Origin of the sequence: Enterobacter sp. K16B (assembly GCF_020216105.1) — a bacterium.
Lineage (GTDB): Bacteria > Pseudomonadota > Gammaproteobacteria > Enterobacterales > Enterobacteriaceae > Enterobacter > Enterobacter sichuanensis.
On the sequence record NZ_JAIWJZ010000062.1, the window covers coordinates 1 to 40,550 of the forward strand.

General features: G+C 51.6%; 61 protein-coding genes. 18 read left to right on the forward strand and 43 right to left on the reverse strand.

The genetic code is table 11. From position 1 onward, the window contains the following. Positions 1-218 precede the first annotated feature (218 nt). Positions 219-773, forward strand: a complete 555-nt coding sequence (locus LDK53_RS12870) for a gamma carbonic anhydrase family protein (protein WP_126801679.1) — start codon at positions 219-221, stop codon at positions 771-773. Here the strand turns inward: LDK53_RS12870 and LDK53_RS12875 are convergent. Genes LDK53_RS12875 through dprA form a run of 6 tightly spaced genes read right to left on the reverse strand, consistent with a single transcriptional unit; the run spans position 749 to position 4,532 of the window. Then, positions 749-997, reverse strand: a complete 249-nt coding sequence (locus tag LDK53_RS12875) for a DUF1488 domain-containing protein (protein WP_025759198.1) — start codon at positions 995-997, stop codon at positions 749-751. The two genes, LDK53_RS12870 and LDK53_RS12875, sit on opposite strands and share 25 nt — an antisense overlap. Further along, the gene (gene aroE / locus LDK53_RS12880) at positions 994-1,812 is read right to left on the reverse strand and encodes a shikimate dehydrogenase (protein ID WP_225287340.1); all 819 of its coding nucleotides are present in this window, start codon (positions 1,810-1,812) and stop codon (positions 994-996) included. The genes LDK53_RS12875 and aroE overlap by 4 nt, the downstream gene beginning before the upstream one ends. 4 nt (positions 1,813-1,816) lie before the next feature. After that, positions 1,817-2,389 carry an L-threonylcarbamoyladenylate synthase type 1 TsaC gene (tsaC, locus tag LDK53_RS12885; RefSeq protein ID WP_225287341.1) on the reverse strand — a complete coding sequence of 191 codons (573 nt, stop codon included), beginning with the start codon at positions 2,387-2,389 and terminating at the stop codon, positions 1,817-1,819. Continuing rightward, positions 2,382-2,936, reverse strand: coding sequence for a type I DNA topoisomerase (locus LDK53_RS12890; RefSeq protein WP_095442121.1), 555 nt, complete (start codon positions 2,934-2,936; stop codon positions 2,382-2,384). Before LDK53_RS12890 ends, tsaC begins: the two co-directional genes overlap by 8 nt. A 26-nt stretch (positions 2,937-2,962) precedes the next feature. Further along, on the reverse strand, positions 2,963-3,436 hold the full coding sequence (smg, locus tag LDK53_RS12895) for a DUF494 family protein Smg (protein WP_008503477.1): 474 nt from the start codon (positions 3,434-3,436) through the stop codon (positions 2,963-2,965). Beyond that, entirely contained in the window at positions 3,408-4,532 is a 1,125-nt protein-coding gene (gene dprA / locus LDK53_RS12900; protein ID WP_225287342.1) for a DNA-protecting protein DprA, read from the reverse strand. The genes smg and dprA overlap by 29 nt, the downstream gene beginning before the upstream one ends. A gap of 127 nt (positions 4,533-4,659) precedes the next feature. Here dprA and def point away from each other — a divergent pair, with 127 nt between their 5' ends. The 5 genes from def to mscL all read left to right on the forward strand — a co-directional run bounded on the left by def (position 4,660) and on the right by mscL (position 9,437). Beyond that, a complete protein-coding gene (gene def / locus LDK53_RS12905) occupies positions 4,660-5,169 on the forward strand; it encodes a peptide deformylase (RefSeq protein WP_025759205.1) in 510 nt (169 codons plus the stop codon). Between the two features lie 25 nt (positions 5,170-5,194). Further along, positions 5,195-6,142, forward strand: coding sequence for a methionyl-tRNA formyltransferase (gene fmt / locus LDK53_RS12910; RefSeq protein WP_094919585.1), 948 nt, complete (start codon positions 5,195-5,197; stop codon positions 6,140-6,142). Between the two features lie 52 nt (positions 6,143-6,194). Next, positions 6,195-7,481 carry a 16S rRNA (cytosine(967)-C(5))-methyltransferase RsmB gene (gene rsmB, locus LDK53_RS12915; RefSeq protein ID WP_155031802.1) on the forward strand — a complete coding sequence of 429 codons (1,287 nt, stop codon included), beginning with the start codon at positions 6,195-6,197 and terminating at the stop codon, positions 7,479-7,481. A 22-nt stretch (positions 7,482-7,503) separates the two neighbouring features. Further along, entirely contained in the window at positions 7,504-8,880 is a 1,377-nt protein-coding gene (gene trkA, locus LDK53_RS12920) for a Trk system potassium transporter TrkA (RefSeq protein WP_025759209.1), read from the forward strand. Positions 8,881-9,026: 146 nt separating this feature from the next. After that, positions 9,027-9,437, forward strand: a complete 411-nt coding sequence (mscL, locus tag LDK53_RS12925; protein ID WP_025759210.1) for a large-conductance mechanosensitive channel protein MscL — start codon at positions 9,027-9,029, stop codon at positions 9,435-9,437. Here the strand turns inward: mscL and LDK53_RS12930 are convergent, their stop codons facing one another. The 33 genes from LDK53_RS12930 to LDK53_RS13090 all read right to left on the reverse strand — a co-directional run bounded on the left by LDK53_RS12930 (position 9,438) and on the right by LDK53_RS13090 (position 26,346). Continuing rightward, positions 9,438-9,653: an alternative ribosome-rescue factor A gene (locus LDK53_RS12930; protein ID WP_047959584.1), complete on the reverse strand. Its 216-nt coding sequence runs from the start codon at positions 9,651-9,653 to the stop codon at positions 9,438-9,440. A gap of 57 nt (positions 9,654-9,710) precedes the next feature. Then, positions 9,711-10,136, reverse strand: coding sequence for a Zn(2+)-responsive transcriptional regulator (zntR, locus tag LDK53_RS12935; RefSeq protein WP_025759212.1), 426 nt, complete (start codon positions 10,134-10,136; stop codon positions 9,711-9,713). Positions 10,137-10,138: 2 nt separating this feature from the next. After that, entirely contained in the window at positions 10,139-10,507 is a 369-nt protein-coding gene (locus tag LDK53_RS12940) for a DUF1992 domain-containing protein (RefSeq protein WP_045286776.1), read from the reverse strand. 107 nt (positions 10,508-10,614) lie between these two features. Next, on the reverse strand, positions 10,615-10,998 hold the full coding sequence (rplQ, locus tag LDK53_RS12945; protein ID WP_001216368.1) for a 50S ribosomal protein L17: 384 nt from the start codon (positions 10,996-10,998) through the stop codon (positions 10,615-10,617). Between the two features lie 40 nt (positions 10,999-11,038). Then, positions 11,039-12,028, reverse strand: coding sequence for a DNA-directed RNA polymerase subunit alpha (locus LDK53_RS12950; protein ID WP_002919219.1), 990 nt, complete (start codon positions 12,026-12,028; stop codon positions 11,039-11,041). Positions 12,029-12,053: 25 nt separating this feature from the next. After that, positions 12,054-12,674: a 30S ribosomal protein S4 gene (gene rpsD / locus LDK53_RS12955; RefSeq protein WP_004868345.1), complete on the reverse strand. Its 621-nt coding sequence runs from the start codon at positions 12,672-12,674 to the stop codon at positions 12,054-12,056. 32 nt (positions 12,675-12,706) lie between these two features. After that, positions 12,707-13,096 (reverse strand): 30S ribosomal protein S11, encoded by a 390-nt coding sequence (gene rpsK, locus LDK53_RS12960; protein WP_003863312.1) that lies wholly within the window; start codon positions 13,094-13,096, stop codon positions 12,707-12,709. Positions 13,097-13,112: 16 nt separating this feature from the next. Beyond that, positions 13,113-13,469: a 30S ribosomal protein S13 gene (gene rpsM, locus LDK53_RS12965; RefSeq protein ID WP_008503488.1), complete on the reverse strand. Its 357-nt coding sequence runs from the start codon at positions 13,467-13,469 to the stop codon at positions 13,113-13,115. A gap of 146 nt (positions 13,470-13,615) precedes the next feature. Further along, entirely contained in the window at positions 13,616-13,732 is a 117-nt protein-coding gene (gene rpmJ, locus LDK53_RS12970) for a 50S ribosomal protein L36 (protein ID WP_000868187.1), read from the reverse strand. Between the two features lie 31 nt (positions 13,733-13,763). Then, positions 13,764-15,095: a preprotein translocase subunit SecY gene (gene secY / locus LDK53_RS12975; protein ID WP_003863305.1), complete on the reverse strand. Its 1,332-nt coding sequence runs from the start codon at positions 15,093-15,095 to the stop codon at positions 13,764-13,766. Positions 15,096-15,102: 7 nt separating this feature from the next. Then, positions 15,103-15,537 carry a 50S ribosomal protein L15 gene (gene rplO, locus LDK53_RS12980; RefSeq protein WP_003863304.1) on the reverse strand — a complete coding sequence of 145 codons (435 nt, stop codon included), beginning with the start codon at positions 15,535-15,537 and terminating at the stop codon, positions 15,103-15,105. Between the two features lie 3 nt (positions 15,538-15,540). After that, positions 15,541-15,720 (reverse strand): 50S ribosomal protein L30, encoded by a 180-nt coding sequence (gene rpmD / locus LDK53_RS12985; RefSeq protein WP_003863301.1) that lies wholly within the window; start codon positions 15,718-15,720, stop codon positions 15,541-15,543. A 6-nt stretch (positions 15,721-15,726) separates the two neighbouring features. Continuing rightward, on the reverse strand, positions 15,727-16,227 hold the full coding sequence (gene rpsE / locus LDK53_RS12990) for a 30S ribosomal protein S5 (protein ID WP_003863299.1): 501 nt from the start codon (positions 16,225-16,227) through the stop codon (positions 15,727-15,729). Between the two features lie 14 nt (positions 16,228-16,241). After that, positions 16,242-16,595 (reverse strand): 50S ribosomal protein L18, encoded by a 354-nt coding sequence (gene rplR, locus LDK53_RS12995; RefSeq protein WP_003863297.1) that lies wholly within the window; start codon positions 16,593-16,595, stop codon positions 16,242-16,244. 9 nt (positions 16,596-16,604) lie between these two features. Continuing rightward, complete coding sequence (gene rplF, locus LDK53_RS13000; protein ID WP_003863296.1) at positions 16,605-17,138, reverse strand: 50S ribosomal protein L6; 534 nt, start codon at positions 17,136-17,138, stop codon at positions 16,605-16,607. 12 nt (positions 17,139-17,150) lie between these two features. Continuing rightward, entirely contained in the window at positions 17,151-17,543 is a 393-nt protein-coding gene (gene rpsH, locus LDK53_RS13005; protein WP_006178918.1) for a 30S ribosomal protein S8, read from the reverse strand. A 30-nt stretch (positions 17,544-17,573) separates the two neighbouring features. Then, on the reverse strand, positions 17,574-17,879 hold the full coding sequence (gene rpsN, locus LDK53_RS13010) for a 30S ribosomal protein S14 (RefSeq protein WP_003863291.1): 306 nt from the start codon (positions 17,877-17,879) through the stop codon (positions 17,574-17,576). Between the two features lie 14 nt (positions 17,880-17,893). After that, on the reverse strand, positions 17,894-18,433 hold the full coding sequence (rplE, locus tag LDK53_RS13015; RefSeq protein ID WP_001096202.1) for a 50S ribosomal protein L5: 540 nt from the start codon (positions 18,431-18,433) through the stop codon (positions 17,894-17,896). Positions 18,434-18,447: 14 nt separating this feature from the next. After that, complete coding sequence (gene rplX / locus LDK53_RS13020) at positions 18,448-18,762, reverse strand: 50S ribosomal protein L24 (protein WP_003863287.1); 315 nt, start codon at positions 18,760-18,762, stop codon at positions 18,448-18,450. Positions 18,763-18,772: 10 nt separating this feature from the next. Continuing rightward, a complete protein-coding gene (gene rplN / locus LDK53_RS13025; protein WP_002919748.1) occupies positions 18,773-19,144 on the reverse strand; it encodes a 50S ribosomal protein L14 in 372 nt (123 codons plus the stop codon). A gap of 166 nt (positions 19,145-19,310) precedes the next feature. Next, positions 19,311-19,565: a 30S ribosomal protein S17 gene (gene rpsQ, locus LDK53_RS13030; protein ID WP_008503489.1), complete on the reverse strand. Its 255-nt coding sequence runs from the start codon at positions 19,563-19,565 to the stop codon at positions 19,311-19,313. Then, complete coding sequence (rpmC, locus tag LDK53_RS13035; protein ID WP_013099027.1) at positions 19,565-19,756, reverse strand: 50S ribosomal protein L29; 192 nt, start codon at positions 19,754-19,756, stop codon at positions 19,565-19,567. Before rpmC ends, rpsQ begins: the two co-directional genes overlap by 1 nt. Next, complete coding sequence (gene rplP / locus LDK53_RS13040; protein ID WP_002919759.1) at positions 19,756-20,166, reverse strand: 50S ribosomal protein L16; 411 nt, start codon at positions 20,164-20,166, stop codon at positions 19,756-19,758. The genes rpmC and rplP overlap by 1 nt, the downstream gene beginning before the upstream one ends. A 12-nt stretch (positions 20,167-20,178) precedes the next feature. Then, a complete protein-coding gene (gene rpsC, locus LDK53_RS13045) occupies positions 20,179-20,880 on the reverse strand; it encodes a 30S ribosomal protein S3 (protein ID WP_000529945.1) in 702 nt (233 codons plus the stop codon). A 17-nt stretch (positions 20,881-20,897) separates the two neighbouring features. Continuing rightward, entirely contained in the window at positions 20,898-21,230 is a 333-nt protein-coding gene (rplV, locus tag LDK53_RS13050; protein ID WP_002919773.1) for a 50S ribosomal protein L22, read from the reverse strand. A 14-nt stretch (positions 21,231-21,244) separates the two neighbouring features. Further along, positions 21,245-21,523 (reverse strand): 30S ribosomal protein S19, encoded by a 279-nt coding sequence (rpsS, locus tag LDK53_RS13055; RefSeq protein ID WP_001138117.1) that lies wholly within the window; start codon positions 21,521-21,523, stop codon positions 21,245-21,247. A 16-nt stretch (positions 21,524-21,539) separates the two neighbouring features. Beyond that, positions 21,540-22,361 (reverse strand): 50S ribosomal protein L2, encoded by an 822-nt coding sequence (gene rplB, locus LDK53_RS13060; RefSeq protein WP_008457150.1) that lies wholly within the window; start codon positions 22,359-22,361, stop codon positions 21,540-21,542. Between the two features lie 17 nt (positions 22,362-22,378). Next, on the reverse strand, positions 22,379-22,681 hold the full coding sequence (gene rplW, locus LDK53_RS13065; protein WP_000617546.1) for a 50S ribosomal protein L23: 303 nt from the start codon (positions 22,679-22,681) through the stop codon (positions 22,379-22,381). Continuing rightward, positions 22,678-23,283, reverse strand: coding sequence for a 50S ribosomal protein L4 (rplD, locus tag LDK53_RS13070; RefSeq protein WP_000424395.1), 606 nt, complete (start codon positions 23,281-23,283; stop codon positions 22,678-22,680). Before rplD ends, rplW begins: the two co-directional genes overlap by 4 nt. Before the next feature lie 10 nt (positions 23,284-23,293). Then, a complete protein-coding gene (rplC, locus tag LDK53_RS13075) occupies positions 23,294-23,923 on the reverse strand; it encodes a 50S ribosomal protein L3 (RefSeq protein ID WP_003863274.1) in 630 nt (209 codons plus the stop codon). A gap of 32 nt (positions 23,924-23,955) precedes the next feature. Continuing rightward, on the reverse strand, positions 23,956-24,267 hold the full coding sequence (gene rpsJ / locus LDK53_RS13080) for a 30S ribosomal protein S10 (protein ID WP_001181005.1): 312 nt from the start codon (positions 24,265-24,267) through the stop codon (positions 23,956-23,958). Positions 24,268-24,511: 244 nt separating this feature from the next. Continuing rightward, complete coding sequence (locus tag LDK53_RS13085; protein ID WP_225287343.1) at positions 24,512-24,889, reverse strand: hypothetical protein; 378 nt, start codon at positions 24,887-24,889, stop codon at positions 24,512-24,514. Next, complete coding sequence (locus tag LDK53_RS13090; protein WP_225287344.1) at positions 24,886-26,346, reverse strand: peptidoglycan-binding domain-containing protein; 1,461 nt, start codon at positions 26,344-26,346, stop codon at positions 24,886-24,888. The genes LDK53_RS13085 and LDK53_RS13090 overlap by 4 nt, the downstream gene beginning before the upstream one ends. A gap of 146 nt (positions 26,347-26,492) precedes the next feature. Here LDK53_RS13090 and gspC point away from each other — a divergent pair, with 146 nt between their 5' ends. Genes gspC through LDK53_RS13150 form a run of 12 tightly spaced genes read left to right on the forward strand, consistent with a single transcriptional unit; the run spans position 26,493 to position 37,186 of the window. Next, on the forward strand, positions 26,493-27,308 hold the full coding sequence (gene gspC, locus LDK53_RS13095) for a type II secretion system protein GspC (protein WP_225287345.1): 816 nt from the start codon (positions 26,493-26,495) through the stop codon (positions 27,306-27,308). Between the two features lie 9 nt (positions 27,309-27,317). Then, positions 27,318-29,294, forward strand: coding sequence for a type II secretion system secretin GspD (gene gspD / locus LDK53_RS13100; RefSeq protein WP_225287354.1), 1,977 nt, complete (start codon positions 27,318-27,320; stop codon positions 29,292-29,294). Further along, entirely contained in the window at positions 29,291-30,766 is a 1,476-nt protein-coding gene (gene gspE / locus LDK53_RS13105; RefSeq protein WP_225287346.1) for a type II secretion system ATPase GspE, read from the forward strand. Before gspD ends, gspE begins: the two co-directional genes overlap by 4 nt. Further along, a complete protein-coding gene (gspF, locus tag LDK53_RS13110) occupies positions 30,763-31,962 on the forward strand; it encodes a type II secretion system inner membrane protein GspF (protein WP_225287347.1) in 1,200 nt (399 codons plus the stop codon). Before gspE ends, gspF begins: the two co-directional genes overlap by 4 nt. A 9-nt stretch (positions 31,963-31,971) precedes the next feature. Further along, complete coding sequence (gene gspG, locus LDK53_RS13115; RefSeq protein WP_025759232.1) at positions 31,972-32,415, forward strand: type II secretion system major pseudopilin GspG; 444 nt, start codon at positions 31,972-31,974, stop codon at positions 32,413-32,415. 2 nt (positions 32,416-32,417) lie between these two features. Further along, positions 32,418-32,918 carry a type II secretion system protein gene (locus tag LDK53_RS13120; protein ID WP_225287348.1) on the forward strand — a complete coding sequence of 167 codons (501 nt, stop codon included), beginning with the start codon at positions 32,418-32,420 and terminating at the stop codon, positions 32,916-32,918. Next, positions 32,915-33,271 (forward strand): type II secretion system minor pseudopilin GspI, encoded by a 357-nt coding sequence (gspI, locus tag LDK53_RS13125; protein WP_225287349.1) that lies wholly within the window; start codon positions 32,915-32,917, stop codon positions 33,269-33,271. Before LDK53_RS13120 ends, gspI begins: the two co-directional genes overlap by 4 nt. Next, positions 33,264-33,845 (forward strand): type II secretion system protein J, encoded by a 582-nt coding sequence (locus tag LDK53_RS13130; protein WP_072049161.1) that lies wholly within the window; start codon positions 33,264-33,266, stop codon positions 33,843-33,845. Before gspI ends, LDK53_RS13130 begins: the two co-directional genes overlap by 8 nt. Continuing rightward, positions 33,842-34,801 carry a type II secretion system minor pseudopilin GspK gene (gspK, locus tag LDK53_RS13135; protein WP_225287350.1) on the forward strand — a complete coding sequence of 320 codons (960 nt, stop codon included), beginning with the start codon at positions 33,842-33,844 and terminating at the stop codon, positions 34,799-34,801. Before LDK53_RS13130 ends, gspK begins: the two co-directional genes overlap by 4 nt. Further along, positions 34,791-35,939, forward strand: a complete 1,149-nt coding sequence (gene gspL, locus LDK53_RS13140; RefSeq protein ID WP_225287351.1) for a type II secretion system protein GspL — start codon at positions 34,791-34,793, stop codon at positions 35,937-35,939. The genes gspK and gspL overlap by 11 nt, the downstream gene beginning before the upstream one ends. Then, positions 35,932-36,414, forward strand: coding sequence for a type II secretion system protein GspM (gene gspM, locus LDK53_RS13145; protein ID WP_225287352.1), 483 nt, complete (start codon positions 35,932-35,934; stop codon positions 36,412-36,414). Before gspL ends, gspM begins: the two co-directional genes overlap by 8 nt. Further along, positions 36,407-37,186, forward strand: coding sequence for an A24 family peptidase (locus tag LDK53_RS13150; protein WP_318527753.1), 780 nt, complete (start codon positions 36,407-36,409; stop codon positions 37,184-37,186). The genes gspM and LDK53_RS13150 overlap by 8 nt, the downstream gene beginning before the upstream one ends. A gap of 35 nt (positions 37,187-37,221) precedes the next feature. Here LDK53_RS13150 and bfr read toward each other — a convergent pair whose 3' ends face one another. The 4 genes from bfr to LDK53_RS13170 form a co-directional block, all read right to left on the reverse strand. Further along, on the reverse strand, positions 37,222-37,698 hold the full coding sequence (gene bfr / locus LDK53_RS13155; protein ID WP_225287353.1) for a bacterioferritin: 477 nt from the start codon (positions 37,696-37,698) through the stop codon (positions 37,222-37,224). Between the two features lie 71 nt (positions 37,699-37,769). Next, positions 37,770-37,964: a bacterioferritin-associated ferredoxin gene (gene bfd, locus LDK53_RS13160; protein WP_025759243.1), complete on the reverse strand. Its 195-nt coding sequence runs from the start codon at positions 37,962-37,964 to the stop codon at positions 37,770-37,772. A 152-nt stretch (positions 37,965-38,116) separates the two neighbouring features. Further along, on the reverse strand, positions 38,117-40,195 hold the full coding sequence (locus tag LDK53_RS13165) for a carbohydrate-binding protein (RefSeq protein WP_318527754.1): 2,079 nt from the start codon (positions 40,193-40,195) through the stop codon (positions 38,117-38,119). Positions 40,196-40,456: 261 nt separating this feature from the next. Continuing rightward, positions 40,457-40,550 (reverse strand): elongation factor Tu (locus LDK53_RS13170; RefSeq protein ID WP_072098208.1); only part of this gene is annotated, 94 nt, incomplete at its 5' end.

Here is a 40,550-nt window from a genome sequence, read left to right on the forward strand (position 1 = left end):
TGTGAAGTGATTCACATCCGCCGTGTCGATGGAGGCGCATTATAGGGATCCCAATTTTTAGCACAAGTGTTTTTTAGATCTTTTTTTTCGACTGCTGATTTTCCGTGCTTTTCGCTGAAATCCCGCCCGATTTGTTTAAATATTGACGCATTTTGCCTTGTCTCGATCCCATAATATGATCACCGTATTGTGTATAGCGCTCATCCTTAGAGGTAGATATGCCTGCAGTATTACGTCCTTATAAAGATCTGTTCCCCCAAAAAGGCGATCGCGTGATGATCGACGCCAGCAGCGTGGTCATTGGTGATGTCCGAATGGCCGACGACGTCAGCATCTGGCCGCTTGTCGCCATCAGGGGAGATGTTAACTATGTGTCTATTGGCGCCCGTACCAATATTCAGGACGGTAGCGTTCTGCATGTCACGCACAAATCCTCTTATAACCCGGAAGGCAATCCACTCATCATTGGCGAAGATGTTACCGTCGGCCATAAAGTGATGCTTCACGGCTGCACTGTCGGAAATCGAGTGCTTGTTGGCATGGGATCGATTCTGCTGGATGGCGTCATAGTAGAAGATGACGTCATGATTGGTGCCGGTAGCCTTGTCCCGCAGAACAAACGACTGGAGAGCGGCTATCTCTATCTGGGAAGCCCGGTAAAACAGATCCGCCCCCTCACGGAGGCAGAGCTCGAAGGATTAAGATACTCCGCGAACAACTACGTAAAATGGAAGAATGATTACCTGAATCAGGACAACCAAACCCAGCCCTGATCGTCTTCCTGCTGTTCGCGGATTAAATCGCTGGCTTCCTCTTCCAGATCCCAGCGATTTTCACAAAATACGGCTATCGGGTCCGAACCGCCAAAACGACGCAACAGCGTATCCCCCAAAATGGCGCAGGTAAGTTGCATCCCCTGCACCAGCACCGGGAAACAGACCGCTTGTTTACCCTCATCCCAGAACTCCCGGTCCGGAAAGTGAATAGCCTGATTCACGCCGATAACTCCTGCTTTAGCTTTTCAATAACCGGCTCAACTGCAGGCAACACGCCATGCCAGAGCAGCACCGCATGCGCGGCCTGACCCACCAGCATTCCCAGCCCATCGGCGATATGCTTCGCGCCGTGTTGTTCACACCAGTTCAGGAAAGGCGTCTTCCCTTTCTGATAGAACATGTCATAGAAGTACATATGCGCGTTTACCAGCGAAGCGGGGATGGCCGGGATCTCGCCGTTGATACCGCTGGAGGTGGCATTGATAATAAGATCGAACTCACGATCGGCAAGATCGTCAAGCGCTACCGCACTCACGCTACCGGTATGTGCAAACAATGCCGCCAGCGCTTCTGCCCGGGAAAAGGTCCTGTTGGTAATGGTCACCGCACAGTCCAGGGAAAGCAGAGGCAACAGGACTCCCCGCGATGCGCCCCCCGCACCAATCAGCAGGATCCGAAATCCGGGCTTGATAAACGAGAGTCTTTCCAGATCGCTAAGTAAACCAATTCCGTCAGTGTTATCACCCAGAAGGCGCCCATCCTCAAGCCGTTTCAGGGTATTTACTGCCCCAGCAAGTGAAGCGCGCTCGGTCAGCTCATCCGCACGTTCGAAGGCTTCCTCTTTAAAAGGAACGGTCACATTCGCGCCTTTACCGCCCGCGCCGAAAAAAGCCTCCAGTGTTGGAATAAATGTATCAACCGGGGCCAGTACGCGGCCATAGGGATGATCAATCTGCAACTGCTCCGCAAATTGCTGATGGATCCACGGCGACTTACTGTGTGCAATTGGATTACCAAAAACAGCATAGGTTTCCATGAGATTACCCCTGGCGAAAACGTTCGCCGGTCAAAGCGTCACGAATTTCGGACGGATTCAGGCGCCCTCCCGTTTCACCGACAGCAACAGGGAAGTCATTTCCGAACTGCGCCAGTACTTCTTCGGTTGTCCGACAGGGTGGCAACCCGGTCAGGTTGGCGCTGGTTGAAACCAGCGGTTTACCAAATGCCAGGCAAAGCTCTACCACCAGCGGATGATCAGTGACGCGGACGGCGAGGGAATCAAAGCGTCCGGTTAACCAGCGCGGCGTTGTCGGCTGCGCCGGGAAGACAAAGGTCACTGGCCCAGGCCACGCGGAGAAGATCGTCTCGCGCTGCGCCGGCGTCAGCATAGAGTCATCGATATAGGGTTTAAGCTGCTCAAAATTCGCAGCGATTAAAATCAGCCCTTTCTCGACGGGTCTTTGTTTTAAGGTAAGCAGGCGGCTTACAGCCGTCTCGCTGTCGGGATCGCAACCGACCCCAAAAACAGCTTCAGTTGGATAGGCGATGACGTCTTCGTTTTTCAGGACATCCACCATATGCGCAATGGAGCCTGATTGCAGGTTATTATTCACTGTTTTTATCCGCCGAAACCGGCTTTCCACATTGTTTACTGGCGCAGAAGCGTTTCATACCTTGCGCCGTTTTCTTCTCGATAAGTAGCGGATAATTGCAATATGTGCAGATGCCCGCTACCGGTTTGAAATTGATAACGAACTGGCATTCAGGGTAGCGATCACAGGAATGGAAGGTCTTCCCAAAGCGAGAACGACGTTGTACCAGTTGTCCGCGCTGGCATTGAGGACAGGCAATAGCCGTTTCATCCGGCTTATCAATTTGCTCTGTATGTTCACATTCCGGATAACGGCTACATCCAATAAACATGCCGAAACGCCCCTGACGGAGCGCAAGTTCGCCGCCGCAGAGAGGGCAAAGCTGACCCTCCAGAATTTTAACGATATGTCCATCCGCCTGGCTTTTCAGAGGACGAACATAATCACATTCCGGATAGTGGGAACAACCGAGAAACGGGCCGTGTTTCCCGGACCGAATAACAAGTTCAGCCCCGCACTGCGGGCAGGGCTCATTTTTATGCACCGTGAACAGTGCTGATTTGGCCATAACAACTCTTGGTGCTGCGCATTGAATTAGTGCAGCATACCTTCATTCACTTCAAAGAGTAATTCTTCCATTTGCTGATAGGCATTTTCACAGCCCGGGATATTAAACAGAACCATCAGGATCACCCACTTGAGATCTTCCAGTTCAAATTCTGCCGTATCCAGCGCCATGACGCGCTCTATCACCATTTCTCTCGTTTCGAGGTTTAGCACCTGAATCTGCTCAAGGAATAAAATGAACCCCCGGCAGCTGGCGTCCAGCCTTTCACACTCTTCAGCGGTATAGATGCGTACGGACAGTGGGTCAGAAGCAAGCTGCATCGGTTCGGCAAGACCTTCCTGATAATCAGCCAGTTTTTCCAGCCACATCAACGCATTATAGATGTCTTCCCGCTCAAACCCCGCATCGGTAAGATCCTGTGTCAACTTGTCCTGATCCACTCGCATTTCTGCTTCGTTATGGATGTAAGTCTCAAACAAATACATCAGTACGTCGAACATGGCATGCCCTCCTTAATCGGACATAGCCGCCGGGTACAGCTGCGATCCACCCTGCTAACTCCAGTTCGAGTAGCTGTGCTACCGTTACTGGCACAGGTTGGCCGGCACGTTCAGCGACAACGTCAACAGGTGTTACCTCATCTCCTACGTTAGCCAGGAGCTTGGGAAATGGCAATGCCACCTTTCCCTGATCTGATGAATAATGTCGCTTTTCGGGATCTTCCTGCAGCCATTGCAAGCCATATTGCAAATTTTCAAGAATGTCCCCTACTTCCGTTACCGGTGTTGCCCCTTGTTTAATCAGCCAGTGTGGCCCTTCACAGCCGGGGTTACCTATCGGGCCGGGCAAGGCAAAAACCTCCCTTCCCTGTTCAAGCGCGCACCGTGCCGTCACCAGCGACCCGCTGCGGCGTGCCGCTTCAACCACCAGCACGCCCTGACTCAGCCCGCTGATAATCCGATTACGACGCGGAAAGTTTGCCGGTCTGGGCTGCGCCGAAAGGGGAAATTCAGAGACAATCGCGCCGTCAGATTCGATAAGCCGCATCGCCAGTGCCTGATGCCGGCGCGGATAAATGCTAAAAAGACCGTTTCCCAGCACGGCGACGCTTCGGCCTTTTACTGACAGGGCTGCGCTGTGGGCAACGCCGTCAATCCCGCAGGCCAGCCCGCTGGTGATCGTGAGCCCGCTTTGTGAAAGTTGTTCGCACAGGATTTTCCCCCATCGCTCGCCGTACCATGACGGTGCACGGCTCCCGACGACCGCCAGCTGCACAGTATTAAGCGTCTCGGGATTGCCTTTCACGAATAGCGCCCCGGGATAATCAGGGATCGCGCGGAGCAAAGGGGGATAAAGTGGATGACTGGCCGTCAATAAATGATGTCCCGGCTGCTCAAGCCACCTCAGGCTACGCTCCAGCTCACTCTCCTCTGGCGCAAAGAACCGTTCAGCCTGCCGGGCTGACAGCCCGGCCTTTCTGACAACGAGCGTATCGATCCTCTCCTGCTGCTGCAGTTGTGAAGCCGCTTCAAGCATGACATCGCCATACAGAGAAGCTGTGTGTATTAGCCGTAGCCATATTTCAGTAGACGTCATCCTTTCCCCTGCCATAAGCGGCCTGCGCAATCATTGCGATTGGTCACTGATGCTGTCAATCGATGGGGGATTTGTCTAGAATAGAGAGAGTATTCTTATCAACTCCTGAACACGACTCTGGAAATTTATGGCAGTTTTGCAAGTGTTACATATTCCGGACGAGCGCCTTCGCATCGTCGCTGAACCGGTCAAAGAAGTGAATGCAGAAATCCAGCGTATCGTTGATGATATGTTCGATACCATGTACGCCGAAGAAGGCATTGGTCTGGCGGCAACGCAGGTGAACATTCACAAGCGTATTATCGTGATCGACGTTTCTGAGAATCGCGATGGTCGTCTGGTGCTGATCAACCCAGAGCTGCTTGAAAAGAGCGGCGAGACAGGTATTGAGGAAGGTTGTCTGTCCATTCCCGAACAGCGTGCTTTAGTTCCTCGAGCCGAAAAAGTAAAAATTCGCGCACTGGATCGCGATGGCAATCCGTTCGAACTGGAAGCAGACGATCTGCTGGCGATTTGTATTCAGCATGAGATGGATCACCTGGTCGGTAAACTGTTTATCGATTACCTCTCGCCGCTGAAACAGCAGCGTATTCGTCAGAAAGTAGAGAAACTGGATCGTTTGCGCTCTCGCGCATAACATCCCCCCGGATACAAGGATCACCGTGTCTAAAACACTACGCATTATCTTCGCGGGAACCCCTGACTTTGCAGCGCGTCATCTTGACGCGCTGTTATCTTCTGGTCACCAGATTGTTGGCGTCTTTACCCAGCCGGACCGTCCGGCAGGTCGCGGTAAAAAACTGATGCCGAGCCCGGTAAAGGTGCTGGCAGAAGAGCACGGGCTTCCCGTTTTCCAGCCCGCATCGTTACGTCCACAGGAAAATCAGCAGCTTGTTGCTGACCTGAATGCCGACGTGATGGTGGTGGTGGCTTACGGTTTAATTCTGCCAAAAGCTGTGCTTGATATGCCTCGCCTGGGTTGCATCAACGTGCATGGTTCCCTGCTCCCGCGCTGGCGTGGTGCTGCACCTATCCAGCGCGCTCTGTGGGCGGGTGATGCTGAAACGGGCGTCACCATCATGAAGATGGATGTAGGTTTAGACACTGGCGATATGCTGTATAAACTGGCCTGCCCTATTACGGCAGACGATACCAGCGGCACGCTGTACGACAAACTGGCAGAGCTCGGTCCGCAAGGCCTTATCGAGACGCTCCAGCAGCTTGCTGACACCACGGCAAAACCGGAAGTTCAGGATGAGGCGCAGGTGACGTATGCCGAAAAGCTGAGCAAAGAAGAAGCACGGCTCGACTGGTCGCTCTCTGCCGCTCAACTTGAACGCTGCATTCGCGCTTTTAATCCGTGGCCGATGAGCTGGATGGAGATTGATGGGCAGCCGGTAAAAGTCTGGAAAGCTTCCGTCATTAGCGGTGATACCACCGCTGAACCCGGTACGATTATTGATGCCAGCAAGAACGGTATCCAGGTGGCGACTGCGCAAGGGATCCTGAATCTTGAATCGCTACAGCCGGCCGGTAAGAAAGCCATGAGCGCTCAGGATCTGTTAAATTCACGTCGCGAATGGTTTATTCCGGGCAATCGCCTTGCCTGAACAAACTTCTTCTTAAGGCCCGGTGTTTCCGGGCATTTTTATTTCTACGGTTATGAAAAAACAAAATCTACGCAGTATGGCGGCTCAGGCCGTTGAGCAGGTTATCGAGCAGGGCCAGTCATTGAGTAATGTCCTGCCTCCACTGCAACAAAAAGTCTCTGATAAAGACAAAGCTCTGCTTCAGGAGCTCTGCTTTGGCGTCCTGCGCACACTCTCTCAACTTGAGTGGTTGATTAATAAGCTGATGTCACGCCCAATGACAGGCAAACAGCGTACCGTACATTATTTGATTATGGTGGGCTTTTATCAGCTCCTTCATACCCGTATCCCACCTCATGCCGCGCTGGCAGAGACGGTGGAAGGTGCCGTTACAATTAAACGTCCTCAGCTGAAAGGGCTGATCAACGGCGTACTGCGTCAGTTCCAGCGACAGCAGGACGAACTGCTGGCGGAATTTGCGCAGAGCGAAACGCGTTTCCTGCACCCGGAATGGCTGCTGAAACGCCTGAAAAAAGCCTGGCCACAACAGTGGCAAAATATTGTCGAAGCCAATAATGAACGTCCGCCGATGTGGCTACGCGTGAATCGTAACCATCATTCTCGCGATGCCTGGCTGGCTTTGCTGGAAGAGGCAGGGATGAGCGGCTTTACCCATGATGCTTATCCTGATGCGGTGCGTTTAGCGTCCCCTGCTCCGGTACATGCATTACCCGGCTTTGATAAGGGCTGGGTAACGGTACAGGATGCCTCAGCTCAGGGCTGCATGACCTGGCTTGAACCCAAAAATGGTGAGCAGATCCTCGATTTGTGCGCTGCACCTGGGGGCAAAACGACGCATATTCTTGAAGTGGCTCCGCAGGCCAGCGTCATGGCGGTAGATGTTGATGAACAGCGTCTTTCACGCGTCTATGACAACCTTAAGCGTCTGGGCATAAAGGCACAGGTTAAGCAAGGCGATGGACGTAAACCGGCAGAATGGTGTGGTGAAACACAATTCGATCGCATTTTACTGGATGCCCCCTGCTCTGCGACCGGCGTAATTCGTCGTCATCCGGACATCAAGTGGTTACGCCGCGACCGAGACATCAAGGAACTTGCCCAGCTGCAGTCCGATATTCTCGACGCCATCTGGCCGCATCTTAAACCTGGCGGTACGCTGGTGTATGCAACCTGCTCGATACTTCCGGAAGAAAACAGTCAGCAAATCGCGGCTTTCCTCAAACGTACCCCGGACGCGGCACTGCGCGATACGGGAACATCTGAATCTCCGGGTCAGCAGAACCTGCCAGGTGCAGAAGAGGGTGATGGCTTCTTTTACGCTAAGCTAATCAAAGAGTGATGTTGAGAACAGGTCACGGGATATGAAGATTATCATTCTGGGTGCAGGACAGGTTGGCGGGACGCTGGCAGAAAATCTGGTTGGCGAAAATAATGACATCACCATTGTTGATACCAATGGCGATCGCTTGCGCGTTTTACAGGACAAATTTGACCTGCGTGTTGTGCAGGGACATGGTTCGCACCCGCGCGTGCTTCGTGAGGCGGGTGCCGACGATGCCGACATGCTGGTTGCGGTGACCAGTTCTGACGAAACCAATATGGTGGCCTGTCAGGTGGCCTACTCACTTTTCAACACGCCAAACCGAATCGCGCGTATCCGCTCTCCGGACTATGTTCGCGATGCGGAAAAACTGTTTAATTCAGAAGCGGTCCCTATTGATCATCTTATCGCGCCAGAACAGCTGGTCATCGACAATATCTATCGTCTGATCGAATATCCAGGCGCTCTGCAGGTGGTCAACTTTGCCGAAGGTAAAGTGAGTCTGGCAGTCGTCAAGGCCTATTACGGTGGGCCACTGATCGGTAATGCGCTTTCCACCATGCGCGAGCATATGCCGCATATCGATACGCGCGTAGCGGCCATCTTCCGCCACGACAGACCTATTCGCCCGCAAGGCTCAACAATTGTCGAAGCAGGTGATGAGGTCTTCTTTATTGCAGCCTCACAGCATATTCGTGCGGTGATGAGTGAGCTTCAGCGGCTGGAAAAACCCTATAAACGCATTATGCTGGTCGGCGGTGGCAATATCGGTGCTGGTCTGGCACATCGACTGGAAAAAGATTACAGCGTTAAGTTGATCGAGCGCGATCAACAGCGTGCTGCTGAACTGGCGGAAAAACTGCAAAATACGATCGTATTTTATGGCGATGCGTCAGATCAGGAGTTGCTGGCTGAAGAGCATATTGATCAAGTTGATCTCTTTATTGCTGTCACCAACGACGACGAGGCGAATATTATGTCCGCCATGCTCGCCAAACGTATGGGTGCCAAAAAGGTCATGGTGCTAATCCAGCGCCGGGCATATGTTGATCTGGTTCAGGGAAGTGTGATTGATATTGCTATTTCTCCTCAGCAGGCGACAATTTCCGCCCTCCTGAGCCATGTTCGTAAAGCGGATATTGTCGGTGTGTCATCGCTTCGTCGCGGCGTAGCGGAAGCCATTGAAGCGGTCGCACACGGAGATGAAACCACATCTCGCGTCGTGGGCCGTTCGATCGACGAAATTAAGCTACCACCAGGCACTATTATCGGCGCCGTTGTGCGCGGGAATGATGTCATGATTGCCAATGATAATTTACGTATTGAGCAAGGCGATCATGTGATTATGTTCCTGACCGATAAAAAGTTTATTACCGACGTCGAACGTTTGTTCCAGCCAAGTCCATTCTTCCTCTAATGTGTCGGGTGCGCGAAAAAGCGCACCCGCACTTTATCCTCTTCATTTTTGTGCCTTTTATTTTTCATAGCGTTTAATTATCCCGAATGGCAATTAGCTAATCATTTGTTAAACTTATAGTCGTCAGCTGGCACAAGGAGAATAAAATGAGTTTTATTAAAGAATTCCGCGAATTTGCAATGCGCGGGAACGTGGTGGATTTGGCAGTGGGTGTCATTATTGGTGCAGCATTCGGCAAGATTGTTTCATCATTAGTCGCCGACATTATCATGCCACCTTTAGGGTTGTTAATCGGGGGCATTGATTTCAAACAATTCGCTTTCACGCTGCGTGAAGCACAAGGTGATGTTCCGGCAGTCGTGATGCACTACGGCGTATTTATTCAGAACGTATTTGATTTTGTGATCGTCGCATTTGCCATTTTTATGGCTATAAAACTGATCAACAAACTCAACCGTAAGAAAGAAGAGCCGGCAGCAGCGCCTGCACCAACGAAAGAAGAAGTGCTGCTGAGCGAGATTCGCGATCTGTTAAAAGAGCAGAACAACCGCGTTTAATCAACAGTTTAAAGCGGGAAGGCCAGTGGTAAAGAAGCGATTCGCTTGTTTGCCACTGGCCTCCCAGTTACCCCGTTTTGCATGTTTATCTTTGCGCAGATAACTTCCTTTCCCTTTTTTATTCTTCTCAACGCGCTGTCTGAATAACGGGTCGTGAAGTAACGCCTCAATGGCATTGTCCTTAATTTGTCCTTTCGTGTGCTGATAGCGGCTCATAATTTCTCCTGAGCATGGTGTATGACGACGGGAGTCTAGACCCGGATGGACTAAAAATCAACAGCCCTCAGTTTCTCCACTGGCCCCCTGTTCAAGGGCTTCAAGAATTGAACAATAAATACTGCTGTGGGCCGTACCGCAGCAGGCATCATTCAGCCTCTGCAGAGAACGCTGCATGGTTTGCAGCTCCTGAATGCGCGCTTCAACTTCATCCAGCCGGGCCTGCACAATACTTTTAGATTCCTGACAGGTGTGATGTTCGGGATCGATGCGGATCGATAATAACTCCCGGATCGCGTCCAGCGTAAATCCGAGCTGACGCGCATAACGAATGAACCGCAGACGCTGAAGATCGTTATCGGTGTAAAGGCGAAAGCCACCTTCAGTCCGAACTTCATGATCGATCATCTGCTGCTTTTCATAATACCGGATAGTATCCGGCGTGACGTTCGCGAGCTTCGCAAGTTCACCAATGCGGTACATAGCTACTCCTCGTTTATTTTCTGCATCAATCTTTCACAGTATTCACCGCGCAGAAAATCTGTATTCATCCCTGCCTGGCGCAGCTTGAGTTCAAGCAGCGCGAGCCTGCGGCTAAGCTCAGCGTGTCGAGGATCGTCCTGATGGATCCCTTTGAGGAGATCGACCATTTCGACAGCCTCTCTGCGTTGTTCAAGCTCCGGAGGAAGACAACCTGCATTTTTCAGTAACCGATATCCGGCCCGTAGTTCCGGGGCAATATGCGAATCATCATCCAGCACAAGCGGTTCGCCGCTTCCCGGAAGATCGTCGAATTCGCCTTTCTTTTGGGCATCGCAAATATGGCGTTCTGCCCACTGGTCAAGCAACCACATTATCAGCTCCAGGAGATGAACAGAATTAATACAAACATTGTAGAGAAGTGGGGGTATCGCGGATATAAAAAAACCCGCCGGAGCGGGTTTTTTTACGTTACTGCAGATTACTCTGCAGCAGCTTCTGCTTTCTCTGAACGATCAACCAGCTCGATGTAAGCCATCGGCGCGTTGTCGCCTGCACGGAAACCACACTTCAGAATACGAGTGTAACCACCGGCACGGCTCGCGAAACGCGGGCCCAGCTCGTTAAACAGTTTTGCCACGATCTCGTTATCACGAGTGCGGGCGAATGCCAGACGACGATTAGCAACGCTGTCAGTCTTGGCAAGAGTAATCAGCGGCTCAACTACGCGACGCAGCTCTTTCGCTTTAGGCAGGGTCGTCTTGATGATTTCATGACGAACCAGTGAACCTGCCATGTTGCGGAACATAGCCTGGCGATGGCTGCTGTTGCGGTTCAGTTGACGACCACTCTTACGATGGCGCATGACCTTATCCTTCTCAGTAAAACCTTAACCTGTGATCCGGTTACTCGTCAGCAATGCTTGCCGGTGGCCAGTTTTCCAGGCGCATGCCCAGAGACAGACCACGTGAAGCCAGCACGTCTTTAATCTCGGTAAGAGATTTTTTACCCAGGTTCGGCGTTTTCAGCAACTCAACCTCGGTACGCTGTACCAGATCACCGATATAGTGGATAGCTTCTGCCTTGAGGCAGTTAGCAGAGCGGACAGTCAATTCGAGATCGTCAACAGGGCGCAGCAGGATCGGATCGAATTCTGGTTTCTCTTCTTTCACTTCCGGCTGACGAACATCACGTAAGTCAACGAAAGCTTCCAGTTGTTCTGCCAGGATGGTTGCCGCACGACGAATCGCCTCTTCAGGATCGATTGTGCCGTTGGTTTCCATTTCGATGACCAGCTTGTCCAGGTCGGTACGCTGTTCTACACGCGCTGCTTCAACATTGTAGGCAATACGCTCTACAGGGCTGTAGCATGCGTCGACCAGCAGACGGCCGATTGGGCGCTCATCTTCTTCCGAATGAATTCGGGCAGAAGCCGGCACATAACCACGACCGCGCTGAACTTTGATACGCATGCTAATAGCTGCGTTCTCATCGGTCAGGTGGCAGATCACGTGCTGCGGCTTGACGATTTCAACATCACCGTCGTGGGTGATGTCGGCTGCAGTCACAGGGCCAATGCCAGATTTATTCAGAGTAAGAATAACTTCATCTTTACCCTGAACTCTCACCGCCAGCCCTTTCAGGTTGAGCAGGATTTCAAGGATATCTTCCTGAACGCCTTCTTTGGTGCTGTACTCATGAAGTACACCATCAATCTCAACCTCGGTCACCGCGCAACCCGGCATCGATGAGAGCAGAATACGGCGCAGTGCGTTACCCAGAGTATGGCCAAAGCCACGCTCTAAAGGCTCAAGGGTCACCTTGGCGTGCGTCGAACTCACTTGCTCGATATCTACCAGGCGCGGTTTTAGAAACTCTGTCACAGAACCCTGCATTGTGTCCTCTCTTTGGTACTAAGCTTTACTTGGAGTAAAGCTCGACGATCAGGTGTTCGTTAATGTCCGCAGACAGATCAGAACGTTCTGGCTGACGCTTGAACGTACCTTCCATCTTGCCAGCATCAACTTCCAGCCAGGTTGGCTTTTCACGCTGCTCAGCCAGCTCCAGAGCGGCCTTCACGCGAGATTGCTTTTTCGCTTTCTCACGAATGCTAACAACGTCATTCGCTTTAACCTGATAAGAAGCGATGTTAACAACACGACCGTTTACCATGATTGCTTTGTGGCTAACCAGCTGACGTGATTCAGCACGAGTAGCGCCGAAGCCCATACGGTATACAACGTTGTCCAGACGACCTTCCAGCAGAGCCAGCAGGTTTTCACCTGTGTTGCCTTTCAGACGTGCTGCTTCTTTATAGTAGTTACGGAACTGACGCTCCAGCACACCGTACATACGGCGAACTTTTTGCTTTTCACGCAACTGCACACCATAGTCAGACAGACGCGGTTTACGCGCACCGTGCTGGCCAGGAGCTTGTTCAATTTTACACTTGGTATCGATCGCGCGAACGCCAGACTTAAGGAATAAGTCGGTGCCCTCACGACGGCTCAGCTTGAGCTTAGGACCCAAATATCTTGCCATTTTCTATCTCCAACTAACCTAAAAAACGAGCGTTATACGCGACGTTTTTTCGGCGGACGACAACCGTTATGAGGGATCGGAGTCACATCAGTAATATTAGTGATGCGGAAACCAGCGGCGTTCAGAGCGCGAACAGTAGATTCACGACCCGGACCCGGACCTTTAACCATAACTTCCAGATTCTTGATGCCGTATTCTTTTACGGCTTCTGCGCAACGCTCTGCTGCAACCTGAGCTGCGAACGGAGTGGATTTGCGAGAACCACGGAAACCGGAACCACCGGCTGTTGCCCAACCCAATGCGTTACCCTGACGATCAGTAATAGTAACGATGGTGTTGTTGAAAGAAGCATGGATATGAGCCACGCCGTCAGAGACTTGTTTTCTTACACGTTTACGTGCACGAACTGGTGCCTTTGCCATTATTCAATCACCCCGATTATTTCTTGATCGGTTTGCGCGGACCCTTACGGGTACGTGCGTTGGTCTTAGTACGCTGACCGCGCACTGGCAGACCACGACGATGACGCAAACCGCGATAGCAACCAAGATCCATCAGGCGCTTGATGCTCATGCTGATTTCACGGCGCAGATCACCTTCAACGACAAATTTGGCAACTTCGTCACGCAGCGTGTCGATTTGTTCTTCAGACAGCTCACTGATCTTAACATCTTCAGCGATACCCGCTGCAGCCAGAATGGCTTTAGAACGGGTCTTGCCGATGCCGTAGATCGAAGTTAATGCGATCACAGCATGTTTCTGATCAGGAATGTTAATGCCTGCTATACGGGCCACTATGCACTCCTACTATTTAATATGTACGCACCATGCTGAAAAGCCCGTTTTCAGGATACTCAAATGGAAACGTACAGACATACAAAAGATTGGCTGGCTAATCTAGCCAGCTCAACCCAACTTTGCAAGAAAAATATGCGAAATAATCAGCCTTGGCGCTGTTTATGCTTCGGCTCGGCACTGCAAATCACACGGATGACACCATCACGCTTAACGATTTTGCAGTTACGGCATAATTTCTTGACGGAAGCACGAACTTTCATTTTTACTCTCCGTAACTTCTCAGGCGACCAATTAGCGGCCGTAGCCTTTCAGGTTCGCCTTCTTCAATGCAGACTCATACTGACTGGACATCATCAGAGTTTGCACTTGAGCCATAAAGTCCATAATCACGACAACAACGATAAGCAGTGAGGTCCCACCGAAGTAGAACGGTACTTTCATTGCATCACGCATGAACTCCGGGATCAGGCAGATAAAAGTAATATAGAGCGCACCAACCAAAGTCAGGCGGGTCATTACTTTATCGATATACTTCGCCGTTTGCTCTCCCGGACGAATTCCTGGTACAAATGCACCGGACTTCTTCAGGTTATCTGCTGTTTCACGCGGGTTGAAGACCAACGCCGTGTAGAAGAAACAGAAGAAGATGATCGCAGACGCATAGAGTAACACATAAAGTGGTTGCCCAGGCTGCAAATACAGCGAAATTGTTGTCAGCCAGTTCCAACCAGTACCGCCCCCGAACCATGACGCGATGGTTGCCGGGAACAGAATAATACTGGAAGCGAAGATCGCCGGGATTACCCCCGCCATATTCACTTTCAGCGGTAAATGTGTGCTCTGTGCAGCATAGACACGACGACCTTGCTGACGTTTAGCGTAGTTCACCACAATGCGGCGTTGACCACGTTCAACGAAGACAACAAAGAACGTCACTGCAAATACTAATACTGCAACCAACAGCAACAGGAGGAAGTGCAGGTCGCCTTGACGCGCTTGCTCGATAGTATGGGCGATGGCTGGCGGGAGACCCGCGACAATACCGGCGAAGATAATGATTGAGATACCGTTACCGATACCACGCTCAGTAATCTGTTCGCCGAGCCACATCAGGAACATTGTCCCTGTGACCAGACTCACAACAGCGGTGAAATAGAATGCAAAGCCTGGGTTTAATACCAGGCCCTGCATACCAGGCATATTCGGAAGACCGGTAGCAATACCGATCGACTGGAATATTGCCAGCACCAGAGTACCGTAACGGGTGTACTGACTAATCTTACGACGTCCAGACTCCCCTTCTTTCTTCAACTCTGCCAGGGCCGGATGAACGACCGTCAGCAGCTGGATAATAATTGATGCCGAAATGTACGGCATAATACCCAGTGCAAAGATAGAAGCACGGCTGAGAGCACCACCAGAGAACATGTTGAACATTTCAATGATGGTGCCTCGCTGTTGCTCAAGCAGTTTGGCAAGTACAGCGGCATCGATACCAGGGATCGGAATAAAAGAGCCAATACGGAACACAATCAGCGCGCCGATAACAAACAGCAGTCTGCGTTTCAGCTCGCCAAATCCACCTTTGGCACTTTGAAAATCTAATCCCGGTTGCTTAGCCATCTGCTACTTATTCCTCAATTTTACCGCCAGCAGCTTCGATAGCAGCACGAGCACCTTTAGTAACACGCAGGCCACGAACAGTTACCGGAGTAGACACTTCACCAGCCAGGATCACTTTCGCGAACTCGATCTGGATACCGATAATGTTAGCTGCTTTCAGCGTGTTCAGGTCTACAACGCCGCCTTCAACTTTCGCCAGGTCAGACAGACGGATTTCCGCTGTGATCGCTGCTTTGCGAGAGGTGAAGCCGAACTTCGGCAGACGACGGTACAGTGGCATCTGGCCACCCTCGAAACCGCGACGTACGCCACCGCCAGAACGAGAGTTCTGACCTTTGTGACCACGACCACCGGTTTTGCCGAGGCCAGAACCGATACCACGACCCAGGCGTTTACCCGCCTTTTTAGAGCCTTCGGCCGGAGACAGAGTATTTAAACGCATCTCTTACTCCTCAACTTTAACCATGAAGTAAACCGCGTTGACCATACCACGAACAGCAGGAGTATCCTCGCGCTCAACGGTATGACCAATACGACGCAGACCCAGGCCAAGCAGCGTTGCCTTGTGTTTCGGCAGACGACCGATTGCACTGCGGGTTTGAGTGATTTTAATAGTCTTTGCCATGGTCAATTACCCCAGAATTTCTTCAACGGATTTACCACGCTTGGCAGCGACCATTTCTGGAGAATTCATATTTTCCAGGCCATCAATAGTTGCACGAACCACGTTGATCGGGTTGGTGGAACCATATGCTTTAGCCAGAACGTTATGAACCCCAGCAACTTCCAGAACGGCGCGCATTGCACCACCGGCGATGATACCGGTACCTTCTGAAGCTGGCTGCATGAATACACGAGAACCCGTGTGAACACCTTTTACAGGGTGCTGCAGGGTGCCGTTGTTCAGCGCGACGTTAATCATGTTGCGACGGGCTTTTTCCATCGCTTTCTGGATCGCTGCTGGAACTTCACGCGCTTTACCGTAACCAAAACCAACGCGACCGTTACCATCGCCTACTACAGTCAGAGCTGTGAAGGAGAAAATACGACCACCTTTAACGGTTTTAGATACGCGGTTTACCGCGATCAGCTTTTCCTGCAGTTCGCCAGCCTGTTTTTCGATGTGAGCCATCTTACACCTCTACCTTAGAACTGAAGGCCAGCTTCACGGGCAGCATCTGCCAGTGCCTGGACACGACCATGATATTGGAACCCGGAACGGTCAAAGGAAACATTGCTGATGCCTTTTTCCAGAGCGCGTTCAGCAACAGCTTTACCTACAGCTGCAGCGGCGTCTTTGTTACCGGTGTACTTCAATTGTTCTGAGATAGCTTTTTCTACAGTAGAAGCAGCTACCAGAACTTCAGAACCGTTCGGAGCAATTACCTGTGCGTAAATATGACGCGGGGTACGATGTACCACCAGGCGAGTTGCACCCAGCTCTTTGAGCTTGCGGCGTGCGCGGGTCGCACGACGGATACGAGCAGATTTCTTATCCATAGTGTTACCTTACTTCTTCTTAGCCTCTTTGGTACGCACGACTTCGTCGGCGTAACGAACACCCTTGCCTTTGTAAGGCTCAGGACGACGGTAGGCGCGCAGATCTGCTGCAACCTGACCGATCAGCTGTTTATCAGCGCCTTTCAGCACGATTTCAGTTTGAGTCGGGCATTCTGCAGTGATACCGGCCGGCAGCGGATGCTCAACAGGGTGTGAGAAGCCCAGAGACAGGCCTACTGCATTCCCTTTGATAGCTGCACGATAACCTACACCAACCAGCTGAAGCTTTTTAGTGAAGCCTTCGGTAACACCAACAACCATTGAGTTCAGCAGGGCACGCGCGGTACCAGCCTGAGCCCAACCATCCACGAAACCATCACGTGGACCGAAGGTCAGAGCGTTATCTGCATGTTTAACTTCAACAGCTTTGTTGAGGGTACGAGTCAGCTCGCCGTTTTTACCTTTGATCGTAATAACCTGACCGTCGATTTTTACATCAACGCCGGCAGGAATAACGACCGGTGCTTTAGCAACACGAGACATTCTTTCCTCCGATTAGGCTACGTAGCAGATAATTTCGCCACCAAGACCAGCCTGGCGCGCTGCACGATCAGTCATAACACCTTTAGAGGTAGAAACAACTGCGATACCAAGACCAGCCATAACTTTTGGCAGCTCATCTTTTTTCTTATAGATGCGCAGGCCTGGGCGGCTGACACGCTGAATGCTTTCTACAACAGCTTTACCCTGGAAATACTTGAGAGTAAGTTCCAGTTCCGGCTTGGTGTCGCCTTCAACTTTAAAATCTTCGATAAAACCTTCTTCCTTCAGCACGTTGGCAATTGCCACTTTCAGCTTGGCGGAAGGCATGGTGACCGCAACTTTGTTCGCGGCCTGACCGTTACGGATACGGGTCAGCATATCCGCGATCGGATCTTGCATGCTCATCTGTCTTTACTCCCGTGATTCAATTGGTAATTACCAGCTAGCCTTTTTCAAGCCTGGCACTTCACCGCGCATAGCGGCTTCACGCAGTTTGATACGGCTCAACCCAAACTTGCCCACATAACCATGTGGACGACCTGTTTGACGACAGCGGTTACGCTGACGAGACGGGCTGGAATCACGCGGCAGAGACTGCAGCTTGAGAACCGCATTCCAACGATCTTCGTCGGAAGCGTTCACATCAGAAATGATCGCTTTCAGTTCAGCGCGTTTAGCGAAGAATTTATCAGCTAAAGCTACGCGCTTTACTTCGCGTGCTTTCATTGATTGCTTAGCCATTCAGTAACCCTACCTTACTTGCGGAACGGGAAGTCAAAGGCAGCCAGCAGAGCACGGCCTTCTTCATCAGATTTCGCAGTAGTGGTAATGGTAATATCCAAACCACGCACGCGGTCGACTTTATCGTAGTCGATTTCTGGGAAGATGATCTGCTCACGGACACCCATGCTGTAGTTACCACGACCGTCGAAAGACTTAGCGGACAAGCCACGGAAGTCACGGATACGTGGAACAGCAATAGTGATCAGGCGCTCAAAGAACTCCCACATGCGTTCGCCACGCAGAGTTACTTTACAGCCGATCGGATAGCCCTGACGGATTTTGAAGCCTGCAACTGATTTGCGTGCTTTGGTGATCAGCGGTTTTTGACCGGAGATTGCTGTCAGGTCAGCTGCTGCGTTATCCAGCAGTTTCTTGTCAGCGATCGCTTCACCAACACCCATGTTCAGGGTGATCTTCTCGACCCGAGGGACTTGCATGACAGAATTGTAGTTAAACTCAGTCATGAGTTTCTTAACTACTTCGTCTTTGTAGTAATCATGCAGTTTCGCCATCGTACTACTCCAAATTACTTGATAGTTTCGCTGTTAGACTTGAAGAAACGGACTTTTTTACCGTCTTCGAATCTAAAGCCTACACGGTCAGCCTTGCCGGTAGCCGCATTGAAGATTGCAACGTTAGAAACCTGAATAGCAGCTTCTTTTTCAACGATGCCGCCTGGTTGGTTCAGGGCCGGAACCGGCTTCTGATGTTTCTTAACCAGGTTGATACCTTCAACGACGAGTTTGCCGGAAGACAGAACATTTTTCACTTTACCGCGTTTACCTTTATCTTTACCGGTTAACACGATAACTTCGTCATCACGACGGATTTTCGCTGCCATGATTCGCTCCTTAGAGTACTTCTGGTGCCAGAGAGATAATTTTCATGAACTTCTCAGTACGAAGTTCACGAGTTACCGGCCCAAAGATACGCGTGCCGATAGGCTGCTCGCTGTTATTGTTTAAAATAACGCATGCATTACCATCGAAGCGAATGACAGAACCGTCAGGGCGACGAACACCCTTCTTGGTGCGCACCACTACCGCCTTCAGCACATCACCTTTTTTGACCTTACCACGTGGAATTGCTTCCTTGATGGTGATCTTGATGATGTCGCCTACGCCTGCGTAGCGACGGTGCGAGCCACCCAGAACCTTGATACACATTACGCGACGTGCACCGGAGTTGTCGGCGACGTTCAGCATAGTCTGTTCTTGGATCATTTTAGTGCTCCGCTAATGTCAACTACTACCTGAGACTCTAAAATCAGAGCCGTTAAAAAGCCCCATATCGAGGGCGCGGCATTATAACACCGCTTCTGCAATATGGGTAGAAAAAATAAACGGCTCATCGCTGAGCCGTTTATTCGTATTGAGAACGCGTACTGTATTACAGAACCGCTTTCTCTACAACGCGAACCAGCGTCCAGGACTTAGTCTTGGACAGTGGACGGCATTCACGGATTTCAACCTTGTCGCCGATACCACATTCGTTGTTCTCGTCATGTACGTGCAGTTTGGTCGTACGCTTGATGAATTTACCGTAGATCGGGTGTTTCACAATGCGTTCGATAGCAACAACGATGGATTTCTCCATTTTGTCGCTAACAACACGACCTTGCAGAGTACGGATTTTATCGGTCATTACGCACCCGCCTTCTCAGTCAGTAAAGTCTTAACGCGTGCAACATTGCGACGCACTTGCTTCAGCAGGTGAGTCTGTTGCAGCTGGCCACTTGCAGCCTGCATACGCAGGTTGAACTGCTCACGCAGCAGGTTCAGCAGCTCAGCGTTCAGCTCTTCAACGCTCTTTTCACGCAGCTCTTTTGCTTTCATTACATCACCGTCTTAGTTACAAAGGTGGTTTTGATAGGCAGTTTCGCTGCTGCCAGGCCGAAGGCTTCACGGGCCAGCTCTTCCGGAACACCGTCCATTTCATACAGGACTTTGCCCGGTTGGATCAAGGCAACCCAGTACTCCACGTTACCTTTACCTTTACCCATACGAACTTCCAGCGGCTTCTCGGTGATCGGTTTGTCCGGGAATACACGGATCCAGATCTTACCTTGACGCTTAACTGCACGGGTCATTGCACGACGTGCTGCTTCGATCTGACGTGCAGTCAGACGACCACGGCCAACAGCTTTCAGACCGAAAGTGCCGAAGCTAACATCCGTACCCTGCGCCAGACCACGGTTGCGGCCTTTGTGCACTTTACGGAATTTTGTACGCTTTGGTTGTAACATCAGCGACGCTCCTTATTTACGGCCTTTACGCTGCTGCTTTTTAGGTTGAGCAGCCGGTTTTTCCGGTTGTTCAACAGCAGCCATACCACCCAGGATCTCACCTTTGAAGATCCATACCTTAACGCCGATTACACCGTAAGTGGTGTGCGCTTCAGAGGTGTTGTAGTCGATGTCAGCACGCAGAGTGTGCAACGGTACGCGACCTTCACGGTACCATTCGGTACGTGCGATTTCCGCGCCGCCCAGACGGCCGCTAACTTCAACTTTGATACCTTTAGCGCCCAGACGCATTGCGTTCTGTACAGCACGCTTCATAGCACGACGGAACATAACACGACGTTCCAGCTGAGAAGTGATGCTGTCAGCAACCAATTTAGCGTCCAGTTCAGGCTTACGAACTTCAGCGATATTGATCTGTGCAGGAACGCCAGCGATATCCGCTACGACCTTGCGCAGTTTTTCTACGTCTTCGCCTTTCTTACCGATAACGATGCCAGGACGAGCAGTGTGAATAGTCACACGGATGCTCTTAGCTGGACGCTCGATAACGATACGAGATACAGACGCTTTAGCCAGTTCCTTAGTCAGGTACTGACGTACTTTAAAATCGCTGTCCAGGTTGTCAGCGAATTCTTTGGTGTTCGCAAACCAGGTAGAGTTCCATGGTTTTACAATACCCAGGCGAATACCATTAGGATGTACTTTCTGACCCATTGCTAGTCTCCAGAGTCTCAGCGATCGGACACAACCACAGTAATGTGGCTGGTGCGCTTCAGGATGCGATCTGCACGACCTTTCGCACGCGGCATAATGCGCTTCATGCTTGGGCCTTCATCTACGAAAATTTTCGCAACTTTCAGATCGTCGATGTCAGCGCCATCGTTGTGTTCAGCGTTAGCAATGGCAGATTCCAGTACTTTCTTGACCAATACTGCAGCTTTCTTGTTGGTATAGGTCAGGATGTCCAGGGCCTGCGACACTTTCTTACCGCGAATCAGGTCAGCAACAAGGCGAACCTTCTGAGCAGAAGAACGAGCATGGCGATGTTGAGCTAAAGTTTCCATCTCTTCCTCCTACCTTATTTCTTCTTCGCTTTTTTATCAGCAGCGTGGCCGCGATAAGTACGAGTCGGTGCGAATTCACCCAGTTTGTGACCAACCATTTCGTCGGTAACAAAGACTGGAACGTGCTGACGACCATTATGGACAGCGATGGTCAAACCGATCATGTTAGGAAAGATCGTTGAACGACGGGACCAAGTGCGCAGGGGCTTCTTGTCTCCGCTTTCCACCGCTTTCTCTACCTTCTTCAGCAAGTGCAGGTCAATAAAAGGACCTTTCTTGAGAGAACGTGGCATGGCTTATCCTCTAAAATTATTTGCTACGGCGACGTACGATAAATTTATCAGTACGCTTGTTGCTGCGGGTCTTCTTACCTTTGGTCTGAACGCCCCACGGAGATACCGGGTGCTTACCAAAGTTACGACCTTCACCACCACCATGTGGGTGGTCGACTGGGTTCATCGCAGTACCGCGAACGGTAGGACGAACACCACGCCAGCGTGCAGCACCTGCTTTACCCAGAACGCGCAGCATATGCTCAGCATTGCCAACTTCGCCCAGAGTAGCGCGGCAGTCTGCTTCGACTTTACGCATTTCACCAGAACGCAGACGCAGGGTGACATAAGCACCGTCACGCGCAACGATCTGAACGTAAGTACCCGCGGAACGCGCCAGCTGACCGCCTTTACCTGGTTTCATTTCTACGTTATGAACGGTAGAACCAACCGGGATATTGCGCATCGGCAGGGTGTTGCCTGCTTTGATTGCAGCATCAACGCCAGACTGAATCTGGTCGCCAGCTTTCAGGCCTTTAGGGGCCAGGATGTAACGGCGTTCGCCGTCTTTGTACAGAACCAGCGCGATGTTCGCGGAACGGTTCGGATCGTACTCAAGACGTTCAACAACTGCTGGGATACCGTCTTTGTTGCGTTTGAAGTCAACAATACGATAAGCCTGCTTGTGGCCACCACCGATGTGACGAGTGGTGATACGGCCATTGTTGTTACGACCACCGGATTTGCTGTTTTTTTCCAGCAACGGAGCAAAAGGTTTGCCCTTGTGCAGCTCAGGGTTAACCACTTTAACTACGTGGCGACGACCCGGAGATGTCGGTTTACATTTAACAACTGCCATTGTATTACTCCTCCGACTTACTCAGCGCCGCCAACGAAGTCCAGATTCTGGCCTTCTTTCAGGGTGACGTAAGCTTTTTTCCAGTCGCTACGACGACCGATACGCTGTCCGTGACGTTTAACTTTCCCTTTAACTACCAGGGTGTTAACGACTTCGACTTCGACTTCAAACAGTTTCTGCACAGCAGCTTTGATCTCTGCTTTGGTCGCGTCTTTAGCAACTTTGAGAACGATGGTGTTTGTTTTTTCCATCGCAGTAGACGCTTTTTCAGAAACGTGCGGTGCGCGAAGCACCTTCAGCAGACGTTCTTCACGAATCATGCCAGCATCTCCTCAACTTGCTTAACAGCATCAGCAGTCATTACGACTTTGTCGAAGGCGATCAGGCTAACCGGGTCGATACCAGTCGCATCGCGTACGTCAACCTTGTGCAGGTTACGTGCGGCCAGGAACAGGTTCTCGTCCAGCTCACCGGTGATGATCAGCACATCTTCCAGAGCCATGTCTTTCAGTTTCTGTGCCAGCAGCTTAGTTTTAGGCGCTTCTACAGAGAACTTCTCGACAACGATCAGACGATCCTGACGTACCAGTTCGGACAGGATGCTTTTCAGCGCGCCGCGGTACATCTTTTTGTTAACTTTTTGACTGTGGTCCTGTGGACGCGCAGCGAAGGTCACGCCACCTGAACGCCAGATCGGGCTCTTGATAGAACCTGAACGCGCACGGCCGGTACCTTTCTGGCGCCATGGCTTTTTGCCAGAACCAGTTACTTCAGCACGAGTCTTCTGAGCACGAGTACCCTGACGAGCACCAGCTGCATAAGCAACAACAACCTGGTGAACCAGCGCTTCGTTGAAATCACGACCGAAGGTAGTTTCGGAAACAGTCAGCGCGCTCTGCGCGTCTTTCAATACTAATTCCATTGCTATCCCCTTACGCCTTCACAGCTGGTTTAACGATCAGGTCGCTACCGGTTGCACCCGGGACCGCACCTTTAACCAGCAGCAGGTTGCGCTCAGCGTCAACACGTACTACGTCCAGGCTCTGAACGGTTACACGTTCGTTGCCCAGCTGACCTGCCATTTTCTTGCCTTTGAACACTTTGCCCGGAGTCTGGTTCTGACCGATAGAACCCGGAACGCGGTGAGACAAGGAGTTACCGTGAGTAGCGTCCTGGGTACGGAAGTTCCAGCGCTTAACGGTACCAGCAAAACCTTTACCTTTAGAGGTACCGGTTACGTCAACTTTTTTAACGTCAGCAAACAGCTCAACGCTAATGTCCTGACCTACGGTGAACTCTTCGCCTTCAGCAAGACGGAATTCCCACAGACCACGGCCAGCTTCTACGCCAGCTTTAGCGAAGTGACCCGCTTCTGGTTTGGTTACACGGTTAGCTTTTTTAGCACCAGTGGTAACCTGAATAGCGCGGTAGCCATCGTTAGCCAGATCTTTAACCTGAGTAACGCGGTTTGCTTCAACTTCGATTACGGTTACTGGGATAGAAACGCCATCTTCAGTGAAGATGCGGGTCATACCCACTTTTTTACCGACTAAACCAATCATTGTTTCAACCTCTCAATCGCTCGATGACCTGATTAACCCAGGCTGATCTGCACGTCTACACCGGCAGCCAGATCCAGACGCATCAGAGCATCAACGGTTTTCTCAGTTGGCTCAACGATGTCAACCAGACGCTTGTGAGTGCGGATTTCGTACTGATCGCGCGCGTCTTTGTTAACGTGCGGGGAGATCAGAACGGTGAAGCGCTCTTTGCGGGTCGGCAGCGGGATCGGACCACGGACTTGCGCACCAGTGCGCTTAGCAGTCTCGACGATTTCCGCGGTTGATTGATCGATCAGACGATGATCAAACGCTTTAAGGCGGATACGGATTCTTTGGTTCTGCATGAGACCAGAGCTCCAATTATTTTATAAACGAAAATGATTACTCCTCAAACCCATTACGATTGATGGGAGAGTGTAACCGTTCTTACGTAGCTCCCCAATTGGGAGCATTGTTGAGTAACAAAATGAGCTACTCAGGTTCATATCGAACCAGCCGTCAATTACGACAAGCCCGCGCATTATACGTATTTACGGACGTAATGCAAGCCGACTGTGTCGATATTAACCAACCTTTAGACGAGACCGTTTATTGACGGTCGATATCAGCCATCGCCTGCTTTACCCGGGCTCGGAGATCGGCGTTGATTTCAGGTTCCTCTGGCGTCGCTGGCGTCTCATCAACACGCTCTTCAAAGACCGTCTCTTCGCCCTCTTCTTCGGGTACGGGCAAGGGGCGTTTCTTATAGACATAGTGTGCATCTGACAGGTAATAGGCTTGAGGAGCGGTCTCTGCGCGAGACGGCAGAGAAAACCCGCTGCTAATATAATAGCCCGTCAAAACGCAGCCAGTGCCGTACGTTAGCCAGAGAAAGCCTCCCCAAACGCAACGCCAAAAGGTCACCGGCATGTCTGGGCGGATAAACATGTCGCCTCCGCACGGATACACTTCTTTTTTGTCACTCATCTCTTGCTCTCATCCTGAGCTAGCGTCGGACTCTCCCCCAGCGCCTGCCAGAGACGAATAAGCGAGAGTTGCCCCATCACACCATCCGCTTTAATCTTGTGTTGGGTCTGAAACTGACGCACTTTTTCAGCTAACAGCGGACTCCACTCTCCTGTCCCCTCTGCTTCAACGTTTAACAGACGGCTCAGCATCGTATCGAGCCAGACAATATCGTCGGGACTGCTTTTCCTTGTTATGCTCGCATTACCCTCCGGCGAGGGTTTCCACATCCGCGTCGAGCTTCCCGTCCATACCGTGCTAAACCAGGTCTTATCAACAATCCACGTGTGACTGCCGGAAAGCACGGTAAACGTCTTATCCCCTCCTCCGATGACCACCACCGGCAAAAGGAGAGTCTCCATTTTCAGTGTGGCTATCCAGGGAAGGCCCTGGTACTGCAGCGTCTCGAGAGTGTCATTGCCGGAGAGACAGGCCATCCCGCCCCGGTACGCCTGATCGCACCATGCTTCACCGTTGTCTACCTCATAACCCCAAACACGATAAAGTAACGCGAGCGATTCACTGGTAGACATAATCTCTGATGTCAATGTCAGGGGAGGAGAGGCGGGCCGGGATAACACGACGGACAGCAGGCTTTCTGGCTCCGGCAGCCAGCGGGACAGAGGATGAGAAAAATACCGGCCTGCGGCCCCACACAGCACCGCCACGACGATTAACGCCAGGCAAGTCCGGCGAGGATGGTGCGTCGCGGGTAAATAGCGCAAGGCGGCTTGCTGTAGCGCCGGCGGGACAGCAGCCTGCTCTTCTTTATTACGACGAATAAATTCCCCTGTCCGGGCGACAAGATGGAGATTGCCGCGACAGCGACGCATAACCTCTCTGACGAAACGCTCCGCCAGTACACCCGACTCCTCAGGTTCGATATCAGCATGAGCAGCAATGACCTCCCGGCAATCCTCCTTGTCCGGGAAAGGTATCTCGAACCATACCGGGTGCAATTTCCGCAGGCGGCGCTGCAGACGGTGTCCAAATGTCCCGGTTAATAACAATCGGGCGTTTGGCATGATGGCGATAAAATCCTGAACCGTTGACACCAGCCTGTTACCGGCGCGCTGGCCATCTTCCAGCACAAACAGCGGTGTGTCCTCCTTCATCTCCCCCATTACGCCAGACAGTCCACTCCAGAGCGCCCCAAAGGAGAATACCCGCCCGGTTAAGCTGCCCTCGATTTGGGTATCCGCCAGCACTATCCATTCCTGCTGGTATCCTTTACGGGTGAGTAGCCCTAGCGTCAGAGCACGATGCGCCCACGCGGCGACAATCCCCTGCGCAAGTAAGCTTTTCCCCGCCCCCTTTGCGCCGTGCAGTATTAGCCACGGTTCGTTGTTCAGCGTTGAAATAAGGGCGCTCCGTAACAGACGATGCCGGGTAGTATAAATAGCATTGAATCCGTCCATGAATAATGACATCCCTGTATAATATCTTTTTCCTAAAGAGTGAAAGCTTGCGGCAAAAGACTTGCTGCTAACTCAGCTGAATTATATTATCGCCCTCCTTAACAATAAACAGATTGTATTTTTTAGTCATACTAAATGATAAATTCATGGCGGCTATATTTAGAGCTTTAACCAACGTTCCTCTTTATCGCATTCTGTGCGGTGGCATTATATTGATATGTATTATAACGATGTTAACTTGCATAAATACCGGATATCTTCTCTGGTCTGAAAATCATTCAACACCACAAAAGATTAAAGATATAAATTTAGCAAATACACCAACAGATAAGTATAAATGGAAATTATCATCAACCGCGTCAGACACGATTAAAATGGAACAGACAACAAGAAAAGAGGCGTTCCGGCTACCTGATATCCGTTTACGCGGTATTATTCACAGCTCGGATAAATTAACCTCCCGAGCGATCCTGCAGGAGGCAGGAGAACAGAATGTCTATTCGGTTAATGAGACGCTTAAATCAGCGAATACCGTTCGTATCAAAGCGATCTCTCAAAATCAGGTCACTTTCTCCTCCGGCGGGCACGAACAGCAGCTCACGCTGCTTTCAGAACTGAGTTTGTCTGACGCGCCCACCGAACCGATCTCTGACTATGAGGCTCAGACGGACATTGCCTTGTCGGAGTATATCCAGGCCAGTCCCGTAGAAGATAACTATGCCTTGCGCGGATTACGTCTGTTACCCCGGAAGAATGCCGCATCATTCGCACATGCCTCCCTTGAACCCGGCGATATCGCCGTTCAGCTGAATAAGATTTCACTGACGAAGCGGGAGAACATCGCAAAAGCGCAGGACGCACTGAACCATCTTCAGCGCGTTCAATTCACTCTGATACGGAAATCATTGCCTCTGGTGATTAATGTTTCCGTTCAGCAGTTCCAGGAAGGAAAGGAAAATTAAATGGTAAGGATGCCCTCTGTCCGGAAAAAGAGTGCCCTTTCACTGCTCTTTCTGCTCGCCTTCGCCGCGAACCCCGGATATCCCGCTGACTTCACCGCAAACTTTAATGAGGCGGATATTCGAACCTTTGTCAGCATTGTGGGCCAAAACATGGGGAAAACCATTCTTATTGACCCCGACGTTAAAGCGACGATTTCCGTCCGAAGTGCAGATACATTTAATGAAGAGGAATATTACCAGTTTTTCCTGAGCGTCCTCGACCTGTATGGCTTTTCACTTATAAGCCTTGATAATGGCTTACTGAAAGTGGTTCGTTCTGAAAAAGCGAAGACCCTGCCGGGAAAACTCACGAATGGATCCATGCCCGGCAGAGGGGATGAACTGGTGACGCGTATCGTTTCGCTGGAAAATGTTCCCGCACGGGCGTTATCCCCGCTGCTGCGTCAGATGCTGGATGGCGGGAACGTGGGTAACGTTGTGCATTATGAACCCTCAAACACGCTGATCATCACCGGCAAGGCATCAACCGTTAATCGCCTGCTGGAAGTCGTTAAACGTGTCGATGTGATGGGCGATAAAAAAGAGCAGGTCATCCCGCTGAAATACGCCTCGGCCAGCGATCTGGCCGACGTGCTCAATGACCTGGCGCGCGAGAGCGGAAAAGAGGCCCAACCTGCCACACTCCAGACGCGAGTCGTTGCCGACAAAAGAACGAATGCCATCATTATCAGCGGTTCAGACCGCGCACGGGCGCGGATCCAACAGCTCATTTCGCGTCTCGACACGCAAGAGCAGGGGCAAGGCAATACACGCGTCTGGTATCTGAAATATGCCAAGGCGGACAAACTTGTCGAGGTCCTGACGGGTGTCACACAAAAATTGACCGAGGAGAAAAACGGCGCCGCGAAAACCACCAGCAGCAGCGGCAATGGTATATCCATTACTGCCGACGAACAGACGAACTCCCTGGTGGTCACTGCCGACCAGGGGATTCTTCAGCAACTGGATGAGGTCATCGCGAAACTGGACATCCGACGGGCGCAGGTGCTGGTTGAAGCCATCATCGTAGAAGTGCAGGACGGCAAAGGGCTGAATCTGGGCGTGCAGTGGGCTAATAAAAACGTGGGCGCTCAGCAGTTTACCAAAACCGGTCTCCCTATCTTTAACGCCGCACAAGGCATCAGCGAATTTAAAGCTCAGGGCGGTATTACCAGCGACAATCCGGCATACGACCTCTTTAAAAATTATAACGGTCTCGCGGCAGGCTTCTTTAATGGCGACTGGGGCGTGCTGCTGACAGCTCTGAATACCGACAACAAAAACGATATTCTCTCGACACCCAGCATCGTCACCCTCGATAACAAAGAAGCCGCGTTTAACGTGGGCCAGGATGTTCCCGTACTTTCCGGCTCCCAGACCACCTCTGGCGATAATATTTACAGCACCGTCGAACGTAAAACAGTTGGCACCAAGCTGAAAGTCACCCCGCAGATTAATGAGGGCGATTCGGTGCTGATGGAGATCGAGCAAGAGGTATCCAGCGTCGACACGTCTGCCACCTCCTCATCACTTGGGCCGACATTCAATACCCGCACCATTCAGAATGCCGTACTGGTGAAGAGCGGTGAAACCGTCGTGCTTGGCGGTTTAATGGATGACGCAAGTAAACAGGAAGTCTCCAAAGTCCCTCTGCTGGGTGACATTCCCCTGATTGGGCAACTTTTCCGTTACACCTCAAATGAAAAAAGCAAACGCAATCTGATGGTCTTTATCCGCCCGACCATTATCCGGGATGACGAGGTGTATCGCTCGCTGTCACGGGATAAATACACGGGTTTCAAAGAGATGCAGAAAGAGAGAAGCGACCAGCGCAGCGGCAAACTCATTAATGTGGATGATATCGACGCGCTGGATGACCGGGCGTTTAATAACACGCCCGCGATGCCTGCCGCTAAAAACCCTTTCAGCGGAGCTGAGGCGAAGTGAGCCCGCTTGCCTGGAAAAAAGCACAACGCTATGGCATTGCCATTCAGCAGCAGGAACTGTTCTACACGACCAGCACCACGCTTGAGCATATGCTTGAGGTTGCCTCCGTGGCCCGCGACTGCACGCAGTTTACCCGGCTCGCTTCGCAGCAGTTTACGGAAAAGCTGGAGCAGCTCTATCAACCCTCTGGTGGTTCAGCCCAGCTTATTGCCGAAGATATGAATAATTCGGACGATCTGAGTGCGCTTTCCGATGAGATCCCCACGAATGAAGACCTGCTCAACGAGCAGTCCGACGCGCCAGTGATCCGGCTGATTAATGCGGTGCTTAGCGAAGCGCTTAAGGAGCACGCGTCGGATATTCATATTGAAGTCTTTGAAACAACGATGAGTATCCGCTTTCGGGTGGACGGTGTACTGCGTCCGGTGGTTCAACCCAATAAAAAACTGGCCGCGCTGCTCATCTCCCGTATCAAAATTATGGCCAAACTGGATATTGCCGAAAAGAGACTGCCTCAGGACGGCCGTATCACCTTAAAAATTGGTCATCGCAACGTGGATGTTCGTGTCTCTACGCTGCCCTCGCAGCACGGCGAACGGGTTGTTTTACGTCTGCTGGATAAAAGCAGTCTGCGGCTCTCTATTGATAAGCTGGATATGTCTGAAGAGGACATGCGCGATCTCCGGCACCTTATCGCCCTGCCGCACGGCATTATTCTGGTCACAGGCCCCACCGGTTCCGGGAAAAGTACCACGCTGTATGCCCTTCTCTCCGCCCTCAATAGTCCGGAACGTAACGTACTTACCGTCGAAGACCCAATTGAGTACGAGCTGGAAGGCATCGGTCAGACACAGGTAAATAGCCGCGTGGATATGTCTTTTGCCCGCGGATTACGCGCAATTTTACGTCAGGACCCTGACGTGGTGATGGTCGGAGAGATCCGCGATGCTGAAACGGCTCAGATTGCGGTCCAGGCCTCACTGACCGGGCACCTTGTTCTTTCAACCCTCCATACCAACAGCGCCAGCGGTGCGGTGACCCGCCTGCGGGATATGGGCACGGAATCTTTCCTGCTCTCCTCATCGCTTGTCGGCGTGATCGCACAGCGCCTGGTCAGGCGGCTGTGTCATCAGTGCAAAACACCGCATCCCCTCACCGCTCGACAACATCAACTACTCGTTGCTGAGGGGATCACCGCGACGCAGCTCTGGCAAGCCGCTGGGTGCCCGGCCTGCCGTCAGAGCGGCTATCAGGGCCGCCTGGCTATTCATGAACTCTTCGTGATGACGCCTGAAATTCGCCAGGCCGTACACGCAGAGGTCAACGAGCAACAGCTTGAACAGCTCCAGCGCCAGAACCATCGCAGTTTACTGGCAAACGGATTGCGAGCAGCCGCACAAGGGTTGACCTCACTGCAGGAGGTGCTGCGCGTTACGTCCGATGGGCAGATATCAGCGGAGCAGGGTAAATGAAATTTCGCTGGGTAGCCACAGACCCCAGAGGGGATCGCCATACTGGCGTGAGTGATGCTGGCTCCGAGCGGGAGTTGGTCGCCCAGCTGCGCAGCCAGTCCCTGTTGCCGCAGTCCATCAAACAGCAGCGGCGCAAGCTGACATTACGATGGTCCCCGGCACGGGTGAGTCATGGCGAATTGACACTTTTTACGCGTCAGCTTGCCACGTTGATGGCTGCGGCTCTGCCGCTGGATGAGGCACTCGCCGCGATTCAGCAGCAGAAAGAGAACAAGAATCTTATCGGTGTGATCGGCTCGCTTCGTCAGGCAGTGCTTGAAGGACAGTCACTCTCCAGCGCAATGCAACAGCACCCCCGGGTCTTTGATACGGTCTATTGCACGCTGGTAAAAGCAGGTGAAGCGGTTGGCAAGGCTGGCGCCGTGCTGGAAAGGCTGGCTGATTTTAATGAAGCTCGCCAGCGAATGCATAACAAACTGATGCAGGCGCTGATCTACCCCTCCCTGCTGACCATCGTCGCCATTGTGGTGGTGGTGATTTTACTCACCGCCGTCGTGCCCAACGTCGCGGCACAGTTTATTCATCTCAAACACGAACTGCCGCTTACGACCCGGATACTGCTCGCGATCAGCGACTTTTTGTCGGTCTACGGTCCGGGGATATTAGGTCTGCTCTTTGTGGGTGGTGGCCTGTTTTCATACTGGCTGAAGCGGGAAGGCAACCGCCACCGCTTTCATCGTCTGCTGATTCACTTTCGCGCTACTGCACCACTGGTCTGCGCTATCGACAGCGCCCGGTACTTACGCGCCCTCAGCATCCTCAACGTCAGCGGCGTGCCGTTGCTGCAGGGGATGTCACTTTCAGCGGAAGGCGTGGGTAACCAAGAGATACGGCAGCGACTGAGTGACGCCGCCGAGCGCGTACGCCAGGGAAACAGTGTGAGCCAGTCTCTTGAGAAAACCGCCATTTTCCCGCCCATGATGCTGTACATGATCGCCTCCGGGGAAAAAAGCGGCCAGCTCGGAGAACTCATGCAACGGGCAGCGGATAACCAGGACGTCCGCTTACAGAACCGCATCACCCTGACGCTGGCGATTTTTGAACCGGCGCTGATTGTCGTCATGGCCGCCATCGTTCTGTTTATCGTGGTGGCGGTCATGCAACCCATTTTACAACTCAACTCATTGATGAACTGAGGAAAGGCTATGGAAAGACAAACGTTTAAAACGCAACGCGGTTTTACCCTGATGGAGCTTATGGTGGTCATTGTCATTCTGGGCGTGCTGGCGAGCCTGGTGGTGCCCAATCTGATGGGCAACAAAGATCGTGCGGACCGGCAAAAAGCGGTCAGCGACATAGTCGCTCTCGAAAATGCGCTGGATATGTACAAGCTGGATAACCATCGTTACCCCACAACAGACCAGGGTCTGGACGCACTGGTTGTGGCCCCGACGCTCGCGCCGCTCGCGGAAAATTACAATCCCGAAGGTTATATTCGCCGTCTTCCCGCGGATCCGTGGGGCAATGAGTATGTCCTGATAAGCCCGGGCGAACATGGTGCAATCGATATCAGCTCAACCGGTCCGGATGGTGAAATCGGTACGGCGGATGACATTAACAACTGGGATAACGACAAAAAATCGCGCTGAACATGGCTCAGGAAAAGGGATTTACCTTGCTGGAGGTGATGCTGGTGATTGTCATTCTCGCGGCGGCCGTCGCAGGCGTGACGGCCATGCAAAATGAACGTTTAAGCGTGAGCGGAAAGCTACGTCAGCGTGTCGACATGTTCAGACAAACCGTTGAGTATGCTGCCGATCTGGCGCTGCTGGAAAAACATGCGGTTGCCCTGCTGGTGTCTGAAGAAGGGTGGTTACTCTACGTTCCACAGAAACGCGCACATACTGGCTGGCAGTGGGAGGCAATCCAGCGTGACGATAACTTGCCGCTTCAGGCAGCATGGGATGGCCCAGCGCGGCCCGAGCTTACCCCCTTGCCACAGGGCGATACACCGCAGATTATCGTTCTGTCTGATGGCCAGATAACGCCCTTCACGCTGTTATTCAGAAGTGCAAACGGTGAAAAATTGTTGTATGTGCGCTGCACGGGCTCTCTGCCGCTGGATATCACTCCGCTAAAGGTGGCGCAATGAAAGCGCAAAGTGGAATGCTCCTGCTTGAGGTGTTACTGGCCATGGCCATCTTTGCCTCGGCGGTAACGGCGTTAGTCACCAGCATGCAGTGGCAACTCTCCGCTCTGGAGACCCTGGAGCAGGAGACGCTTGCGCTGTGGGTGGCGGATAATCAGTTAATCAAAATGCACGCCGTCCTTTCCGCCACGGAGCAAGGAGAGTCCTCCCAGCAGGGAAACGCCTTTACCTGGACGCTCACCGGCGTACCCTCTGCCGCCCTGAACTACATTACCGTGACATCCTCCCGGGGTAAAACGGTGAAGCTTTATGCCTGGAGCCCGGTACAAGAGAAGCAAGAGGCGAAACATGACTAATCATCAGAGAGGCTTTACGCTTCTGGAAGTCATGCTGGCTATCGCGATTTTCTCGGTCCTCAGCTTCCTCGCCTCAATGGTCTTTTCTCAGGCATCTGAGCAACATCAGCGCGCCCAAAAGCTGGCCAGTGATTTTCATGCCCTGCAGTACACCCTTCTGCTGCTGGAAAATGATCTGATGCAATACGTCCCGCGCAAAAATCGCCAGACTCACCAGACCTTTGCAAGTGGAACCGATGAGTTGCTCTTCAGCACCCAGATGCGGGACACGACCACCCCTTTCGAAGCCGCTTTCGTACTCACGACCGTACACTGGTACGTCCTGGACGGGACCTTGTATCGTGCTGTGCGCTACTCTCCTGACGGAAAAGAGGACAAGCCCGCGCGTGCCCTGCTGACGAATATCACCCGTTTTGCCTCTGTACTGCTCGCTGGCGAGGGCAATACGGCGTCAGCCACCGTTGCCATTACGCTGGAGCGCGAAAACCGTGAAAGCGTTCGTCGTGTTTTTATTTTGCCTGGATGGGTTCCGGAGAAACAGCAAACCGGCCAGCGCCGTGAGGATAAAAAATGAATCCTCAGAAAGGCGCTGCGCTGTTGATTGTGTTGATGATTCTTGCGCTGATGGCGGCGCTCGCGGCTGAAATGACCCTTAGCTTCCAGACCCAGCTTCAGCGTAGCCGGCGTACCAACGCCAGCGTGCAGGCAAAATATGCCCTGCTTTATGCCGAAGGGGAAGCCACCGCTGGCGTGTTAAAGCATGATGATGAAAGGTTAAACGGCAAGGCCGATCTGGACGCGGATACCACCGTCAGCTGGCGTACGGAGGATCGACAACAGTGCTTCAATCTCAATGCCCTGGAAAACGCTCCCGTTGAAGGCATGGCTACGCCTCCCTACGAAATCAGCGTGTTTCAGGCGCTGCTGGATCAGCTGGGCGCGGAAAAAAACCGCGCTGAAGAGATAATCCAGTCCACTGCAGATTACATCGACGCCGACACCTCCCCCCGGCTGAAAGGGGCCGAAGATGAATATTACCTGCAAAACGGCATTCACTCCCTGACGGCAAACCAAATGATCTTTTTACCGGCGGAGATCCGCACGCTCAAAGGGATGACGAGCCCCCTCTGGCAGAAACTCGCGCCTTTTGTCTGTACTGCCTTCAGCAACGAGTTAAACATCAACATCAATACCCTCACCGAAGCGCAGGCCCCGCTGCTGGCAGCCCTTTTTCTGAACGATATCAGCACGTCGGATGCAAAAACCTTACTCAAAAAACGCCCCCGGGAAGGCTGGAAAACGGTCGATGCCTTTCTTTATCAGGCCCAACAGGATCACAGCGCGGCCAAAGCACGTGTGGACACGCTAAAAAAATACCTGACCGTCACCAGCCATTATTTTGTGACCACGTCGAGCGCACGAGAAGGCGAACTGAGCTCAGGGATGAAAACCTTTTTTTATTATGACGACAAGAAGAAAACCATTGGCATCTATCTGCGCCAGCTTACGGACGGCGAACATGACGAGTAAAACGCCACCTGACACTGCCCGGCTGCTCATCCGCCTGAACAGCGAGCCAACGTTGCCGGTGGAATGGACCCTTTTTGACGGCGGCGGTCATGGAGAAATTCACTCCCTGCCACGCGAAAAGCTCCCTGAGCTTTCAGGGATTTCTGCATCCCGGGTAACGCATCTGCTCATTCCGGTTGAGAAGGCAACCTGCCGCACACTGACCGTTCTCGATGAAAAGGACGTCCTGTCCGATCGGCAGTTGCACTGGCTGGCCGATGAAACGCTCGATGAGGATGCTCCCGCTCTCCACTGGACCTTACTGTCACGCGCAGGAACGACGCTCACTGTTGTCGGGGTGGAGAAAGTGTGGCTGGAGGAAGAACTCGCTGCGCTCAGTGCCTGCGGATTAAACGTGACGCATGCAACGCTGGATGCGCTCTGTTTACCCAACGTGGAAAACGGCTGGGCGGTACTGAAAGAGGATGACACCTGGCTTGTCAGGACGCACGAAAGTTACGTTTCGCGCCTGACAGGCGCCTGGTTAACTCACCTCCTGCAGCACTTCACTCCCCGACAGCTTACACACTACGGCGAGTTGTCCGGGCCCTGTGCAAACGCGTCAGGAAAACCGGAATGCCACATCATGTCGCTTTATCCACAAAGGGAGACCGCAAATCTACTGCATGACAGCGTTCGTCCCCCAGTGGCGTTTTCCCCCTGGACATCGCGCCTGAAACGTATCGCCCTCTGCTGTGTTGTTCTGACAGCGGCAGTCGCGCTACTGACTCATCTATTCTCCTGGTGGCAACTTCAGCAGCGGGAAATACAGCTGAAGGACAATATGACTCAACAGTGGCAACGCTACATTCCCGAGAACCGGCACAGCAATAATCTGCGAGCCTATCTGCCAGAACAGTTACGGCAGCGTTTACCCGCCCCGTTAACGCTTCTGCTTCGTCTGCAGTCCAGTCTGGCCCGTTTCCCCGACATCGCGCTCGAGGGGGTGAGCTATAACCCGCAGCAAAAATCCCTGCGACTTTTTCTTTATGCCACTGGGGAAAACCAGATACAGCAATTTATCAAAGAGAACACCTTAGGATTTTCTTTGACGATCGACAAACACGAACAGGGAAAGTGGACGTTACGCAATGATTAAATCTGCGCTGAACAGTTTCAGACAAAAACCGCTCAATGAGCAACGGCTCATCATGACGCTGGGAGCATGTAGCCTGATAATACTTTTCTGGTTTGGCCTCTATCAGCCACTCGACCAGACAATTAATATACTACAGTCGCGTTGTGAGCGTTTACGTAACGATGCGGCATGGTTCAGCAAACAGGTTACCGCTGCGGGCCTTTTACCCGAAAAAAAACCGCCAGGAAAACCGGGCGATCTCATCAGAAATAGCCTCAAAAAAGCGAATCTGGTCGCGACGGTACAGCAGGGAAATGCAGGTGAGTTGAGCGTCTTCGCCACCGACATGGAAATGGAGAACTTCATGCGCTGGCTCGAGGAGATACAGCTCAGTTACGGCCTGCGCGTTGTGGACCTGGAATTCCATGCCAGTCCCCAAAAAGCGGATTCGATTATTCTCACGCGTCTGACCATCGGGGTGAAGCGAAATGGATAGTATGCTTGCCCTGCTCTTTCTGGTTATTGGCTTACTGGCAGGCAGCACCATGGGGATGGTCACCTGGCGGCTACCGATAATGATCGCGCAACAGACCAACGCTGACGACGCCGCTTCCCGCTTAAATTTTTGGTGGCCGGCGTCACACTGCTGCCACTGTCGCATACCTCTGGTGTGGCATGACAATATTCCCCTCTTCAGCTGGCTGCGTCTGAAGGGAAAATGCCGACATTGTGGACACGCTGTCTCCGGGCGTTACCCGTTGCTCGAAGCGAGTTGCGCGGTTATGGCCCCTCTCTGCTACGCCCTTCACCCTGATAATCTGATGCTTGTTTCAGCTCTTTTACTCTACTTCTGGTTCGCGCTGGCGCTTAGCGTCATCGATGCGCAGCACTTATTACTGCCCGATAAACTGACCCTGCCCTTATTGTGGCTTGGATTGCTGTTTAACCTTATGACAGGTCTCATTCCCTGTGAAGATGCCGTTCTGGGTGCCGTGGCGGGCTACCTCAGCCTGTGGCTGCTTTACTGGATCGTCTGGCTGATATGGCACAAAGAGGGGATCGGCTACGGCGATTTCAAACTGCTGGCGGCGGCCGGGGCCTGGACCGGGTGGCAAAGTCTGTCGGTAATCCTTTATGTGGCGTCCGTAATTGGGATTTTATGTGGACTGGTGTTGTGGTTCAAAAACAGACAGTTCACGGGCACCCTCCCTTTCGGTCCTGCGCTCGCGTTGAGCGGCTGGGGTTACTTCTGCTGGCTAACCCTGTAAGTAAAACAGGAAGGTGTAACACCTTCCTGTAATCGTTACTCTTCTTCGCGAATTTGCGCCTGCAGATAGTTCTGGATACCCAGTTTCTGGATAAGATCTAACTCGGTCTCCAGCCAGTCGATATGGCCCTCTTCATCTGCCAGAATCTCAATCATCATGTCACGACTCACGTAATCATGAATGCTGTCGGCATAGGCGATAGCTTCCCGGAGATCTTTAGCACCTTCAAGTTCCAGCCTGAGGTCGGAACGCAGCATCTCTTCGACATCTTCACCAATGCCCAGTTTGCCAAGATCCTGCAGATTTGGGATACCTTCGAGGAAAAGGATACGCTCAATATATTTATCGGCGTGCTTCATCTCGTCGATAGATTCATGATATTCAACGTCATTCAGACGCTTAAGACCCCAGTTTTTGAACATTCTCGCATGGAGAAAATACTGGTTAATTGCGACAAGCTCATTTCCCAATAATTTATTGAGATAACTTATGATTTTAACATCACCTTTCATTATATAGTCCCTCCGCTTCCACACTTAGAGCGTAGATGGGGCTACGGAGATGTCAAAAAAAAGAGCGTCGTTCAGGCGATCTCTTTAAATTCCGGCATTTGCATTAACTCGTCTTGCATAACTTCCCGTGCAGCACGAACACATTTACCACATTGATTTCCAATGGGAATAAACTTGCGTAATTGTTGAAAGGATTGTGGCTGAAACTGGCGCACAGCCTGACGGATTTTTTTATCACTAACGCCGTTACACAAACAGATGTACATATGCACTCCCGAACCATCAACACCCTCAGCATAAATGATTATTGTTCTCACTGCAATTCTGCCTGAGAAAAAAATAACCCCGGGTTTCCTGCTGGAATACCCCGGGGTTAGCTTCACGAAATTAGAGCTTTAAGTTTATGATAATCAGGATGTTACTTCAGCATATCCTGAGTGAGAATAATGGTTTTTAGCTCTTTCTCATTACCATTGATATCTTCAACCAACTTAATCTTATCCCCGACCTGCGGCTTGTAATAGTAATGAAGTTTTATTACTTCATTAAGGCCATTGTTCGATGCCCAGCGCTGACTGTAATAAGTTGCACCTTTTTCAGAGTGCCCCATATATTTTCCATTATGATAAGCAACGAATTTACGTGTCTTAAATGCCTCCTGAGTCAGAGTCAACCAGACGTTTTTCTCATTTGCATCATCAATAGGTTCAAAAGAAACAACGCCATCAGACACGTCATTTCCAGCCTTCGTAAACGGCGCAAACACCTCACTGAAAGCATACTTAGACGCCTGCTGCTCGGTCAGACCGCTGTGCTCAGGAGAAACCTGCTTCGGCACACCCGGCTGGTCGCGCATCATAGACCAGATACCAATCATGCCCAGACCACGCTCTGTGGCATCCTGCATCACCAGGTTCGCATCAGACATATAGAACACTTCACCCTGAACATCGTTATAGCCGATCATTGGGGTGGTGCCCATCATCGCATTGATTTCAGCATTGCTCTTCTCAGTGAAGATCTGCTTCAGCTGGCTGAACAGGTTTTCAATGGCCGAGGTTGCGCACTTGCCATGTATGTTCTGGCCTTCAGTGCCATCGGACTGACAGATGCTGTTGCCATAGTCCATCGCCATCACGTTAACGCCCGCCAGCTCCACACCTTTGGCTTTTGCATCTTCCAGCACGTAAAGACCTTCAGCGGTCAGACCGGTTGGCAAAATGGGCAGGGTATACCAGATACCGACCTTGCGGCCTTCTGACTTCCAGGTATCCTGCACGGCTTTCACTGCTTCGTTACGGCGGTTGATGGATTCATGATCGGCAACCCAGGTACCTTCAATGTCGAAGTCCAGAACGTTCAGGTTCAGGTTGTCTACGATGTCGTAGTAGTGCTGCTTCAGATCGTCGATATTCTTACAGGATGCCGCCAGCGGCGCATTGTTTGCGCCACCAATGGAAACCATCACGTCACCGCCCACTTCACGCAGCGCTTTAATCTTGCTGTACTGCGCATAGTCGTTAATGTTATAGGCCGTACCCCAGGTTGGCAGACAGGTTTGGGCATCCTTACTCACCACGAAGGCCATCGTAAAGTGATTAACGCCCTGGTTCTGAGCAAGGCTTGCCAGGTCTGGCTGGGCGTTCAGGGTAAAGTCGACATACGGGGCATAGACGTGAGCTGGCCATGCTGATTTTGGCGTACCGACTTTTTCTTTGGTGCCTGTCCAGTCGATAAAGACACGCCACGGGTTGGTATCCGATGGGGAGACTTTCTGTACTTTGGCCTGCGAGACGTAATTCCCACCGTTGTAGCGAATCAGCGTACCGCTTTCATATAGGGTTGAGGAATTATAAACCGGCGCCTTGTTCAGCTGATCCTGAGTGTATGTGGTAACGGCACCCAGTGGTTTCCAGGGACGGCCGTTTGAACCGGTCGGGTTCTGGTTAGCGGCAAGCGAAGGGTCGTCTCCTACGGTATAAAACAGAGCTTCATATTCCTGACCGTTTTTCTGAACTTTATCGCCTTTATTATAAACGGTGGAAGATGACCACTGCGAAACAGGCGCATAAGCTTCCCATGGATTATCTTGGCCCGGAACAAAACCATATGCACTTTGCGCAATTGAGGTTTTATACGTTGCATTGTTATAGCTAACAACGTCACCCGCTTTATAAGCAACGCTATTATCATAGGCTGGATAGGTTACCGTACCACCACTGGTTTCACAGGTAACAGGATTACCGTATTTATTCATTTCAGCGGCGGTCGCGTTGCGTTCAAAACGCCAGGGGTTATTTGCCTGATCGTTAGCAGCATTGCCCGGGCAATCTGAGGCGCCTACCCACCATGCATTCTTATACACACCGCCATCGAAAATAACTTCATAAGTACTGCCACCTTCCTGACCGCTCCATGCTTCGATCGCGAATGCAGGCAGCGCAGCACATGTCAGCCCCATGAAAAATAAAGCTTTCGTTGCGAGATTTAATTTCATTTTAAACATTCCTGTTGTTTTTAATCCATTGGGTTATTACATAATGATGTAGCAGCCCATAAGGTAATGACCACAGGAATCAAATTCAAATAAGTTTATCTAACAAAAGCCGCTTTAAGAAATAAGCATACTCATCTTACCAGCAAAATAAAAATGAATAATATCTACTTATATTTATTTAAATTTGCATGTAGTAAAAATAAAAAAACCCCGAAATAAATTCGGGGTTTTTAAGACTAAAACGTTAATTAAAACGTATAATTAGCCCAGAACTTTAGCAACAACGCCCGCGCCAACGGTACGGCCGCCTTCACGGATTGCGAAACGCAGACCGTCGTCCATCGCGATTGGGTGG

Bases quoted from the DNA above. Each gene is read 5' to 3' on its own strand.
- dprA (WP_225287342.1), bottom strand. From the start codon at position 4,532: ATGACGTCTACTGAAATATGGCTACGGCTAATACACACAGCTTCTCTG.
- rpsJ (WP_001181005.1), bottom strand. From the start codon at position 24,267: ATGCAGAACCAAAGAATCCGTATCCGCCTTAAAGCGTTTGATCATCGT.
- gspM (WP_225287352.1), top strand. From the start codon at position 35,932: ATGATTAAATCTGCGCTGAACAGTTTCAGACAAAAACCGCTCAATGAG.
- rpsH (WP_006178918.1), bottom strand. From the start codon at position 17,543: ATGAGCATGCAAGATCCGATCGCGGATATGCTGACCCGTATCCGTAAC.
- rplB (WP_008457150.1), bottom strand. From the start codon at position 22,361: ATGGCAGTTGTTAAATGTAAACCGACATCTCCGGGTCGTCGCCACGTA.
- gspI (WP_225287349.1), top strand. From the start codon at position 32,915: ATGAAAGCGCAAAGTGGAATGCTCCTGCTTGAGGTGTTACTGGCCATG.
- LDK53_RS13120 (WP_225287348.1), top strand. From the start codon at position 32,418: ATGGCTCAGGAAAAGGGATTTACCTTGCTGGAGGTGATGCTGGTGATT.
- smg (WP_008503477.1), bottom strand. From the start codon at position 3,436: ATGTTCGACGTACTGATGTATTTGTTTGAGACTTACATCCATAACGAA.
- rplQ (WP_001216368.1), bottom strand. From the start codon at position 10,998: ATGCGCCATCGTAAGAGTGGTCGTCAACTGAACCGCAACAGCAGCCAT.
- rplW (WP_000617546.1), bottom strand. From the start codon at position 22,681: ATGATTCGTGAAGAACGTCTGCTGAAGGTGCTTCGCGCACCGCACGTT.
- rpsN (WP_003863291.1), bottom strand. From the start codon at position 17,879: ATGGCTAAGCAATCAATGAAAGCACGCGAAGTAAAGCGCGTAGCTTTA.
- gspK (WP_225287350.1), top strand. From the start codon at position 33,842: ATGAATCCTCAGAAAGGCGCTGCGCTGTTGATTGTGTTGATGATTCTT.
- rpmD (WP_003863301.1), bottom strand. From the start codon at position 15,720: ATGGCAAAGACTATTAAAATCACTCAAACCCGCAGTGCAATCGGTCGT.
- rsmB (WP_155031802.1), top strand. From the start codon at position 6,195: ATGAAAAAACAAAATCTACGCAGTATGGCGGCTCAGGCCGTTGAGCAG.
- bfr (WP_225287353.1), bottom strand. From the start codon at position 37,698: ATGAAAGGTGATGTTAAAATCATAAGTTATCTCAATAAATTATTGGGA.
- rplP (WP_002919759.1), bottom strand. From the start codon at position 20,166: ATGTTACAACCAAAGCGTACAAAATTCCGTAAAGTGCACAAAGGCCGC.
- LDK53_RS13165 (WP_318527754.1), bottom strand. From the start codon at position 40,195: ATGAAATTAAATCTCGCAACGAAAGCTTTATTTTTCATGGGGCTGACA.
- rplF (WP_003863296.1), bottom strand. From the start codon at position 17,138: ATGTCTCGTGTTGCTAAAGCACCGGTCGTTATTCCTGCCGGCGTTGAT.
- rpmJ (WP_000868187.1), bottom strand. From the start codon at position 13,732: ATGAAAGTTCGTGCTTCCGTCAAGAAATTATGCCGTAACTGCAAAATC.
- zntR (WP_025759212.1), bottom strand. From the start codon at position 10,136: ATGTACCGCATTGGTGAACTTGCGAAGCTCGCGAACGTCACGCCGGAT.
- rplN (WP_002919748.1), bottom strand. From the start codon at position 19,144: ATGATCCAAGAACAGACTATGCTGAACGTCGCCGACAACTCCGGTGCA.
- rpsE (WP_003863299.1), bottom strand. From the start codon at position 16,227: ATGGCTCACATCGAAAAACAGGCTGGCGAACTGCAGGAAAAGCTGATC.
- LDK53_RS12890 (WP_095442121.1), bottom strand. From the start codon at position 2,936: ATGGCCAAATCAGCACTGTTCACGGTGCATAAAAATGAGCCCTGCCCG.
- LDK53_RS13150 (WP_318527753.1), top strand. From the start codon at position 36,407: ATGGATAGTATGCTTGCCCTGCTCTTTCTGGTTATTGGCTTACTGGCA.
- rplV (WP_002919773.1), bottom strand. From the start codon at position 21,230: ATGGAAACTTTAGCTCAACATCGCCATGCTCGTTCTTCTGCTCAGAAG.
- mscL (WP_025759210.1), top strand. From the start codon at position 9,027: ATGAGTTTTATTAAAGAATTCCGCGAATTTGCAATGCGCGGGAACGTG.
- LDK53_RS13085 (WP_225287343.1), bottom strand. From the start codon at position 24,889: ATGAGTGACAAAAAAGAAGTGTATCCGTGCGGAGGCGACATGTTTATC.
- gspC (WP_225287345.1), top strand. From the start codon at position 26,493: ATGGCGGCTATATTTAGAGCTTTAACCAACGTTCCTCTTTATCGCATT.
- secY (WP_003863305.1), bottom strand. From the start codon at position 15,095: ATGGCTAAGCAACCGGGATTAGATTTTCAAAGTGCCAAAGGTGGATTT.
- trkA (WP_025759209.1), top strand. From the start codon at position 7,504: ATGAAGATTATCATTCTGGGTGCAGGACAGGTTGGCGGGACGCTGGCA.
- bfd (WP_025759243.1), bottom strand. From the start codon at position 37,964: ATGTACATCTGTTTGTGTAACGGCGTTAGTGATAAAAAAATCCGTCAG.
- LDK53_RS13090 (WP_225287344.1), bottom strand. From the start codon at position 26,346: ATGGACGGATTCAATGCTATTTATACTACCCGGCATCGTCTGTTACGG.
- rplX (WP_003863287.1), bottom strand. From the start codon at position 18,762: ATGGCAGCGAAAATCCGTCGTGATGACGAAGTTATCGTGTTAACCGGT.
- rpsC (WP_000529945.1), bottom strand. From the start codon at position 20,880: ATGGGTCAGAAAGTACATCCTAATGGTATTCGCCTGGGTATTGTAAAA.
- LDK53_RS12870 (WP_126801679.1), top strand. From the start codon at position 219: ATGCCTGCAGTATTACGTCCTTATAAAGATCTGTTCCCCCAAAAAGGC.
- rpsS (WP_001138117.1), bottom strand. From the start codon at position 21,523: ATGCCACGTTCTCTCAAGAAAGGTCCTTTTATTGACCTGCACTTGCTG.
- rpsQ (WP_008503489.1), bottom strand. From the start codon at position 19,565: ATGACCGATAAAATCCGTACTCTGCAAGGTCGTGTTGTTAGCGACAAA.
- gspL (WP_225287351.1), top strand. From the start codon at position 34,791: ATGACGAGTAAAACGCCACCTGACACTGCCCGGCTGCTCATCCGCCTG.
- LDK53_RS12950 (WP_002919219.1), bottom strand. From the start codon at position 12,028: ATGCAGGGTTCTGTGACAGAGTTTCTAAAACCGCGCCTGGTAGATATC.
- rplD (WP_000424395.1), bottom strand. From the start codon at position 23,283: ATGGAATTAGTATTGAAAGACGCGCAGAGCGCGCTGACTGTTTCCGAA.
- rpsD (WP_004868345.1), bottom strand. From the start codon at position 12,674: ATGGCAAGATATTTGGGTCCTAAGCTCAAGCTGAGCCGTCGTGAGGGC.
- def (WP_025759205.1), top strand. From the start codon at position 4,660: ATGGCAGTTTTGCAAGTGTTACATATTCCGGACGAGCGCCTTCGCATC.
- aroE (WP_225287340.1), bottom strand. From the start codon at position 1,812: ATGGAAACCTATGCTGTTTTTGGTAATCCAATTGCACACAGTAAGTCG.
- rplO (WP_003863304.1), bottom strand. From the start codon at position 15,537: ATGCGTTTAAATACTCTGTCTCCGGCCGAAGGCTCTAAAAAGGCGGGT.
- rplR (WP_003863297.1), bottom strand. From the start codon at position 16,595: ATGGATAAGAAATCTGCTCGTATCCGTCGTGCGACCCGCGCACGCCGC.
- rplE (WP_001096202.1), bottom strand. From the start codon at position 18,433: ATGGCGAAACTGCATGATTACTACAAAGACGAAGTAGTTAAGAAACTC.
- LDK53_RS12930 (WP_047959584.1), bottom strand. From the start codon at position 9,653: ATGAGCCGCTATCAGCACACGAAAGGACAAATTAAGGACAATGCCATT.
- rpsK (WP_003863312.1), bottom strand. From the start codon at position 13,096: ATGGCAAAGGCACCAGTTCGTGCACGTAAACGTGTAAGAAAACAAGTC.
- rpmC (WP_013099027.1), bottom strand. From the start codon at position 19,756: ATGAAAGCAAAAGAGCTGCGTGAAAAGAGCGTTGAAGAGCTGAACGCT.
- rplC (WP_003863274.1), bottom strand. From the start codon at position 23,923: ATGATTGGTTTAGTCGGTAAAAAAGTGGGTATGACCCGCATCTTCACT.
- gspG (WP_025759232.1), top strand. From the start codon at position 31,972: ATGGAAAGACAAACGTTTAAAACGCAACGCGGTTTTACCCTGATGGAG.
- LDK53_RS12940 (WP_045286776.1), bottom strand. From the start codon at position 10,507: ATGTGGTTGCTTGACCAGTGGGCAGAACGCCATATTTGCGATGCCCAA.
- gspF (WP_225287347.1), top strand. From the start codon at position 30,763: ATGAAATTTCGCTGGGTAGCCACAGACCCCAGAGGGGATCGCCATACT.
- LDK53_RS13130 (WP_072049161.1), top strand. From the start codon at position 33,264: ATGACTAATCATCAGAGAGGCTTTACGCTTCTGGAAGTCATGCTGGCT.
- gspD (WP_225287354.1), top strand. From the start codon at position 27,318: ATGCCCTCTGTCCGGAAAAAGAGTGCCCTTTCACTGCTCTTTCTGCTC.